Origin of the sequence: Nonomuraea sp. NPDC049709 (assembly GCF_040674815.1) — a bacterium.
GTDB lineage: Bacteria > Actinomycetota > Actinomycetes > Streptosporangiales > Streptosporangiaceae > Nonomuraea.
The window spans coordinates 1-56057 of record NZ_JBFANM010000073.1 but is presented as its reverse complement, the minus strand read 5'-3'; the positions used below and the strand labels follow the sequence as shown (position 1 = coordinate 56057).

Sequence of the window (56057 nt, the reverse complement as noted above, 5' to 3'; positions counted from 1 at the left end):
AGCGCCTCGGCCACGACGGCGGTCAGCGAGATGCCGAGGCTCACCGTGGCCATCTTGAGCTTGGTGCCGGCACCGTCCGCGCCGTCCTCGCCGAGCCAGAGCGTACGCTGGCCGAGCGCGCCGAAGACCGGCTCCAGCGCCTGCCTGGCCGCCTGCGGGCCGGCCGCGAGGATGACCAGCTTGCCCTGCTCGGCGGGCTGGCGAGTGCCCTGCACCGGGGCGTCCACGAACGTCAGCCCATGATCGTCCGCCAGCGCGGCCAGCCGACCGACCGCCTCGATGCCGACCGTGCTCATCTGCGCCCACACCTGGCCGGGCCGGAGTCCGGCGGCGGCGCCGGAGACCGCGTCGTGCACGGCGTCGCCGTCGCTGAGCATCGTGACGATCACGTCCGCGCCCTCGACCGCCTCGGCCGGGGAGCCCGCGACCACCGCGCCGTCCGCCTCCAGGGGCTGGGCCTTCTCCCTGCTGCGGTTCCACACCTTGACCTGCATGCCGGACCTGACGAGGTTGCGCGCCATCGGCGCGCCCATGAGCCCGGTTCCGAGAACTGCGACAGCACTCATGAGACGACCCTATGTGCGCCGGCCCGGCGCGCGGCGGCCGGGGTAAGCGGACTGGAACAGGCTGTTAACCCCGGGGAAACACCGCGGGAGTCCACTGAGGGGGACTCACCGAGAGCGTGAGGCGCACCTAGGGTTCCGCCGGTCACGGGTCTGGTCCGAGAGGTGCAGGCGGCCCCGTCGCACCCACCCCGGGGCCGCTCCACGGCGGGACAAAAGCCCGGGAGGTCAGCCACAGCCTGGCTGCCTTCCGGCCGGGCCTGGATCATTCGGAGCTCGAATGCACTGGCACCCCCGCAAGCCGCACGACGACTACGGACCCGAGGCCCGCTTCGCCGTCGAACGCGAGGCCGAGCTGCCCACCACCGGCTGGGACCGCGAGGTGGCCCGGGGCCTGGAGCTGGGCCTGCCCGGCGCCGACTCCATCGTGGACCGGCGCATCCCCACCTTCTCGCGCGGGGAGCTGCCGCACTTCGCCGGGATCAACACCTTCCTCAAGGCCCCGTACATCGAGGACGTCCGCACGTGCGGCGACTACGACGTGGCCGTGCTGGGGGCGCCGTTCGACGGCGGCACCACGTACCGCCCGGGCACCCGGTTCGGGCCGCAGGGCATCCGCCGCATCTCCGCCCTGTACGGCCCCTACAGCTTCGAGCTCGGCGTGGACCTGCGCGAGTCGATCACCATCGCCGACCTCGGCGACGTCTTCACCATCCCGGCCAACATCGAGAAGACCTTCGACCAGATCTCCAAGGCCGTCTCCCACGTGTACGCCAGCGGCGCCTTCCCCGTCGTGCTCGGCGGCGACCACTCGATCGGCTACCCGACCGTACGCGGGGTCGCCGAGCACCTGTCGGGCAACCTGGGGATCATCCACTTCGACCGGCACGTGGACACCCAGGAGACCGACCTGGACGAGCGCATGCACACCACGCCCTGGTTCCACGCCACCGACCTGCCGAACGTGCCGCCGGCCAACCTCGTGCAGATCGGCATCGGCGGCTGGCAGGCGCCCAGGCCGGGCGTGAAGGTCGGGCGCGAGCGCGGCACCACGATCATGACCGTCACCGACTGCGTCGAGATGGGCATCGAGGCCGCCGCCGAGCGGGCCCTGGAGGTGGCCTGGCGCGGCGCGGAGGCGGTGTGGCTGTCGTTCGACGTGGACTGCCTGGACGCCGCGTTCGTGCCGGGCACGGGGTGGCCGGAGCCGGGCGGGTTCCTGCCGCGGGAGGTGCTCAAGTTCATCCAGCTCATCGCCGACGCCGCGCCGCTGGCCGGGATCGAGGTGGTCGAGTGCAGCCCGCCGTACGACAACGCCGAGATCACCTCGCTCATCGCCACCCGCGTCATCTGCGACACGCTCGGCTGCCTGGTCCGCTCCGGGCACCTGCCGAAGAAGGGAAAGGAGGCCGCCTCATGATCCGCCGGCCCGTGCTCGCCGCCGTGCTCGCCGCCCTGCTGCTGACCTGTTCGGCAGCGTGCGGCGGAGCGCCGTCCGCGCCTTCCGCCGCCCCCTCGGACAAGGCCGTCACCCTGGGCTTCTCCGCCTGGCCAGGCTGGTTCCCGTGGCAGGTGGCCCAGGAGAAGGGGCTGTTCGCCAGGAACGGGGTGCAGGTCGAGCTGAAATACTTCGACAGCTACACCGACAGCCTCACCGCCCTGGCCACCGGCAACATCGACGCCAACAGCCAGACCCTGAACGACACGCTGGCCTCCGTCTCCGGTGGCGCGCGGCAGACCGTGGTGCTGGTGAACGACAACTCCACCGGAAACGACCAGATCATCGCCCGGCCCGGCATCACGTCGGTGGCCCAGCTGAAAGGCCGGACGGTCGCGGCCGAGCAGGGCACCGTGGACCACTACCTGCTGCTGCTCGCCCTGCGCAAGGCGGGGCTCACGCCGGCCGACGTCACGTTCAAGCCGCTGCCCACGGACGCGGCGGCGGCCGCCTTCAAGGCGGGGCAGGTGGACGCGGTCGGGGTGTTCGCGCCGTTCACGACCACCGCGCTGGAGCTGCCGGGGTCCGCGGCGATCGCCACCTCCAAGGACTTCCCCGGGGCCATCCCCGACCATCTCGTGGTGTCGCGCACGCTCGCCTCATCGCGGCCCGAGGTGGTGCAGGGGCTGGTGAAGACCTGGTTCGACACGGTGGCCTGGATCGGCGCGAACAAGGCCGAGGCTCGTACGATCATGGCCAGGCGGGCGGGGGTGAGCGAGCAGGACTACGCCGAGTACGACGCCGGCACCACGATCTTCTCGCTGGCGGACAACCGGGAGGCGTTCGGCTCGGGCAGCCTGGAACGGCAGGCCAAGGAGATCGCCGCCTTCCTCACGGAGTCGGGCCTGGCGGACACAGCGCCCTCCCTGGACGGGCTCCTCGACCCGCGCTTCGTCCAGGGAGTGTCCTCATGACGGGCCCACCCCCGCGCACCACCCCGGCACCGGCGACCGGCCTGCCGGAGGGCACGGCCTGGCCCGCGGGGGCGGCCGGGGTTCCCGGCGGCGCGCCCGGGGAGCGCGCGGCGTGGCCGCCGCTGCCCAAGCGCGCTCCTCGCGGCGGAAGCGCCGACGGCGGCTCCCGTAGTGGCTCCGGTGGCGGCTCCAGGGACGGCTCCGGCAGCGGGCTGCTGCCGGGACGTCTGGGGGCGGCCATCCAGGTCGCCCGCCTGCTGCGCCGCCGCTCGGCGGGCGCCGCGCCGGGGCGGTGGCGGGGGAGGGGCTTGCCGGGGAAGGCGCGGTGGGCGTTGCGGGCGGTGGCGGTCGTCGTACCCCTGGGCGTCTGGGCGGTGGTCAGCTCCCTGGGCGTCGTCGATCCGACGTTCCTGCCGTCCCCGGCGGCCGTTGCCGGGGCGTTCGCCGAGATGGCCGCGAGCGGGCAGCTGCTGTCCGACACCGCCGCCAGCCTGGGCCGGGTGGCTGCCGGGTTCGGCCTGGCGGTGGCGATCTCGGTGCCGCTGGGGATGGCCATGGGCACGTCCCAGGTCGCCCTGGCGCTGCTCGAACCCGTGATCGGGATGCTGAGATACCTTCCGGCGTCCGCGTTCATCCCGTTGCTCATCATCTGGCTGGGCCTCGGCGAGCCGTCCAAGATCGCGATTCTGGTCATCGGGGTCGTGTTCTTCAACACGCTCATGACCGCCGACGCCGTCCGCGCGGTGCCAGGCGAGCTGCGCAAGGCCGCCGCCACGCTCGGAGCGACGGGCGGGGAGGTGCTGCGGAAGGTCGTGTGGCCGTACGCGCTGCCCGGCATGCTGGACGCGATGCGCGTCAACGCCGCCGCCGCGTGGAACTTCGTGGTCGTCGCCGAGCTCATCGCCGCCGAGTCCGGGCTCGGCTACCGGATCGTCCGCGCCCAGCGCTTCCTCCAGACCGACCGCATCTTCGCCGTGCTCGTCCTGATCGGCCTCATCGGCCTGGCCATCGACGTCGGGCTGCGCCTGGCCAGGGCCAGGGTCGGGAGGTGGGCGGCGTGACGCTCGTGCTGCGTGACGTGGTCAAGGAGTACGCGGGACGCCGGGTGCTCGACGGCATCGGCCTGGAGGTCGGCCGCGGCGACTTCCTGTGCATCGTCGGGGCCAGCGGCTCAGGCAAGTCGACGCTGCTCAATCTGATCGCCGGCCTGGAGCCGGGCACCGGCGGGGCGATCGAGCTCGACGGCGACCCGGTGACCGGGCCGGGCCCGGAGCGGGGGCTGGTGTTCCAGTCGGGGGCGCTGTTCCCGTTCCTCTCCGTCGCCGAGAACGTCGGGTTCGGGCTGCGCCTGCTGCCCCTGCCCGCCGCCGAGCGGCGCCGCCGTGTCGAGTGGTACCTGTCGGAGGTGGGCCTGCTGCCGCTCGCGAACGCCCTGCCCAAGGAGCTGTCGGGCGGGCAGCGGCAGCGGGTGGCGATCGCCCGCGCCCTGGCCTGCGAGCCGTCCGTACTGCTGCTCGACGAGCCGTTCGGCGCCCTCGACGTGCAGACCAAGGAGGACATGCAGGTGTTCCTGCACCAGGTCTGGCAGGACACCGGAGCCACCGTGCTCATGGTCACCCATGACGTGGAGGAGGCGGTCCTGCTCGGCCGCCGCGTGATCGTGCTGGCCTCGCACCCGGGCCGGGTCGCGGCCGAGCTGCCGGTGCCGCTGCCCGCCCGCCGCGAGCTCGCGCTGAAGCGGACCCCGGAGTTCCTCGCCCTGCGCGCCCGCGTCGAGGATCTCGTCAGGGGGCACGCGGCCGGGCGCGTGTGAGGATGGGCACATGGGACCTGCGTGGATCATGGCGGTACGGCACGGGGAGAGCGAGTCCAACCTCGCCTACCGGGAGGCCGGCGCGACCCCGCTGGTCTACGAGCGCGGCGACGACGAGGTGACGCTGACGGAGCTGGGCAGGACACAGGCGGCGGCGCTCGGCCGGCTGCTGGCCGCCCTGCCCCGGGACGAGGCGCCGGAGCTGGTGTGGTGCTCGCCCTACCTGCGCGCGCTCGACACGTGGAAGCTCGCCCACGAGACCTGGGGCGTGGACCCGCTGCCCGTCACCGTGGACGAGCGCCTGCGGGACCAGGAGGCGGGCGAGTTCGCCCGCTACAACCTGGCGGCGATCGCGGAGCGTTTCCCCGGGGAGCTGGCCCGCCGGGAGGCCGAGGGCGCCTACGCCTACCGGCCGCCGCGCGGCGAGTCGCTCGCGGACGTCGTGGCCCGCCTGCGCGACTTCCGGCGCGACCTGGACGGGCGCGCGGACGGGCGGCGGGTGCTGATCGTCGCCCACGACTCGGTGGTGCTCGGCCTGCGCCACGTCATCGCCGGCGGCCCGGACGCGGAGCTGGCCGCCGTGCTGGACTTCGCGCCGGTGCTCAACGCCTCGGTGTCCGTCTGGCGCACCGGCGGCACGGGGTTCGAGCTCGTACGGTTCAACGACGTCGCGCACCTCACGTCGTGATGACCAGGTCGGCCCGGTCGCGCGTGCGGTCCGCCGCGAACCACGCCCGCTCCGCCGCGAACCACTCCCGCCACCGGGGCTCCAGCTCGGGCCCGTCCCGCTCCAGCACGCGCCGCAGGCGGACCGGCTCGGCGGCCTCCACCCACACGGTGTACGCCAGCAGCCCCGCCACCGAGGCCCGCGCCGTGCCGACACCCTCGATGACCAGGACCGGCGCCGGCGGCACGGCCACCTGCTCGGCGTACGTCCCGCGCACCCAGTCGTACCTGCGGAAACCTCCGGGTCGCCCCGCCTGGAGAGGCCGCAGCACCTGCGACTCCAGCGCGTGGAACCAGCCGCCCGGACCCTCCTCCCACGGCACGGGGAAGTCGTCGCTGTGGATCACCTGGCAGCACAGCTCCGCCGCCAGCCGCCGCGCGAACGTCGTCTTGCCCGACCCGGCGGGGCCGTCCACGGCCACCAGCCGCACCGGGCCGCACGACGGCGGCAGATCCCGGATGCGGACGGGCAGGTCATTCACCGGACCCAGGGTAGATGACGGAGGGTGGACGCCTGAGAGAATGTGCTTTCGCCCCGAACGCAAGTAGGAGGTTGGATCTTGCTCGGACCCCTCGGTGACATCGTCGTGCTCGATCTGTCCAGGGCCCTGGCGGGGCCGCACGCCGCTCAGATGCTCGGTGACCTGGGTGCTCGGGTGATCAAGGTCGAGCATCCGGACGGGGGTGACGAGTCGCGTGGCTGGGGACCGCCGTTCGTCGGGCCGGATCACGATATTTCGACTTATTTCTTGGCAGCCAACCGCAACAAGCAGTCGATCGCCGTCGACCTGAAGTCCGGCGAGGGCAAGCAGCTCATCGAGCGTCTCGTACGCCAGAGCGACGTCCTCATCGAGAACTTCCGCACCGGCGTGCTCGACCGTCTGGGCTTCTCCGTCGAGCGCCTGCACGAGCTCAACCCCCGCCTGGTCATCCTGTCGATCACCGGCTTCGGCCACGACGGGCCCGAAGGGGGCCGCCCGGGCTACGACCAGATCGCCCAGGGCGAGGGCGGCCTGATGTCGCTGACCGGCCCGTCACCCGACGAGCCCTACCGCGTCGGCGCCTCCATCGCCGACCTGCTGGCCGGCATCCACGGCGCCTACGGCGTGGCCGGCGCCCTCTACGAGCGCGAGCGCACGGGCCGCGGCCGGGTCGTGCGCACCTCGCTGCTGGCCGCGATCACCGGCGTGCACTCCTACCACGGCACCGCCTGGACGGTCGGCGGCAAGGTGCCCGCCGCGGGCGGCAACCACCACGCCTCCATCGCCCCCTACGGCGCCTTCCACTGCGCCGACGGCATGCTGCAGATCGCCGCCGCGAACGAGGGCCAGTGGCGCAAGGTCGCCGCGCTCCTCGACATCGACCCCGGCCAGCCGCGCTACGCCACGAACCGGGACAGGTTCGCCCACCGGGACGAGCTGATCGCGGACATGGAGAAGGCCCTCGGCGGCCACGACCGCGCCCACTGGCTGGCCCGGCTGGGCGAGGCCGGCGTGCCCGCGGGCGCGATCAGATCGCTCGACGAGGTCTACGCCTGGGACCAGACCCGCTCGCAGGGCCTGGTGGTCGAGGTGGAGCACCCGGTGCTCGGGAAGATCGAGCTGCCCGGGCCGCCGCTGCGGTTCGACGGCCTCACCGGCGTCGAGCACACCGCGCCACCCGCACTCGGCCAGGACGGCGACGATGTGCTCGCCTGGCTGGAGGAGCGCGAACGATGATCGCTCACAGGTGGCACCGGCCGGGGCGCTCGTGCGTCAACATTGCATCGTCGGCAGACATCTAGGGAGCGATAGTGAGCCGTCCGGACGCGCGCACACTGATCGAAACGGTCCTCGACCGGGGGTCGTGGAAGTCGTGGGACGCGCCGCCCGCGGATCCGGCCGAGCCCGGCTCCTCCTACGCCGACGAGCTGGCCGCGGCCCGCGTCAAGTCCGGCTACGACGAGGCCGTGATCACCGGTGAGGGGCTGCTCGACGGCCGCAGGGTGGCCATCGCGGCGTGCGAGTTCTCGTTCATGGCGGGCTCGATCGGGGTGGCGGCGGCCGAGCGGTTCGTGGCCGCGGTCGAGCGGGCCACCCGCGAGCGGCTGCCGCTGCTGGCCGCGCCGGCGTCGGGCGGGACGCGGATGCAGGAGGGGGCGCTGGCGTTCGTCCAGATGGTGAAGATCACCGCCGCGATCCAGGCGCACCGGGCGGTCGGCCTGCCCTACCTGGTCTACCTGCGGCATCCGACGACAGGCGGGGTGTTCGCGTCGTGGGGGTCGCTCGGCCACGTCACGGCGGCCGAGCCCGAGGCGCTCATCGGGTTCCTGGGGCCGCGGGTGTTCGAGTCGCTGCACGGCTACGCCTTCCCCGAGGGCGTGCAGGTCTCGGAGAACCTGCACCGCAAGGGCCTGCTCGACGCGGTGGTCTCGGCCGAGCAGGCGCGGGAGGTCGCGATCAGGGCGCTGTCCGTGCTGGCCGCCGACCGGTCCGGCATCGTGGCCGGGGAGCCGCCGGAGGAGGACCTGCGGCCCGTGGAGGCGTGGGAGGCGATCACCCGCTCGCGCCGTGACGACCGGCCCGGCGTACGCACGCTGCTCAAGCTCGCCGCCTCCGACGTGACCCCGCTGAGTGGCACCGGCGAGGGCGAGAACGAGCCGGGCCTGCTGCTCGCGCTGGCCAGGTTCGGCACCGCGCCGGCCGTGGTGCTGGGCCAGGACCGGCGGCTCCAGCGCACCAACTCCCCGCTCGGCCCGGCCGGGCTGCGGGTGGCCAGGCGCGGCATGCGGCTGGCCGCCGAGCTCGGCCTGCCCCTGATCACCGTGGTCGACACGGCCGGGGCGGACCTGTCGAAGGCGGCCGAGGAGGGCGGGCTGGCCGCCGAGATCGCCCGCTGCCTGGCCGAGCTGGTCATGCTTGACGCGCCGACCGTCTGCCTGCTGCTCGGAGAGGGCGCGGGCGGCGCGGCGCTGGCGCTGCTGCCCGCCGACCGGGTGTTGTGCGCGCAGCACGCCTGGTTGTCGCCCCTGCCGCCGGAGGGCGCCTCCGCGATCCTCTACCGGTCGGTCGACTTCGCGCCCGAGATCGCCCAGGCGCAGCGCATCCGCGCCACCGACCTGCGGCGTGACGGCATCGTCGACCGCGTCATCCCCGAGCTGCCCGATGCCGCCTACGAGCCGAGGCAGTTCTGCGAGCGGGTGGGGCGCGCGCTGGAGCACGAGATCGCCAACCTGCTGGAGGTGAGCCCGGCGGACCGTTTCGCGGCCCGCCAGGCCCGCTACCGCAACCTCGGGTCTATTTCCTCCGCGTGACGGGGCCGTCCTGCCACAGCTTCTCGCCGTCGGCGCCGTACCCCGTGATGACCATTCCGGCCGAGAGGTCGCCGCCCTCGGGCGCCGGGGCCGCGAACAGCACCACGCCCTGTCCCCACTGGTCGGGTACGGCCTCGGCGGTCGTGGTGAGGCCGTTCGCCGTGACCAGCTTGATCGTGGCCGTGCCGGCCCTGGCGTAGCCGTACCAGGTGCCGGCGCCGTGGGCCCAGTACAACGGCCGGTCGGGGCCGAGCAGGTCGCTCAGCCGCTCGCCGGGCAGCGGCCCGGGGAGCGACGCGGACGGCTCGCCGTTCTCGAAGAAGGCCATGCAGCTCGGCTCGACCACGAGGGCGGTCACGCCCGCGGGCAGGGCCTGGCGGCCGGCCTCGGTCGTCACGGCCTTGCGCCCGCAGCCCTTGTTCGTCTCCGGGAACCGCTCGACCTGCCCGTCCTTCTTCCGCACGGAGAAGCCCCCGAGCACCACGTCGCCGGTCGGGATCGTGACGTGCCAGATCGGGGCCGGGGTGCCCGTCCCGCGCAGGATCTCGGCCCGGATCCGGCGCTGGTCCGACAGGACGGCCTCGACCGACTCCCAGCTCTCATGGACCGCCCCGACGTAGGTGACGGAGCCGGGCTCCGGCAGGTATCTGATCGCCTTGAGGGGGAAGAGCGAGCCTTCCGAGGTGCCCTGGCAGCTCGTGCCGCCCCAGGGCGTCACGCCCCCGCTCTGGCAGAGCGTGAGCATGTCGTCGCCGAAGCTGGTGAACCAGACCCGCACCGGGCCGCCGGGGCCCTCGGTGCCCGGCAGCGTCATCATCTCCCCGATCGGCGGGGTGTCCTCCAGCCGGTCCCGGTTCGCGTCGTCCTGGCGCCAGACCTGCGCGCCGGAGGCGTCGTAGGCGACGATGTCGTGGCGGGCCTGCCGGTCGCCGGTCGGATGCTCGGCCGCGAACAGCGCGACGCCCAGGCCCCACGGATCGGGCCGCGTCTCGATGCCGGCCGTGAGCCCGCCGTCGAAGGCCACCTCGATCCTGGCGACGTCCGCACGGGCGAGCCCCATGATCACGTTCTCCTCCATGCGCAGATCCACCGGCTGTCGCAGCGCGCCCGCCGGCGTCGAGCTGAGCTCCGCGCCGTGCCGGGTCCAGGACACCTCCGTGCCCTCCTTCGTCGCGTGCGGTCGCGCGGTGACCCCCGCGGGCAGGTCCAGGGCCGCGCCGGCGGCCTTGCTGCGCTCCGGCGGCATCAGCGGGTCGCGCGACCGCCGGCCGAGGGCCCTGCCCCGGTCGTCCGCGATCTCGATCTTGGACATGGCGTGCCGGGCCGGATAGGTCACGGTCCAGATCCGGTACGGGGCCCCGGACGGCCGCAGCACCGTGCCGGAGAACGTCTGCCCGTCCGCCGCGACGCCGGTGACCCCGCCGATGCCCTGCACCGCCACGCCCCAGTCCATCGCGGTCTCCGCCCCGTCCCGCAGCGTGCTGCCGGTGAACCAGGCCTCGGTGTTCAGCTCGTTCGGGACGGGCGTGCACCCCCCGTACGGCTCCGCGTCCGCCCGCTCCACCACGAAGCACAGCTCGGGATAGCCCAGCCGCGCCCTGGCGAACCAGAGCCGCAGCGGCCTGCCCTCGGTCGGGTTGTCCACGGTCAGCTGCTCGCCGGCGGCGGTCCTGTCCCGCATGAGCCCCTGGTAGATCGTGTCGGGGTCGTTCGCGGTGTTCCGGCCCAGCCCCCCGTCGAGCAGGACGGGAACGAACACGGCCAGCAGCGCCACCGGCAGCGCGGCCAGCACCAGGCGGGCGGCCGTCCGGCCACGCGGCCTGCGGTCGCGTACGCGGGCCCAGGCGTGCGGGCTCGCCTCGAACGTGCTCGCGCGGGCGTCGAACGCGGCCCGCAGGCGCTCTTCCAGGTCGTTCACCGGTCCTCCTCCTGCAGCGCCTTGCCCAGGGCCGCCAGGGCCCGGCTGGCGTGGGTCTTCACCGAGCCGGGCGAGACGCCCATGGCCTCGGCTATCTCGCGTTCCGTCAGGTCCAGCCAGTAGCGCAGGACGAGGGCCTCGCGCTGGCGGCGCGGCAGGCGGTCCACGGCCGCCAGCAGCTCGCGGTGCTCCTCGGAGACGAGGACGGCGTGCTCGCTGCTGCGGGCGGGCTCAGGGGGGTCGGGGCGGCGCAGTCGTACGAGCCTGAGGTGGCGCAGGCGGTTGCGGGTGAGGTTGCAGACGGTCGCGCGCAGGTAGGCCAGCGCCGACCCGTCGTCGCGCAACCGTCTGGTGTGCAGCCGGGCGAACGCCTCCTGGGCGATGTCCTCGGGGTCGTCCGCGCCGAGCAGTCCGGCCAGGCGTACCAGGGAGTGGTACTGGGCCGCGAACAACTCGGCGAACGACGGCTGCGCCATGGTCGCTGTTTCGGTCACATCCCTAGAGACACGCGGAGACGCCCGCGGTTGACTAGGGAACCGGAATCCGTTCGACGCGGATCGAGAAGACCTCCTCGCGGGGCACCACGACCTCGTAGGCGCCGTGGTCGACCATCCAGTAGCCCAGCGCCTCGGCCTTCATCCCGCTGTGGCCGGTGTAGGCGATGTGCAGCCCGTCGTCGTCCTCGTCGAGCACGATGCACGGCTCGCCGCCGAACGCGCCCACCGTGCGGACCAGCACCAGCCACTCCACCTGCGACCTGGGCACGATCCGCCGCCAGTAGCCGGCGGCGGCCTCGAACCCCTCCAGCTCCGTCTCGCTGAACAGCACCACCTGGTCGTTGTCCGGGCCGAGGGCGGCGGGCAGGGTGTGCTCGCCGAAGCGGGCGACGAAGCCGGAGGCGACCGGCACGATCTCGTCGTTCATGCGGCGGGCCGCCAGGTCAGCCCGTCGTAGTCGGCGAAGGAGCGCTCGCCGTCGGCCGTCACGTGGATGATCTCAGCCCCCGCCGGGATCGGCATCGGGACGGTGTGGAACTGCGGCACGACATGCTCCGACGACGTGGTGAACCCGTTGCCGGCGAACGGCGGCGCGTCGCTCCAGTCGCCCCCCATGTGGGGTCCGTACGGCACCGCGTAGGTGTCGACGTCACGGGCATACCAGCGCATCATGTAGACCTCGGGCACCTCGGCGAACAGCTCGGACCCGTCGAAGGACAGGTCGAGCCCGTAGTAGAGCGCCTCCGGCGTGGTCAACCGGACGCAGTCCTGCACCCGGTAGACGTAGCCCGAGATGACCGTGCGCTTGCCCGACAGGTATGGCACGAGCAGACGCGGCGGGACCACCTTCTGCATCTGCGTTCCGCTCACGGTTCTACTTTACGATCGCTTGACCCCGGGATGGACCGTGCGAGACTACAGGACGCGATGTTCGAGGCACGGCAGGGTCGCCCTGGCCGTGGCGGTCCACTCGTCGTCGACCTCCACGACCCGCACGCCGGGGCCGGTGCCCAGGTCGCTGCGGACCACGCCCAGCGGATCGACCAGCATGCTGCGGCCCACCCCGAACCCGTCCGACGACTCGGCCGGGTTGGGCGCCTGGCCGACGGCGGCGGTCCACATCGTGTTCTCCAGCGCCCGCGCCCTGACCAGGGTCACCCAGTGGTCCTCCTTGAGCGGCCCCGAGCCCCAGGCGGCGATCACCGCGAACAGCTCCGCCCCCTTGTCGACCAGCGCCCTGGTCAGCTCGGGGAAGCGGATGTCGTAGCAGGTGACCAGCCCGACCCGGACGCCGGCCAGCTCCACCACCGTGGGCTCCGCGCCGGGCGCGACCAGGTCGGACTCCTTCGCGCCGAACGAGTCGAACAGGTGGATCTTCCGGTACGCCGCCTTCAGCGCCCCCTGGCCGTCGATGGCCACGGCCGTGTTGTGCACCCGATCCTCGCCGGGCTCGAACACCCCGGCGATCACCGCCGTCCCGTGCTCGCGGGCGGCCTCGGCCAGCCCGGACACGAACGGCCCGTCCAGCGGCTCGGCCAGGCCCGTGATGCGCCTGCCGTAGCGGGTGAGCGTGGCCTCCGGGAAGATCGCCAGATCGGCTCCCGCGGAGGCGGCGAGCGCCTCCCTGACCCTCTTGAGGTTCACCGAGGGGTCAGGGGACACCGGGATCTGGCAGAGGGCGATTCTGGTCACGGACCGACTCTAGCCGGTTGGGCACCACTCGAAACCGGGTCAGGCACCGCCAGATCCACTCAAGGGGACCGTAGCGGAATCTCGTCAGCCACCACCGGCTGAACAGGTACTGCACGAGCAGGGTGAGCGCCGCCACCGCGACCACGGACCACCGGGTCGGGTCGGCGTTCAGCAGCGGCGTGACCAGGACGATCACCGCGGTGCCGGAGACGTAGTTGGTCAGCGCCGTCTTGCCCAGCGGCTCCAGCACCGCCGACAGGCCCGGCCGCAGGAGGAGCACCAGGCCCAGCGAGTACGCCGCCGCGCCCGCCAGGGCCGCCACACTGTAGACGGTCCAGTTGCCCGTACTGGCCGAGGCGGCGCTCAGCAGCGCGGTGGCCAGCGCGGCGACCGCGAACCCGGGCAGCAGCAGCGACCTGGGCGGCCGCAACCGCCACACCCCCATGCCGATGAGGAGCAGCCCGGGGATCAGCATCGCCCCGCCGCCCACCTGGGGCAGCAGCGCCCACGCCGTCGCCACCAGGCCGAGCAGCAGCACCGGCAGGCCGCCGGGCAGGAACGAGGCGGGCAGCAGCGCCACCGCCCCCCAGAAGGCGTAGTCGGTCAGCACCTCGCCCTCGTAGAACGAGTGCTGGACCTTCCCGATGCAGAACAGCCAGAACAGCCTGCTCAGCAGCGCCCAGCGGCTGTTGCCGCGCAGGAACAGCAGGAAGCTGATGCCGAACAGCATCGAGAAGATCGGATAGAACCGGCTCTGGAACAGCGTCTCGATCGGCAGGTCCAGCGCGACCGGCGGCTCCTTGTCGGTGTGCTGCCAGGTGTTGACCAGCATGATGCCGCCCACCGCGAAGCCGCGTAGGGCGTCGAGCTCACGGATGCGTGTCAAAGGAGCCAGGTGAACCACCATACGAGGAATCCGCCGCTGATGACGGCCGCCGCGATCTGCGGCCATCTGCGTTCGTGGAAGAGCGCCGCGGCGGTCAGTACGGCCGAGGCCACCGCGAGCCAGGTGTAGAGCCCGGTCGTCCCCGGGAGGCCGACGGCCAGGGCGGTCTCGTTCCGGCTCGCCATCGTGTTGACGGACTCGGCGATCAGGCCGGCGAACGCCACGCCGGTCAGCCCGCCGTACGCGGCCAGGGCCCGGCCTTTCAGCGCGGCCGTGACGAGCTGGGCCAGGGAGGCGAGCGCGAACAGGGCGAAGGGCGCGGCCAGCCACGGGGACCGGGAGATCGCGTACGGCGCCGCCGTCACGTGCAGGTCGGCCGCGCGGAAGGGGGCAGGGAGGGTGCTCGTCGAGCAGGGGGTGATGAACGTGGCGGCGGGATCGGCGACGAACTCGGCGATCTTCTGGCGGGCGCAGTCACTGGCCAGGAAGACGGCGTGGGAGGTGCGGAACTGGTCGAAGCGGGCACTCGGGAGGGCTTTGGCGGCCGGTTCGGCGGTTCTGAGGGGGGTGGTGGGGTCGTACCGGCCGCCGAGCACGTAGACGGGGGCCTTGGTGGTGGCGTTCACGGGCTTCGCCTTGGGGAGCTGCCAGGCGTCACACACCTCTTTATCCGTATTTATGGTGAAAAGTCGGGATTTGGTGGTGAAGGTGTTGAACGGGACCTCGTCCTGGCACTGCACCGCGTGATACAGCCCGAACTCGTGCGACGCCAGCCCCTCGCCCGCGGCGTCCGCCAGTGGCCGCAGCAGCTCGTCGTTCCCGCTGGCCAGCGCGCTCACCAGCGCGGGCGCCACCGCGGTCACCTCCGCGTCCTGCAGCGCCTCCGCCAGGATCGTGGCCACGTCGTCACCGCTCATCCGGGCCGTGAACTCCCGGCCGAGCAGCGGATCCAGCACGGGGACGCGCGCGGGCGTCCGGTTCAGCCGCGCGACCATGGCCTCGAAAGGCTCGCGCACGCCCAGCCGCGCCATGGCGTCGGTCAGGTTCCGGTCGAAGTCGTCGTACCAGCTGACGCTCTCGGGCAGGTAGGAGTCCAGCACCACCGACCGAACCCCCTCCGGGTCGGCCGCGGCCACGTCCACCATGACCCTGGTGGAGTAGCTGACGCCGAACAGGTTCCACTTCGCGTAGCCGAGCTCCTCGCGTAACGCGACCACGTCGGCCGCGATCTCCTTCGTGTTGTATCCCCGCAGGTCGATGCCCTGCTCCCGGAGCCGGTCGCGGCACCGGTTCGCGGCGGCGGCCAGGCCGTCGGACGGGGCCGCGGGCTGCGGCCGCAACCGGCCCAGCATGGCCTGGGCGGTCTCGGGGCAGGCCAGCGCCGGCTGGGAGTACCTGCTCCCGCGCTGCTCGACGGTCACCACGTCCCGGTCGGGGAACATCAGGCTCAGGAACGCGGTGAGCTGCATCGAGGCCGAGGCGGGGCCGCCGCTCATGTACACGACCGGGTCCGGCTTGCGGTTCGCGGCGGTCGAGAGGCGCACGGCGTAGCCGACCCTGATCTTCCGCTCCGGGGCGTCCCTGCGCTCGGGAACCTCGAGGAAACCGCAGCTCGTACGGGCGGGCATGGGGACCGGGCAGGGCCCGGCAGCGGCCTGGCTCGGGGTCATGACGGGAGGCGCGGACAGGGCGAGGGCGAGCACGACCCGAATGATCACGGGGACGAGACTAATAGTGTGGAGGCGTGACCGAACCACTTGTTACCAGGATGCGCGCCTTCGGCACGACGATTTTCGCGGAGATGAGCGCGCTCGCCGTGCAGACCGGATCGATCAACCTCGGCCAGGGCTTCCCTGACACGGACGGGCCGGCGGCCATGCTCGACCGCGCCGTCCAGGCCATCGGCGCCGGCGCGAACCAGTACCCGCCGGGGCCGGGAGTGCTGGAGCTGCGGCAGGCGGTGTCGGAGCACCGGGCCGCGCGCTACGGGCTCTCGTACGATCCGGTGGGGGAGATCCTGGTCACGGTGGGCGCCACCGAGGCCGTGACGGCCGCCGTGCTCGCGCTGTGCGAGCCGGGCGACGAGGTGATCGCGTTCGAGCCCTACTACGACTCCTACGCCGCCTCCATCGCCCTGGCCCAGGCCCGGCTGGTGGCCGTGACGATGCGGCCGGTCGAGGGCCGCTTCACGTTCGACCCCGACGAGCTGCGCGCCGCCGTCACCCCGCGTACCCGGGCCATCCTGGTCAACTCGCCGCACAACCCGACCGGCACCGTGTTCACCCGCGACGAGCTGACCGTCATCGCGGAGCTCTGCCAGGAGCACGGGCTGACCGCCGTCACGGACGAGGTGTACGAGCACCTGACGTTCGACGGGGTCGAGCACATCCCGCTGGCCACGCTGCCCGGGATGCGGGAGCGGACCGTGATGATCTCGTCGGCGGGCAAGACGTTCTCGGTCACCGGGTGGAAGACCGGCTGGGTGTGCGCCCCTCCGGCGCTGGTCACGGCGGTGCAGACGGTCAAGCAGTTCCTCACGTTCACGGCGAGCGCGCCGTGGCAGCTCGCGGTGGCCTACGGGCTGCGGCACGAGCTGGAGTGGGTGGCGGCGCTCGGGGCCGGGCTGCAGGACAAGCGCGACCGGCTGATGGAGGGGCTGGCGGCGGCCGGCTTCTCGGTGCTGCGGCCTTCGGGGACGTACTTCGTGCAGACGGACATCCGGCCGCTGGGGTTCTCCGACGGGCTCGAGCTCACGCGCCGCCTCCCGGAGCTGGCCGGGGTGGTGGCCATCCCGACCCAGGTCTTCTACGACCACGCCGAGCGGGGGCGGCATTTCGTGCGGTTCGCCTTCTGCAAGAAGGAAGAGGTCATCGACGAGGCCGTCACGCGCCTGAAGCGCCTGTCCTCCTGACGGGCCCGCTGGGGCGGAGGCCGTCGAAGACGACCCCCAGGGTCCGCGTACGCAGTCCTTCGTCCCAGTTGTTGTGCTGTGCCGCCAGGCAGGTGGCACTGAGCAGCGCCAGCAGTTCCTCCATGCCCACGTCGGCCCGGATCGCCCCCGCCTCCTGGGCCCGCACCAGCAGTGCCTCGATCGCGCCCTTGATGTCGGGAGTGCCCGCCTTGGCATCGATCCCGGCCGTCGCCAGCGCGTCCACCAGCACCTTCTTGACCGTCGAGTCCTCCACGATCGTGGTGAAGTACGCGAAGAAGGCGGCCCCCGGGTCGGCGGCCGAGGCCAGCTCGCCGGCCCTGTCCGCCAGGCGCCGCATCCGGTCCACGACGATCGCCTGGTACAGCGCCTCCTTCGTGGGGAACTGGCGGTAGATCGTCCCCACCCCCACACCGGCCACCTCGGCGATCTCGCGCATCGACGCGTCGAGCCCGTCACGGGCCAGCACCACCTCGGCGGCCTCCAGCACGGGATGGGCGTGATCGCGTACGGCACCCTCGGCGGCGGCATCCTGACCGGCCGCTACCGGCCCGGCGAGGCTCCCGACCCGGACAGCCGGATGGGCAGGCTGCTCGGCCACGCGATGCCCGGCGCGAACCGGTGGGCCGAGTCGCTGCTCGATGACCACAACCTGGGCATCGCCGAGGAACTCGTCAAGGTCGCCGCCGACCTCGGCGCCACGCCGTCGGAGGTGGCGCTGGCGTGGGTGGCGCGGCGGACGGGGGTGACGTCGATCCTGCTCGGGCCGCGTACGGTGGCGCAGTTGCGGGAGAACCTGGTGGCCTTCGAGCTGGACCTGCCGGAGTGGGCCATGACCCGGCTGGACGAGATCTCCCGCGTCGACCTCGGCCCCATGGACGGCTCCTTCTTCCACCTCGTCCCCCGCCGCTAGGCGGGCGCCGATCCGGCCGGTCACCGTCTCGTGCAAGGGGCGCCGCCCCTCCGCCGGCGGTCACGAGGGCGGCGCACGATCATGACTTTCGCCGCCGGGCGGTGGCCGTCGACAGGATCATCTCGACCGGGTGCCGTGCCTGCTTGGCGGGGCCGTCCGGGCCGAGTGACCGGCCGGAGGCGAACAGGCCCTCCATGACCAGCATGAGCTGGTCGGCCAGGCCGGCCGGTTCGTCGACGCCGAGCCGGCCGGTGAGCTCGCCGACGAGCTTGCGGAACCCGGACTCGCCCTCGACGGCCGTCCGGTGCGCGGGTAGGAGGGGGATCGGGTCCTCGGGTCCGCCTGACGCGACCACAACGAGAAGAGCCGCCGCAACAGGGAAGCTGCCGCAACAGGGAAGAGGAGACAGTCATGACCGATGGACCAGCGAACCCCGGCCGGCCGGCGGGTAGGGCCGACGGCGCGCCCGGCCTGCCCGAGGCCGTGGACCGGAGCACCTTCCAGGCCGAGCTGGACCGGCTGCGGGTCCGGGAGAAGGCGCACACCCGCGAGGGCGACGCGATCGCCACGGCCCGGCGGCGCCTGCCCATGGTCGAGATGGACGCCGGCCTCACCCTGATCGGGCCCGGCGGACCGCTCACCCTGCTCGACGCGTTCGAAGGGCGCCGGCAACTCATCGCGTACTACTTCATGTGGCACCCCGGGCAGCCCGCTGCTGAGCAGTGCGAAGGGTGCACGTGGTGCACCACCTCGGTCGCGGAGCTGTCCTACCTCCATTCCCGCGACATCACCTACGCGGTCTTCTGCCAGGGGCCCTACGACGAGAGCCGCCGCTACCACGACTTCATGGGCTGGGAAATGCCGTGGTACTCGGCGGCCGCCTCGCTCGGCGAGCTCCTCGTCGGGCGCCACATCGGCATGATGCACCTGGTGTGCTACCTGCGCGACGGCGACCGCGTCTTCGAGACGTACTGGACGACGCGCCGCGGTGTGGAGGCCATGGACTACAGCTACGCGCTCATGGACCTCACCGTGTACGGACGCCAGGAGCCGTGGCAGGACGTGCCCCCGGGCTGGCCCCAAGGGTGGACAGGCTCCGCCGAACGGCTCCGCACCGACGGACGTCCCATCCCGCAGTGGTCGCGACTGGAGGCCGGACGCTCTGACGACCTCACCGCCGAGCCCTGAGCGCGCTGGAGCGTGGGGCCGGGGAGGCGGTCATCGCTCCCGATACAGCACGAGGTGCTCGTGGTAGAGGACGCCGTCGCGGACGTCGCCGGTGGCGGTGAACCCGGCGTCGTCGAAGTAGTCGAGGTGGTCGCCCGTCACGGTGTACCGGCCGGTGTAGGCGCGGGGGCGGCCGTCACGCTCCTCCTCGTACCGGCCGTCGGCCCGTAGCTCCTGCCGGATGCGCCCGTCCGCGGTCACCCACATGCCGACGTACGGGTGCGGATCGGCACTCCCGCGCCCCGAGCCCGATGCCGAGCCCGGTGCCGAGGCCGACGGCGACGTCGAGACGGAGGCTGACGGCGCGGCCGCCGCCGTACGGCCGCCGCGTCCGTCGGCGCAGGCGGCCATCGTGCTGAGGAAGCCGACGATGAGCAGCACTCTTCCGATCATGTTCGCTGAACCTCCATGGTCACGCCGGCGGGCCGTGCCCCGTCCGGCTGGCGGTGATCCCGAGTCTGCCCAGGTCGCGGGCGGGGGAGAAGCGGCGAGAACTTCCTAGGAGCAGCACACCCAGGCAGGTGCCGCCGCAAGCTCGAGCCGGCGGAGGCCGAACTCGGCGAGGTGCCGGCCGTCAGGGATCTCGGCCTGGTCGACTCGGCCGTGCACCGGCCCGGCTCGTCCATGTCCGGGCATGAGGCTTGTCCCGACTGGATCACCGAGGCCGCCGCCCTGTTGCAGCCACTGGCGGTGGCCGTCCGGGTGGGGTAGGCCGATCGGCTGGTGGTGCGGCTGCTCAGGATCGTCGGGTGGGCTCGTCCTTGGCGGCCGGCTCGTCCAGCGGGGTCAGCGCCGCCGTGGCGTCGTCGTGCTCCATGCCCGTGGCCTCCAGCAGGTCGACGACCACGGAACGCAGCTGCGCGATGATGACGTGCGCCGAGAACCCCAGCCCCTCGGGCCGCTCCCGGGCCGCCACCGCCAGCAGCGCCTGCCGGGCCAGGGTCGGCTCCCGGCCGGCCCCGAGCTCCAGCTGCAGCAGCAGCGCCGCCTCCGAGACCTCGCGCATCGCCTCGGCCAGGGCCGCCGGGGGAGGGCTGGCCTCTCCGAGCGAGGCCAGCGTGCGCCTGCTCAGCACCCGCGCGTTGCGCAGCGCCAGGTCCACCGGCACGGCGGCGGTCTCGTAGCGGGACAGGCGGGCCCGGCGGTGCCAGTGCAGCGGCGAGATCATGGTGATCTCCTTGCTGGTCTCCAGCGCAGCCTCGAACTCCTCCACCGCCGCCTGCGTCGTACGCGCCTCCTCCAGGGCCTCGGCCGCCAGGTCCACGTCGCGCTTCTCGATCGCCTCCGCCGCCCGTTCCAGCACCGTGGACAGCGCGTCGAGCACCCCGGACAGGTGCTTGGCCGCGATCGTGAACGGGCTCGCGGGCAGTAACGCCACCGCCGCGATCCCGACGATGCCTCCCGTCAGCGCGTCGGCCATCCGATCCAGGCCCCCGGCCCCCTCGCCCGGCACCAGCGTGGCGACCAGCACGGCCGACGACCCCGCCTGCGCGACGAACAGCGCCCCGCTGTTCAGCAGCACCGCCACCGCCATGGCCAGCCCGACCACCAGCGCGAGCTGCCAGGCGCCCGAGCCGATCCGGTACACCAGCAGGTCGCCCACGCCGACGCCCAGGCTGACCCCGACGACCAGCTCGACGACCCGCCGCAGCCGCTGCCCGAGCCCGACGCCCACGCAGATCAGCACGGAGATGGGGGCGAAGAAGGGGCGGGGGTGGCCGAGCAGCTCGATGGCGATGACCCAGGCCAGCGCGGCACCGACCGCGCACTGCGCGATGGAGGGCGCCATCAGGCCGAACGTGCCCAGCCGTTCCTTCATGAGATCGCTGAGCCTGGTTCGCACCTTTCCACGATGGCGGATCTTTATGACATTGGGGTCACGTTTGCCCCGGCTAAGTCCTTTTCGTCAGGTGTTGCGCTCGCCCCGAGAACCCCCGCCGCTCGGGCCCCTGCAGCTCGGGCCCCTGCAGCTAGGACCCCCCGCCGCTCGGACCCCCGCCGCCAGGATCGCCACCGCGGTCCGCGCCGCCGCCGGCGCCTGGGTGGCCAGGGCGGAGCCGGCCCGCCCGATCGCCGCCGAGATCCGCCGGAGCGCGTCGACCGGCGCCTCGAACCTCCTGGACGCGTGCCTCGTCGCCGGCGCCGGCGGGCCGGCGGGCGGCAGCGCTGCGGCGGCCAGGCCCATCAGGCAGCCGGCCAGGGCGTCGATCATCCGGTCGAGCCCGCCGGCGCCCGACGGCGGCAGGAGGGTGGCGACCGGCACGGCCGAGGAGCCCGCCTGGAGCACGATCAGCGAGCCGCTGCCGAGCAGCACCGCGACGACCGACTCGACGACCCGCCGCAGCCCGCTGCCCGAGCCCGACGCTGATGCACGCCACCTCCAGCGCGATGGGCGCGAAGGACGGCGGCTGTGGCCGGGCACGGCCGGATGGGGCCGCCGCCATCAGATGGTCCCGCCGGTGAGTCGGCCACCCGCTCCGGTCAGGAGTCGAGGAACGCGTCGACCGTCCGTACGAACTCCCCGCGGGCGCTGACGTGGATCAGGTGCCCGGCCTCGATCGTGACCAGCTTCGCCCCCGGGATCCGGGCCGCCACCTCCCCGGCGTCGAAGGGGCTCTGCGCCCCTCCCGACAGCACCAGCGTGGGCGCCGTGATCTTCCCCAGCCCTTCCGCCCACGCGGGGTCCGGGTCGAGCATCTGCCGCTCCGTGTCGTGCATCATCCGCCAGTCGAACCCGGTTGACCCGTCCTCCACGACCGGCGATCGGCCGGTGAGCGGCAGCGGTGGCGGCGGGTCCTCCAGCACCAGGCGGGCCACCCGATCCGGATGGTTCATGGCCGCGTGATAGGCGACCACGCCGCCGAGCGAGTGCCCCACCAGCGTGGCCCGCTCGAAGCCCAGGCGGTCGAGCAGCGCGACGACGTCCTCGGCCATCGCGGGCAGCGGGTACTCGCCCGGCCACCCGCTGGCCCCGTGGCCGCGCAGGTCGAGGGCGAACACGTGGTGGCGGGCCGCGAAGTGCTGGGTGACGCCGTTCCAGTCGTTGTGGTTCGCCGTACGGCCGTGCAGCAGCAGGAGCGGGGGAGCGGAAGGATCGCCTTCCTCCCGGTAGACGAGCTTGATCCCGTTGGCGTGTGCTTCGCGAATCACACTCGCGACCCTAGCCCCCTCTGCGCACGACGTTTGTCCGCGTTGACGTACGGCCATGGCGGCATGCTGCTCGTCCGGGCGGTGGCCGGGCTCTACCCGGCGGCCCGCGCCGCCCGGTTGCCGCCCACGGCGGCGCTGAGCGCACCTTGACATCACCCGCGGGGTTCATGGGCACACATTGACCATGAACCCCGCTGACCGGCTCGGTAGCGTCATCGGGGAATGACGCCAGGAGGAGGGGTAACGCATGCCGGACCCGATCGAAGTGCGCAAGGTGCCGATCGAGAGCGTCACCGACGCCTCCGGGCTGTCACGGCTCATCGCCGACGGGGTGATCGAGGCGGAGCGGGTGCTCGCCGTCGTCGGCAAGACCGAGGGCAACGGCGGCGTGAACGACTACACGCGCATCCTCGCCGACCGCGCCTTCCGCGAGGTCCTGGCCGAGCACGGGCATCCGGCGCCGGAGAGCGTGCCGCTGGTGTGGTCGGGCGGCACCGACGGGATCCTCAGCCCGCACGCCACCATCTTCGCCACCACGGCCGACGCCCCCGCCACCGAGGAGCCGCGCCTGTCGGTCGGGGTGGCGATGAGCGAGGTCATCCTGCCCGAGGACATCGGCCGCCCGGCCATGGTGGAGAAGGTCGCCGCCGGGGTGCGGGAGGCCATGAAGATCGCCGGCATCGACGACCCGCGCGACGTGCACTACGTACAGACCAAGACGCCGCTGCTCACCCTGGCCACCATCACCGAGGCCAAGAGCCGCGGCCAGGACACCGCCATCGAGGAGACCGGTCCCTCCATGGACCTGTCCAACTCCACCACCGCGCTCGGCATCGCCGTCGCGCTCGGCGAGATCGAGATGCCCGGGGCCGACCAGATCCACAAGGACCTGTCGTTGTACTCGTCGGTGGCCTCCTGCTCGTCGGGCGTGGAGCTGGACCGGGCGCAGATCGTGCTGGTGGGCAACGTGCGAGGGATCGGCGGGCGCTATCGCATCGGCCACAGCGTCATGAAGGACGCCCTCGACGCCGACGGCATCTGGGAGGCCATCAGGGACTCCGGGCTCGCCCTGCCCGACCGCCCGCACCCGTCGGACCTCGGGGGACGGCTGGTCAACGTGTTCATGAAGTGCGAGGCCGACCCGTCCGGGCGGGTGCGCGGGCGGCGCAACATCATGCTCGACGACTCCGACGTGCACTGGCACCGGCAGATCAAGGCCGCGGTGGGCGGGGTGGCGGCCTCCGTCACGGGCGATCCCGCGGTGTTCGTCTCGGTCGCCGCCGTGCACCAGGGCCCCTCCGGCGGCGGTCCGGTGGCGGCGATCGCCGACCTCGGATAGCGGCCACCGGGCCGGGCGTCACGCGTCCAGCCAGGGGAGCGCGGTCAGCTCGGGCCACGTGGCGGTCCAGCGGGCCACCTTGGCCTCGTAGACGTGGCGGGGCGCCAGCCGCGGATTGGGCCGCACGACCAGGTCGAACGCGTCGGACACGCCGTAGGGGGCGTACAGCCGCCACTCGCCCGACGGCTCGATCCGCACGCCGAGGCCGCAGGTCGTGGACGGGAAGGAGTCGATCGCGTCCTCGGCGCTGCGGTAGGGCGGGCAGGGGGTGCCGAAGCGCTCCGCGTACCACAGGTGCACGCGCGCCTCGTTGCGGATCTCCACCGGCACGTCGCCGAACACCTCCCGGCCCGCCCTGATCACCGCGTCCTCGGCCTCCCAGGACAGGTCCGACGGGTCGTGGTAGATCAGGTCGTAGTCCCTGATGCCGTGGTCGGGGTGGCGGCCGGTCACGTGGTTCCAGATCGTCTGGGCGACCGCGCCGGCCGCGACCCACCAGCCGGGCGGATCGAGCGCGCGGGCGCCGTGCAGCACGGAGGTGACGACGGGGCTGGCGGCGAGCACGGCCCGCACGGCGGCGGGCTGCTCGGCGGGCGGAGGCTCGGCGGGCTGCTCGGCGGGCGGAGGGTCGGCGGGCGGAGGGTCGGCGGGTCTCACCGGGCCTGTCTATCAACCGGGACCGACAAAGGGAGCGGCCGCGTGAGCGAGGCAGGAGGCGGGGGCGGGCTCGGGCGCGGGTAGTCTCGGAGGCTGTGCCGAGCATTCCGCAGCCCCTCGACCCTCACGACGACGGCTCCGCCGCCCCCGCCGTGGCCGCCGCCCTGGCCTCCTACGAGGCGGGCACGGCCGGCCCCGCCGAGGTGCTCAACGCCCTCTCCGGCGCCCGGCTGCTCGTCCCCGTGGTGGCCCTGCTGACCGAGACCGAGGTCGGCGCGCACGGGCTGCGGCAGGAGAAGGAGAGCGAGATGGCCCTGCCCAAGCTCGTCGGGCAGGACGGCAGGCAGGCGGTGCTCGCGTTCACCGGCACGCAGTCGCTGGCCAGGTGGCGGCCCGACGCCCGGCCGATCCAGGCCACCGCGCTCCAGGTGTGCCGGGCCGCCGTGCAGGAGCGGGCCGCGGCGGTCGTGGTGGACGTGGCCGGGCCGGTGCAGTTCGTGATCGAGGGGGAGGTGCTGGAGGCGCTGGCCGCCGTCGAGTCCGGCACCGTGAGCGAGCTGACCGGCGTGACCGTGGCCCGGGTGGAGCCCGCGCCGCGCCGGCGCCGCTGGTTCTCCAGGGGCCGGTCAGGCAACGGCTGAGCGGCGGCCTTCCCGGACGCTGAAGGCCGCGGTCAGGAGCCCGATTCCGGCCACGCGTCCTCCTTCTTGATCGGGCGTACGTTGGCGCCCGGCTCCGGCCTGATCCGCTGGTTGATCGGCGGCAGCGTGAAGTGGCCGCGGATCATGTCCACGAGCCGGGCCATCTTGTCGTCGGCCACGCCGACCCTGCGCTGGTCGAGGGTGACGCCGATGATGTAGCGGCCGTGGTCGACCCAGTAGTGGAACAGGGCGCCGCGCTCGACGTCCAGCACGGTCCTGATCACCGTGCCGCTCTCCATCGAGCGCAGGTGCGTGTCCAGGCGGCCGCCGATCCAGTGGAGCTGGCTGCCGAGCCTGAGATAGGTGACCCGGCGCTCCTCGGGAGACGTCTCGTGGAAGAAGTGCTGCAGGTCGGCGTCGTCGAGCACGTCGGTGTAGAAGGCGCAGCCGGACGGGCCGAAGAACGCCACGAAGTGCAGGTCCTCCTGGTCGATCACGGACACGCAGCTCCCCAGGGCCTTCTCCAGGGCGTGGCTGATCTCCGGGAGGGTGCGGATCAGGATCTCCGACTCGCCGATCACCTTGCGCTTCGTGGTGGTCGGGGAGGGGCCCGCGGTGGTCTCCAGATGGGGCACGTACAGGCCGCGGCGGTAGAGGAACAGCAGGTAGCCGCCGGTCAGCGCGGTGAACGCGGCAATCCCGATCATGGACAGGCCGAGCAACTCGCCCGGCACGCCGCGGTTCCACAACACCGGCCCGAACCCGGCCGCGAACCCCAGCACCAGCCCGCCTGCCGCGGCCACCGTCATGGCGGTGACCAGCATGACGGGCAGCCTGCCGCGCACCCGGCCCGCCACGGCGGCGATCAGCGCGAGCGCGGCGACCACGGCCAGCACGGTGACGGCGCGGGAGACGTTGTAGTCCTCGCCCTCGATGTACCAGGCGAGCATCTCGAGCAACACAGGGGCAAGGACGAACGTCGCAATGACCACCGCGACCCTGGCGAACCGGTCCCTGTCCACGCGGGCAGTTTCCGTGATCGAGCCCTTGTTCGCAATAGCCGCGGGCAGGCAGCCATACCGGATCCGGCGTTCGAGCTCCCTTCCCGCGCCGGCGGGCCTATGGTCTGCGGCGTGGTCGCACTCATGGCGCTGATCGGGCTGATCTGCGGGAACCGCATCAGGGCGCTGGCGGACTCCTACCACTCCTACGACGGCGGCCTGCCCCCGGCGGCCGTCGAACTGGCGACCGCCGCCGTGGCCGCGCTGGTCGCCTGGCGGGTGGGGCCGCCGTACGTGTGCCTCGCCGTGATCGGGGTCGCCCTGGCCGTCATCGACTGGCGTACCAGCACGCTGCCCGACGCGATCACGCTGCCCGCGTACCCGATCGCGGCGCTGGCGCTGCTGCCGACGGGAGAGCTGCCCAGGGCGCTGGCCGGCGGGGCGGCCCTGGCGGGGGTGTACGGCCTGCTCTGGTTCGCCAGGCCGGACGCGCTGGGGTTCGGCGACGTCAAGCTGGCCGGGCTCATCGGCATGGCCAGCGCCGCCCTGGGCTGGCCGGCCCTGGTGGCGGCGGCCTTCTGCGGCCAGCTCCTCGGCGCCGTCTACGGCGTGGCCCTGCTGCTGACCGGCCGCGGGAACAGGCACACGCAGTTCCCCTTCGGCCCCTTCATGCTCCTGGGCGCGCTCACGACACTCTGTCTCGCCTGGTGAGCGAGGGACATCTCACTAGGCCGCACATGGAAGACTTGTACGCATGTTGCGCTGGTTGACCGCTGGAGAGTCCCACGGGCCCGAACTCGTCGCCATCCTGGAAGGCCTGCCGGCCGGGGTGGAGGTGAGCACGGCCGCGATCGACGAGGCCCTGCGCCGCCGCAGGCTCGGCTACGGCCGGGGCGCGCGGATGAAGTTCGAGCAGGACCAGGTGACGATCGTCGGAGGCGTCCGCCACGGGCGCACGATGGGCAGCCCGGTCGCGATCCGCGTGGGCAACACCGAGTGGCCCAAGTGGGAGAAGGTCATGTCGGCCGACCCGGTCGACCCGGCCGAGCTGGAGGGCCTGGCCCGCAACGCGCCAAGGTCCCGGCCCCGCCCCGGCCACGCCGACCTGGCGGGCATGCAGAAATACGGCTTCGACGACGCCCGCAACGTGCTCGACCGGGCCAGCGCCCGCGAGACCGCCGCCCGGGTGGCGCTGGGCGAGGTCGCCAGGCGCTTCCTCAAGCAGGCGCTCGGCGTCGACATCCTCAGCCACGTGACCGAGATCGGCGGCGCCCGCACCCCGTCCGAGATCCTGCCCGGCCCGAACGACCTGGCCAGGATCGACGATGACCTGGTCCGGTGCTCCGACGCCGAGGGCAGCGCCGCCATGGTCGCCGTGATCGACAAGGCCCACAAGGACGGCGACACGCTCGGCGGCGTCGTCGAGGTCCTCGCCTACGGCCTGCCGCCGGGCCTGGGCAGCTACACGCACTGGGACCGCAGGCTCGACTCCAGGCTCGCCGCGGCGCTCATGGGCATCCAGGCGATCAAGGGCGTGGCGGTCGGCGACGGCTTCGAGACCGCCAGGCGCCCGGGGTCCCGCGCCCACGACGAGATCGAATACACCACCGAAGACGGCGTGCGCCGCATCACCAACCGCGCCGGCGGGGTCGAGGGCGGCATGACCAACGGCGAGATCCTGCGGGTCAGCGCCGCGATGAAGCCGATCTCCACGGTGCCCAGGGCGCTGGCCACGATCGACGTCAAGACCGGTGAGGCGGCCAAGGCCCACCACGAGCGCTCCGACGTGTGCGCCGTGCCCGCGGCCGGCATCGTGGCGGAGGCGATGGTCGCGCTGGTGCTGGCCGACGCGGCGATCGAGAAGTTCGGTGGCGACTCCGTGGAGGAAGTCGCCCGCAACCTGTCCGGCTACCTCTCTTCCATGGTGATCAAATGACAGCGAAGGCCGTGCTCATCGGGCCGCCCGGGTCCGGCAAGACGACGCTCGGGCGGCTGCTCGCCGAGCGGCTCGGCGTCGGGTTCCGCGACACGGACGCCGACATCGAGGCCGTGGCGGGCAAGCCCGTCGCCGACATCTTCGTCGAGGACGGCGAGGCTCGCTTCCGCGAGCTGGAGCACGAGGCCGTGCGCCGCGCGCTGGCCGAGCACGAGGGCATCCTGTCCCTGGGCGGCGGCGCCGTCCTGCACGAGGAGACGCAGGCCCTGCTCGCCGGTCACCACGTCGTCTACCTGGAGGTCGGGCTGGCCGACGCGGTCCAGCGGGTCGGGCTTGCCTCGGCCAGGCCGCTGCTGGTGCTCAACCCGCGCAGCCGGCTCAAGAAGCTCATGGAGGAACGGCGGCCGGTCTACGAGCGGCTGGCCGTGATGACGGTGGTGACCGACAAGCGGGAGCCGGAGGAGCTCGCCGACGAGATCGTGAAGGGGCTGCCCGCATGACCGCGACGAGGATCACCGTACGCGGGGACAGCCCGTACGACGTGGTGGTCGGCACCGGCGTGCTGGCCGTGCTGACCACGCTGCTCAAGCCCGGCGTGCGCACCGTCGCGGTCATCTGCCCCGAGACCCTGCCGGAGATCTCCCGGCCGGTCCGCGAGGCGCTGTCCGCCGCCGGCTACGAGGTGGTCGAGCTGCCCGTGCCCGACGGCGAGCAGGCCAAGACCGTCGAGGTGGCCGCGGGCCTGTGGTCCGCGCTCGGCCGCCACGGCGTGACCCGCTCCGACGCCGTGGTCGGCGTGGGCGGAGGCGCGACCACCGACCTGGCCGGATTCGTGGCGGCCACGTGGCTGCGCGGCGTTCAGGTCGTGCTCGTGCCCACGACGCTGCTGGCCATGGTGGACGCGGCGGTCGGCGGTAAGAATGGCATCGACACCCCCGAGGGCAAAAACCTCGTGGGCACCTTCCTGCCGCCCGCAGGCGTGCTGTGCGAGCTGTCCACGCTGGCCGGCATGCCCAGGGCCGACTACGTGGCGGGCCTGGCCGAGATCATCAAGGGCGGCTTCATCGCCGACCCGGAGATCCTCAGGCTCATCGAGGCCGACCCCGAGGCGGCGACCCGCCCCGACGGGCCCCACACCCGCGAGCTCATCGAGCGCAAGATCCGGGTGAAGGCCGACGTCGTGGGCGCCGACCTGCGCGAGGCGGGCCTGCGCGAGATCCTCAACTACGGCCACACGCTCGCCCACGCCATCGAGCGCGAGGAGCACTACGGCATCCGCCACGGCGAGGCCGTCGCCATCGGCATGGTCTACGCCGCCGAGCTGTCCAGGCTCTCGGGCCGCGCCGACGTCGTCGACCGCACCCGCGCCATCCTCACCGGCGTCGGCCTGCCCGTTTCCTACCGCGCCGACGCCTGGCCGCACCTGCGCGACCACATGCGCCTGGACAAGAAGAACCGCGGCGCCAAGCAGCGCTTCGTCGTCCTCGACGACCTGGCGAAGCCGGGCCGTCTCGAAGCCCCCACGGAAGAGCTGCTCGAAGCCGCCTACAAGGAGATCTCCGCATGATCCTCGTGCTCAACGGGCCCAACCTGCGCCGGCTCGGCACGCGCGAGCCCGACGTCTACGGCGCCGAGACGTTCGAGGACCTCGCCGACCTCTGCCGCGACACCGGCAGGAAGCTCGGCCACCACGTCGAGGTGCGCCAGACCGACGACGAGGCCGAGATGCTCGGCTGGATCCACGAGGCGTGCGACGGCCGCATCCCGGTCGTGCTCAACCCGGCCGCCTTCACTCATTACTCCTACGCCCTGCGCGACGCCATCGCCCAGCGCACCGCCCCGCTCGTCGAGGTGCACATCTCCAATCCCGTGGCCAGGGAAGAGTTTCGCCATACCTCCGTCGTGTCCGGGGTGGCGACGGGAACCATCGCGGGCTTCGGGCTACAGTCGTACGTCCTTGCGCTGCAAGCTATCGCGGAGATGAACACCACCTCATGAGGCACTACAAGTCCTTCGTCGCCCTCGGCGACAGCTTCACGGAAGGGCTGAACGATCCCGGTCCGGACGGGCACTACCGTGGATGGGCCGACCGGGTGGCCGAACGGCTCGCCGCCGACGACCCCGCCTTCCGCTACGCCAACCTGGCCGTCCGCGGCAAACTGCTCGACCAGATCGTGGCCGAGCAGGTGCCGCTGGCCGTCGAGATGGCACCCGACCTGGTCAGCCTCTGCGCCGGGGGCAACGACCTGCTGCGGCCGGGCAGCGATCCGGACGTGATGGCCAAGAAGCTCGCGCGGGGCGTACGCGACCTGCGGGCGGGCGGGGCCGACGTGCTGCTGTTCACGGGGGTGGACCCGCGTGACACGCCGCTCATGCGCCGCCTGCGCGGCCGCTTCGCCATCTTCTACCTGCACCTGCGCTCCATCGCCGACCTGTACGGCTGCCGCCTCGTCGACCAGTGGTCCATGCAGGGGCTGCGCGACTGGCGGGCGTGGAGCGCGGACCGGCTGCACATGAACGAGGACGGCCACCGGCTGGTCGCGGCCCGGGTGCTGGACGTGCTGGGCGTGCCGTTCGAGGACTGGCGCAAGGACTGGCCGGACCGGTCGGTGGACCCGCGCGCCCGGCGGCGCGAGGACGCGCAGTGGATGCGCGAATACCTGGTGCCCTGGGTCTCCCGCCGCCTGCGCGGGGTGTCCTCGGGCGACGGGGTGTCCCCGAAACGCCCGGACCTGGCTCCCTGGTCGTAGGGCTTTCCGCTTACGGGGCTTTCGCCGGCTCTCGGGCTTTGCCGTCACCGGCGTCCGCCCGCCCGTCGCGCACGCTCGCGCCACACCGTGCTGCCCGTTGCGCCGCCTGCCATGACACGGTGCCGCCGCACGCGTTCGCCGGGCTGCGCCGTTCCCGCGCTCGCCGCACCGGCCCCGCACGGGCCCGGCGTGACCGTGCGGCGGGCGCGAGGCGCGGCGCCGCCGCCGCGGCACGGGCCTGCCGCGTCCCGATAGCCCTGCCCATCCACCCGGCGGTCGCTCATCCGGCGCCCCGTCCGTGCCGGTCCGCGTGGTGGCCGGTTCGTGCGGTGGCCGTCCATCCGGCGCGGGCCCGGTGAGAGCGGTCGCGCTCGGACGGGCGTCGACAACCCGCGCTCCAACCGGCGCCGGTGCGGCGAGAACCGGAGCGCTCAAGCTCGGCGCGACGTGTGCGGTGGGCAGGCTGAACGTGTGCGGTGGGCAGGTCTGAGGCGCTCGCGTCACCGGTCGAACCGGAGTGGCGAGGCCGATCCGCGGATGCCCGGGCGGTCGGGCCGAGGTGGTGGGGTGGGTCAGGTGGGGTCGGTGGCGAGGCGCTTCAGGGCGGCTCGCGGGACGGCCGGGTCCGTGGTGCGCCAGAACGGCGGGAGCGAGCCCAGCAGGAACCCGCTGTAGCGGGCCGTGGCCAGCCGGGGGTCCAGGACCGCGATCACGCCCTTGTCGTCCTGGGACCGCAGCAACCGGCCGACCCCCTGCGCCAGCAACAGGGCGGCGTGGTTGGCCGCGATCGCCATGAACCCGTTGCCGCCCCTGGCCGCCACGTGCCGTTGCCGGGCCGAGGTCAGCGGGTCGTCCGGGCGCGGGAACGGCACCCGGTCGATGATGACCAGCCGCAGCGACGGACCCGGCACGTCCACGCCCTGCCACAGCGACAGCGTCCCGAACAGGCACGTCGGCTCGTCCTCGGCGAACTGCTTGACCAGCAGCATCGTGGAGTCGTCGCCCTGGCACAGCAGCGGCACGTCGAGCCGGTCGCGCAGCGCCTCGGTGGCCGCCTTGGCCGCGCGCATCGAGGAGAACAGCCCCAGCGTGCGCCCGCCGGCCGCCTCGATCAGCTCGGCGATCTCATCGAGGTACTGCTGCGGCAGCCCGTCGCGCCCCGGCTGGGGCAGGTGCTTGGCGACGTACAGGATGCCGGCGCGCGGGTGGTCGAACGGCGAGCCGACGTCGATGCCCTGCCACTTGCCGTCGCCGAGCCCCCACTGCGCCGCCAGCGCGTCGAACGTGCCGCCGAGCGCCAGCGTGGCGGAGGTGAGCACCACCGTGCGCTCGCCGAACAGCTTGTCGCGCAGCATGCCGCTCACGCTCAGCGGCGCCACCCGCAACATCGGCGGGCGCCGGTCGGTGCCCGCGTCGAGCCAGACCACCTCGGCCCGGTCGGCCTCGGAGGCGTGCCCGTACGCGTCGAGCATGCGCACCGCCGTGTCGTGCACCTCGTCCAGCGCCGTGAACGCCGCCTTGCGCTGCCCCGCCTTGTCCGGGTCGTCCTTGTCGGCGTTGCGCGGGCCCATGGCCGTGATGCAGCGCCAGGCCGTGTCGCGGATGAGCTGCAGGGTCAGGCCGAGCACCTGGGGCAGCTCGTCGATGCGGCCGGGCGGCGCGGCGGCCAGCAGCGCCTTGAGGTCCTCGCCGGCCTCCATGAGCTGGTCGGCGACGGGCTGGTCGATCAGCCGGCCGACCCGGCGTACGGCCAGCATGACCGACGCCTCCGACAGCTCACTGGTCACCACCGACGTCACCCGGTCGACCAGCTCGTGGGCCTCGTCGACCACCACGACCTCGTGCTCGGGCAGCACCGGCAGGTCGCCCATGGCGTCGATGGCCAGCAGCGCGTGGTTGGTCACCACGACATCGACCTCGCCCGCCCGCGCCCTGGCCAGCTCGGCGAAGCACTCGGCGCCGCTGGGGCAGCGCGTGGCGCCCAGGCACTCCTGGGCGCTCACCGAGAACTGCCGCCACGCCTGCTCGCTCACCCCGGGCACCAGCTCGTCGCGGTCGCCGGTCTCGGTCTCCTCGGCCCACTCCTGGATGCGCTGCACCATGCGGCCGGTCGCGCTCACCTCGCGCGGGTCGAACAGCTGGTCCTGCTCGTCCTCCTCGGGCCAGCCCGCCGTCGCCTTGTAGCGGCACAGGTAGTTGCGGCGGCCCTTGAGTATCGCGAACGTCGGCTCGTGCGGCAGCTCCTTGGCCAGCGCCTCGGACAGCCGGGGCAGGTCGCGGTCGACGAGCTGGCGCTGCAGCGCGATGGTGGCCGTGGAGATCACGACGGGGGTGTCGCTGTCCATCGCGTGGCGGATGGAGGGCACGAGGTACGCCAGCGACTTGCCGGTCCCCGTGCCCGCCTGGACGGCCAGATGCTCCTCGTCGTCGATGGCCTTCTGCACGGCCTGGACCATGGTGACCTGGCCCTGCCGTTCGCTCCCTCCGAGAGCGTTGACCGCGATGCTGAGCAGTTCGTCCACTGGCGGGAGATGGGAGTCCGGCACGGCAGTAAACGCTACCCGCATTCCAGGGTCGTCGTGCCGAACGCGGTGTGATCGGCCAGACGCATCCCGGCGTTCCCGGACCCTCCCGGCGGGTTGCGTGGCACACTGGGCGATCGGAACTCCAACCTGTCCTCACCGGGCGTGACCACAGGGGTTCCCGGTGTGAATGGGAAGGCCGGTTCAGTAGGGTTTTCCGGGGTTGAGTGGACGAATAAAGGCTGGTTAAAGCAGTATGTCTGCCATGTCGGAAGTTGTCCCGTTGCCGTCGTTCGGCGAAGTCTTCTTCGATGCACGAGGTCAGGAGCGGTGCCTCCGCGTCACGTGGCATGAGGGAACGCTGGTCCTCAGCCTGTGGCGCGGCGAGATGTGCACAGCGAGCTTCCGCATGCCGATGGAAGACGTCGGCCGGCTGCTCGACACGCTCGACGAGGGGTTCGCGGAGGCCACGGGCGAGCAGCCCGCCGTGCCCGCGCACGATCCCGGCACCGAGGTCATCCCGGGCACCGGCCAATATCACCGGCCGGCCCAGCACTCCCAGCAACCGCCCCAGCCGCAGCTGGACGAGCGGCCCACGGCGGCCCTGTCGCCCAGCGACGTCCTCGTGGCCCGGGGCCCCGCCCACCAGGACAAGCTGGTGGCCTCGTACGGCGAGACCACGGCCCCCAGGGACACCGCCCCCGCGTACGGCGAGACCACGGCCCCCCGGGACACCACCCCCGCGTACGGCGAGCCCCGGACCCCCTTCACCGGTCCCCAGTACGTGGACGCGACGGGCCCCCAGCCGAGGTACACCGGCGACCCCTTCAGCGGTCCCCAGTACACCGGCGATCCTTTCAGCGGCCCGCAGTACACCGCCGACCCGCTCAGCGGCCCCCACTACACCCAGCCGCCCCCGCCCGAGCCGTTCACCGGCCCCCAGTACGTCGACAGCGAGCCCGTCTACCAGCTGCCCGGTGACCAGCGCCGACAGGCGCCGCTGAGCACCGACCCGCTCGGCTTCCCGTCCCAGGCCGCCGACCCGTACCAGCAGCGGTCCGACCAGTACCCGCCCGACCCCTACCCCTCGGACCCGTACGGCGGCCGGCGCCCCGACGCCTACCAGCCGCAGCCGCAGCCGCAGTCGCAACCCCAGCCGCAGCCGCAGGCGAGTGCCGCGGGTCTGGGCACGCCCATGCACGGCATCCCGGGCGCGGGCCGCCGCCGCTCGGCCCCCCAGCAGCCGCCGCAGCCCGTCCACGACGACTACGGCCCCTACCAGACCCCGCCCAACCCGGTGGACCCGCTGCTGGCCCTCGGCCGGCAGGAGCAGTACCAGCCCCAGCAGCAGCAGCCCGACCCGAACCTGCCGCGTTCGTACGCCGGGGACCCCATGTTCTCCACGGGCGAGCGCCTGCGCCCCGAGCAGCCCGACTACCACGAGAGAAGCGACCGCAGGGAGTGGTGACCAAGCGCTTCCGCCCGGACGGTACGCTCACCGCGGGACGATCGATCCGGACCTGATCGATCGCCCCTGACGGGACGGGGCTCGGGGGGAGGAGCGTGGGTGGATCCGACCATGGGCCTGCAACTGCTGTTGATGGCCGGTGGGGCGATCGGCGTGACGGCCGTCGCTCGGCGCAAGGGCTGGCCGGCCCCGCTCCTGCTGGTGGCGGCGGGGCTGCTGGTCTCGCCGCTGGTGCCGGCGGTGCCGCTGGACCCGGAGATGGTGCTCTACGTCTTCCTGCCGCCGCTGCTCTACTCCGCCGCGCTCGACAGCTCCTACCTGCGCCTGCGTGACGTCAAGCGGGCCGTCGGGCTGCTGTCGGTCGGGCTGGTGGTGTTCACCACGGCCGTCGTCGGGCTGGTCGTCCACCTGTTGCTGCCCGACCTGCCGCTCGCGCTCGCGTTCGCGCTCGGCGCCATCATCGCCCCGCCCGACGCGGTGGCCGCCGTGGCGGTCGGGCGGCGGCTGGGCCTGCCGCGCACGTCGCTGACCATCCTGATCGGCGAGAGCCTGTTCAACGACGCCACCGCGCTGACGCTCTACCGGGTGGCCATCGGGGCGGCCGTGGGCGGGGCCGTGAGCCTGTGGCAGGGGCTGGGCGAGTTCGTGCTCGCCGCCGCCGGCGGGGTGGCGATCGGGCTGGCGCTGGCGTTCGTCTTCGCCTGGCTGTTCCAGCGCACCCGCGACTCGCTGGTCGAGAACACGCTGATGCTGCTGATCCCGTTCGCCGCCTACCTCGCGGCGGAGTCCGTGCACGCCTCCGGCGTCATCTCGGTCGTGATCGTCGGCCTCTACCTGGGCAACCGCATGCACCTGCGGGGGTTCGGCACGCGGCTGGTGTCCGACGCGGTGTGGAGGGTCACCGACTTCTTCCTCGAAGCGATCGTGTTCGCGCTGATCGGGCTGCAGCTCGTGACCGTGGTCGAGGGCATCTCCGGCTACAGTCCGTGGCACGTCGCCGGCTACGCGGCGGCGGTGCTGGCGGTGACGATCGTCAGCAGGTTCGTGTGGGTGTTCTCGGTGACCTACCTGATCAAGGTGCTGGGCAAGGGCGACCGGCGGCCGACGGTGCCGCAGACGGTGATCCTGGGGTGGGCGGGCATGCGGGGCGTGGTGTCGCTGGCCGCCGCGTTCGCCATCCCGCCGGAGGTGCCCGAGCGCGATCGGGCGATGCTGCTGTTCCTGACGTTCACCACCGTGATCGGCACGCTGCTCATCCAGGGCACCACGTTCCCCGCGCTGATCAGGCGGTTGCGCGTGTCGAGCGAGCAGGAGCGGTACGAAGACCGCCTGGCCGAGGCGGCGGCCCAGCAGGCGGCGCTGGAGGCGGGGCTGGCGGAGCTGGACCGGCTGGTCGCCCAGCTCGGGAGCGAGCCCGACGAGATCCAGAAGCAGGTCGTCGACCAGCTCAAGGAGAAGTCGTGGCGGCGCTCCCTGAGCGCGTGGGAGCGCCTGGGCGGCGGCACCGGCGCCGGCGGCGCGGAGACCCCCAGCTCGCTCTACCGCCGCCTGCGCCGCGACATGCTGCAGGCCGAGCGCCAGGTGTTCGTCCGGCTGCGCGACGAGCGCCGGCTCGACGACGAGGTGCTGCGTGAGGTGATGGCCCAGCTCGACTTCGAGGAAGCGATCCTCGAGCGTTAGACCCTTCGTTCAATGAGGCAGGCGATCCTCGAGCGTCAGGGCCTTCGTTCAATGAGGCGATCCGCCGGCGTCAGGCCATCTGGCTGTCCACGAAGCACCACCGCCAGCTCTCGCCGGGCTCGAAGGACTGGACGACCGGGTGGCCCGTCGCGTGGAAGTGCTCGGTGGCGTGCTTGGACGGCGAGGAGTCGCAGCAGCCGATGTGGCCGCACTCCAGGCAGCGCCGCAGGTGCACCCAGCGGCCGCCGGAGGCCAGGCACTCCTCGCAGCCGGCCGGCGTCTTCGCGGTCGGGTCGTCGGACGTGGAAAGATGCTCACAAATTGCCATACCAGAAATCCTAGGACCAGAGTCTCGTTCGAATTTCGGCCGGGCCTCTTGTGGCGCGCCGGGCAAGCGTGGACATTGGCCTCATCGGGGGAGTGACATAGGCCACACCATCCCGAGGAGCCGCGCGTGCTTGAGGTACGCAACCTCGAGGTCGTCTACGACGACGTGATGCTCGTGCTGCGCGGCGTCAGCCTCAGCGTCCCGCCCGGGTCCATCGTGGCCCTGCTCGGCGCGAACGGCGCGGGCAAGACGACCTTGCTCCGGGCCCTGTCGGGGCTGCTCGACGTGCACGACGGAGAGATCACCAAGGGCGGCGTCACGCTGGAGGGCAAGCCCATCCACCACCTCAGGCCGGCCCAGATCGTCCGGCGCGGGGTGAGCCAGGTGATGGAGGGCCGCCGCATCCTGTCGGAGCTGACCGTGGAGGAGAACCTCAAGGTCGGCGGCCACACCGTGGGCGACTCGCAGCTGCAGCGCGTCTACGACCTGTTCCCGGTGCTGCGCGAGCGGCGCAGGAGCGTGTCGGGCTACCTGTCGGGCGGCGAGCAGCAGATGCTGGCCGTCGGCCGCGCCCTCATGGCGGACCCGAAATACCTGCTGCTGGACGAGCCCAGCCTGGGCCTGGCGCCGTCGCTGGTCGGCCAGGTCCGCGACCTCATCGTCGAGATCAACCGGCAGGGCACCACGGTCCTGCTGGTCGAGCAGAACGCCACGATGGCCCTGTCCATCGCCTCCCACGGCTACGTCATGGAGACCGGCAAGATCGTGATGGACAAGCCGGCGCGAGAGCTGCTCGCCGACGAGGACATCAAGGAGTTCTACCTGGGGGCCGTCCGCTCGTTCCGCGAGGTCAAGCACTACAAGCGGAGAAAACGATGGCTCTCCTGACATTTGACGACGTGCACCTGAGCTTCGCCGGGGTGAAGGCCATCGACGGGGTCTCCTTCGAGGTGCGCCAGGCGGAGCTGCTGGCCGTCATCGGGCCGAACGGCGCCGGCAAGACCTCGATCTTCAACGTCCTGTCCGGCGTCTACCGGCCCCAGAGCGGCCGGGTCACGTTCCTCGGCGCGGACCTGCTGGCCAGGCGGCCGCACGAGATCGCCGCCATGGGCCTGGCCAGGACGTTCCAGAACGTGGAGCTGTTCCACAACCTGACGGTGCTGGACAACCTGATGCTCGGCCGCCACCACCACTTCCGCTACGGCGCGCTGTCCGCCCTGCTCTGGTACGGCCGCGCCAGGCGGGCCGAGCTGGCCGCCCGCGCGAAGGTCGAGGACATCATCGACTTCCTGGAGCTGGAGGCGTGGCGCCGCCACCCCGTGCGACTGCTGCCGTACGGGGTGCAGAAGCGGGTCGAGCTGGGGCGCGCGCTGGCCATGGAGCCCCGGCTGCTCCTGCTGGACGAGCCCGTGGCCGGCATGAACCTGGAGGAGACCGAGGACATGGCCAGGTTCGTCATGGACATCCGCGACGAGCTGGGCATCCCCGTCGTGCTGGTGGACCACGACATGGCGCTGGTCATGGACCTGGCCGACCGGGTGCTCGTGCTCGACTTCGGCCGCCCGGTCGCGCTCGGCAGCCCGGCCGAGGTGCAGCGCGACCCGGCGGTCATCGAGGCGTACCTGGGAGGGACGGCATGAGCGTGCGGACCGAGGGCGTGACGACGGCGACGATCGTCACGAGGGTGCGTGAGCGGGCCAGGACCGCCCCCGAGGCCGTCGCGATGCGGCACAAGGACCTCGGGATCTGGCAGGAGGTCACCTGGGCCGCGTACTGGACGCAGGTCGAGCTGGTCGCGCACGCCCTGCTCGCGCTCGGCGTCGAGCCCGGCGACCGGGTGGCCGTGCACTCGGAGAACCGCCCCGAGTGGCTCTACGCCGACCTCGGCACGGTCGCCGTGCGCGGCATCACGGTCGGCCTCTACCCCACCAACCCGCCCGCCGAGGTCGCCTATCTGCTGGGCGACTCCGGCGCGAAGATCCTCCTCGCCGAGGACCAGGAGCAGGTGGACAAGGCCCTGGCCGTCCTCGACGAGTGCCCTGACCTGCGGCGTATCGTCTACCTGGAGCCGCGCGGCATCCGCGGCCGCTACGACGACGACGTCCTGATGTCCTGGCCCGAGCTGCTCGCCCTGGGGGCCGAGCACCGCGCCGCGCACCCCGGCGCCGTGAAGCGCCGCATGGCCGAGGTCGAGCCCGGCGACGTGATGACGCTCATCTACACCTCCGGCACCACCGGGCCGCCCAAGGGCGTGATGCTCACCGTCGGGAACGTCGAGTTCGCCGTGCGCACGCTCGTCGAAGGCGGCGGCTTCACCTCGCCGCCGCCCGCCGAACGCGACCTCGCCCTGTCCTACCTGCCGCTGTGCCACGTGGCCGAGCGTGCGTTCACGGTGTGGTTCAACGCGGCGGCCGGGGTGCAGGTGAACTTCGCCGAGTCCATCGACACCGTCCAGGCCAACCTGCGGGAGGTGCAGCCGACGATCCTGTTCGGGGTGCCGCGGATCTGGGAGAAGGTCCTGGCCCAGGTCAACATCAGGCTGGAGTCCGCGTCGCCGGCCAAGCGGGCGGTCACCAGGTTCTGGCTGCGGGCGGCCGACCGGATCGGCGACACGCTGGTGCGCACGGGCGGGCGGCACACGTTCGGCACGCGGATGGCGTACGCGCTGGGCTGGGTGTTCTGCTACCGCTCGCTGCGCGAGCGGCTGGGCATGCGGCGGGTGCGCTACGCCGCCTCCGGGGCCGCGCCGATCGCGCCCGACGTGCTCAAGTTCTACATGGGCATCGGGGTGCCCATGCACGAGGTGTACGGCATGAGCGAGAACACCGCGATCGCCACCGCCAACCGCCCCGGCCGGATCCGCCTGGGCACGGTCGGCGAGCCGCACCCCGGCATCGAGCTGAAGATCGACGAGGCCACCGGCGAGATCATGACCAGGCACCCGGGAAACTTCGCCGGCTACTGGCGCAACCCCCGCGCCACGAAGGACGTCCTGGACGAGGACGGCTGGCTGCACACCGGCGACGTGGGCGAGTTCGTCGAGGGCACGCACGTGCGGATCACCGACCGGATGAAGGACATCATCATCACGGCCGGCGGCAAGAACCTGGCGCCCAGCGAGATCGAGAACGCGCTGAAGGCCTCGCCGTACGTCAAGGAGGCCGTGGTGATCGGGGACCAGCGGCCGTACCTGGTGGCGCTGATCGGGATCGAGCTGGACACGGTGGGGGAGTGGGCGCGGCGGCGCGGCCTGCCGTACACCACCTATCGGGACCTGTCGGAGAAGCCGGAGGTGCGGGAGCTCGTCCAGGGGATCGTGACCGGGGTGAACGAGCGGTTCGCCCGGGTCGAGCAGGTCAAGCGGTTCGCGTTCCTGCCGAAGGAGCTCGACCACGAGGACGGCGAGCTGACCGCCACGCAGAAGGTCAAGCGCTCGGCCATCGCCAAGCTCTTCGAGGACCTGGTCGAAGGGATGTACAGCCGGTGAAAGGGCTGCTCGAGTCGGTGATCAGGGGCCTGGGCAACGGCTCGGTGTACGCGCTGCTCGCGCTCGGTTTCGTGATCATCTACAAGGCCACGAGGGTGATCAGCTTCGCGCAGCCCGCCCTCATGCTGGCCGGCGGGGTCGCCGTCAGCTACCTGGCCGCGGTGACCGGCTTCTACCCGGCCGTGCTGCTGTCGGCGCTGCTCATCGCCGGGGTGGCGCTGGTCGTCGAGCGGGTGGCGATCAGGCCGATGGTGGGCCGGCCGGTCTTCGTCGTGGCGATCATCACGCTCGGCATCGACGTGGTCGTGCGGGTGGTGGTGAACGGCTTCATCGGCCGGGACGTGCGCCAGGTCGGGGACCCGTGGGGGTTCACGCAGGTCTCGCTCGGGCCGCTGGTCGTGCAGTCGCGCTGGCTGGCCATGATGCTGGTCACCGCCGTGCTGGTGGCGCTGCTGTTCGCGTTCTTCCGCTACACCCGCTACGGCCTGGCCATGCGGGCGGCGGCCTTCGACCAGGAGATCGCGCTCGCGCAGGGGGTCTCGGTGGGCGCGGTGTTCGCGCTGTCCTGGGGGCTGGCCGGGTTCCTGGCGGCGATCGCCGGGATGTTCGTCGGCACCGGGCAGGGGATCGAGCAGATGACCTGGGTGATCGCGCTGAAGGCGCTGCCGGCGATCATCGTGGGCGGGCTCGACTCGCTCGGGGGCGCCGTGGTGGGCGGGCTGGTCGTGGGGGTGGTGGAGTCGCTGTTCCAGTCGTACCAGGGGGAGTTCGCGCCGTGGCTGGGGCAGAACTTCGCGGTCGTGTCGCCGTACGTGGTGATGCTGATCGTCCTGCTGGTCAGGCCGTACGGGCTGTTCGGGACCCGGGAGGTCGAGCGGGTATGACTGATACGCGCTCCGCGGCGTCCGCCGCGCCCGACATACCGGCCGGCCGGTCACGAAAGGTGCGCGGCCGGCCGCTGCTCTACACCTCCTACGCCCAGGACATGGCGCTGCTCGACACCCGGGCCAAGCGGGTGTCGACGCTGGTCCTCGTGGTGCTGGCGTTCGGGCTGTCGGTGCTGTTGCAGGACCGGTCGCTGGAGGTGCTGGCGGGGGCGTACGTGCTGGCCATCGGCGCGATCGGGCTGAACATCGTCACCGGGTACGCCGGGCAGGTCTCGCTCGGGCACGCCTTCTTCGTCGCCATCGGCGCGTACACGGCCGCCGCGCTGTCCGGCCCCGTGGACGGCGAGAACCTCGGCTACGGCATCGCCGAGCTGTGGATCTGGCTGCCCGCCGCCGGACTCGTCGCGGCGGCGGCCGGGGTGCTGGTCGCGCCGCTGGCCACCCGGTTGCGCGGCCTCTACCTGGCCGTCGTCACGCTCGGCCTGGTCTTCCTGGGCGAGCACATCTTCAAGGAGTGGCAGGAGCTGACCGGCGGCCCCGGGGTCGGCCGGGAGGCGGCGGTCCCGCAGCTGTTCGGCGTGCGCCTGGACCAGGACGGCCCGCTCGGCACCAAGGAGCAGCTGCTCTACACGCTCATGCTGGCGCTGCTCATCGTCTTCGCCGTGGCCGCCCGCAACCTGGCCCGCTCCCGCATCGGCCGCGCCTTCGCCGCCATCCGCGACCGGGACATCGCGGCCGCGGTGATCGGGGTGCCGCTGACGCGCTACAAGGTCCTGGCGTTCGGCATCTCGTCGTTCTACGCGGGGTGCGCGGGCGGCCTGCTGTACACGATCTCCGGGTACGTGGAGCCCGGGTCGTTCAACCTGCTGCTGTCGGTGCAGTTCATCGCGATGGTGTTGATCGGCGGGGTGGCGACGGTGTCCGGGGCGATCGCGGGCGCGCTGTTCATCTCGCTGCTGCAGCCGGTGACCCGGTCGTTGCCCGCGCTGGTGCCGTTCATCAGCGGGGACACGACGCAGACGCCGAACGTGTTCCAGGTCGAGACCGTCCTGTACGGGCTGCTGATCGTGCTGTTCCTCATCTTCGAGCCACGGGGCCTGTTCGGCCTGTGGATCCGGGTTCGCAACTACTGGAAGTCCTGGCCGTTCTCGTACTAGGAGGGTCGCGATGAAGAGTCGCTCCGCAACCGGATTTATCGCCATAGTGGCCCTGCTGTCCGCATGCGGTGTCTTCCGGGGGGACGACCAGGGCGGTGAGGGCGCCGCCGCGCAGGCTCCAGGCGTCACCGCCGAACCCTGCCCCTCAGCCGTCGACACCAAGAAGGGCTGCATCTACCTCGGCACGGTCTCCGACCTGACCTCCGGCCCCTTCGCCGCGCTGGCCGTACCGATCACCGACGCCCAGAAGGCGTTCTGGGCCCGCGTCAACAAGGCGGGCGGCATCGGTGGCAAGTACGAGGTGGACGTCACCAGGTACGTCAAGGACAACAAGTACAACCCGGAGGTGCACCGGCAGGTCTACAACGAGATCAAGGACCAGGTGCTCGGGCTGGCCCAGACGCTCGGCTCACCGACGACGGCGGCCATCATCGGGGACCTCAAGGCCAACAACATCGTCGCGGCCCCCGCCTCCTGGACCTCGGCCTGGGAGTTCGAGGACGTCATCATCGAGACCGGCTCCAACTACTGCGTGGAGGCCATGAACTCGGTGGACTACGCGATGGACACGTACAAGCCGAAGTCGGTCATGGCCGTCCACCTGGCGGGCGACTACGGCGCCGACGCCGCGGCCGGCGCCAAGTTCGCCGCCGAGCGCAACGGCCTGAAGTTCACCAGCGTCGAGACCCCGACGGGCGCGACCGAGCAGGGCCGGGCCATCACGGAGATCACCAAGAACAAGCCGGACCTGGTCATCCTGACGACGGGCCCCGCGGACGCCGCCACGATCGTCGGCCAGACCGCCGCGGCCGGCTACAAGGGCCGCTTCATCGGCACCGGCCCCACCTGGAACCCCGCCCTCCTGCAGTCACCGGCGGCACCGGCGCTGAAGGCCCTGTACGAGCAGTCGGCCCCCGGCCGTCCCTGGGACGCCGACACGCCCGGCCACAAGGCGATGCGCGACGCGCTGCCCGGCGTCACCCCGAACGACGGCTACACGTCGGGCTGGGCGTGGGCGTACCCGCTGAAGGCGGCCCTGGACCAGATGGTGGCCGGCGGGGACGTCAGCCGGAAGGGCCTGCTGGCGGCGGTCAAGACGCTGAAGACCGTCGACTACGAGGGCATGCTGCCCCCGGAGGCCGGCAACTACGCGGACGCCACTGGCGCCTCGGTGTTCCGGCAGACCTTGATCAACAAGGTGGACGACAAGGCGACGACGGGGGTCACCACGGTGAAGGACTTCTTCGTGGGGCCCACGGCGCAGGCGCACACGTTCGACGGGCCCTGCTACACCAAGCTGTAGCTCGCCGAGGGCTCCGGCCCCCGCGCCGCTTCCTCGTCCCCGGGCGAGAGGCGGAGCCGGCCGCGTACTTCTGCCTGTGGTTCTGCCTCGACTCCAGCTCACCGCGCCTGCTTCCATTTGTCCTGCGCACCTCTTCGAGGGGACAATGCCTGACGTAGTCGTCGGCACGGCTCCCACTCGCGCACCGATCTGTGCGCTGCGTCGATTTTGTCGAACCCTGACAGATGTGGAAGTCCATGATCTCCTCCGAGTCTTCGGCCGAGCGGCGATACACCGAGACGGATGAACACATGAGCCGCGGCAGCGCGCCCGTCGCGGCCGGCGTCCCGGTCGGGCGGTCCTGATGATCGGCAGGGATCCCAGGCCGCGGCTGCGTGGCCGGCAGATCGAGTGCGAGACGCTGGACCGGCTGGTGGCGACGGTGCAGGCCGGTCGCAGCGCGGTCATGGTCGTACGCGGCGAGGTCGGCATCGGCAAGACGGCGCTGCTGGAATACGCGCGCGGCAGCGCGTCCGGCTGCCGGATCGCCCGGGCGGCCGGCGTCGAGTCGGAGATGGAGCTGGCCTTCGGCGGGCTGCACCAGCTGTGCGCCCCGTTCCTGGACCATCTCGCTCGCCTGCCCGGCCCGCAGCGCGACGCGCTGCAAACCGCGTTCGGCCTGAGCTCGGGACATCCGCCGGACCGCTTCCTGGTCGGGCTGGCGGTGCTCAGCCTGCTCGCCGAGGTGTCGGAGAAGGAGCCGCTGGTCTGCCTGATCGACGACGCCCAGTGGCTGGACCTGGTCTCCGCGCAGACGCTCGCCTTCGTCGCGCGGCGCCTGCTCGCCGAGCCGATCGGGCTGGTGCTCGCGGTGCGCGACGCCAACCTCGAGACCGAGCTGGTGGGGCTGCCGCAGCTGGCGGTGGGGCGGTTGAGCGACATCGACGCCCGCGCGCTGCTGGACTCCGTGACACCCGGGCGGCTGGACGAGCGGGTACGGGACCGGATCGTCGCCGAGACGCAGGGCAACCCGCTGGCCCTGCTGGAGCTGCCCCGGGGACTCACACCGGCGGAGCTGGCCGGCGGGTTCGGGCGGCCGGACGCGCGGCCGCTGGCCGGCCAGATCGAGCAGAGCTTCCTGCGCCGCGTCGAGTCGCTGCCGGCCGAGACGCAGCAGTTGCTGCTCATCGCGGCGGCCGAACCGATAGGCGATGTGACCCTGCTGACCCGCGCGGCCGAGTCGCTGGGCATCGACGCCTCCGCCGCGTCGCCGGCCGAGGCGGCGGGCCTGATCATCATCGGGACCCGCGTCCGGTTCCGCCACCCCCTCGTACGCTCGGCGGCCTACCGGGTGGCGGCCCCGCAGGACCGGCAGCACGTGCACCGCGCGCTGGCCGACGCGACCGATCCGCAGACCGATCCCGACCGCCGCGCGTGGCATCTGGCCAACGCGATGGCCGGCCCGGATGAGACGGTGGCCGCCGAGCTGGAGCGCTCGGCCGATCGGGCGCAGGCGCGCGGCGGGGTCGCGGCGGCGGCCGCGTTCCTGGAGCGGGCGGCCGAGCTGACCCCCGATTCCGCCCGCCGCGGGGCCAGGGCGCTGGCGGCGGCGCGGGCCAAGTATCAGGCCGGCGGGTACGACGCCGCGCTCGAGTTGCTGGACGCGGCCGAGCTCAGCCCCCTGGATGAGCGCGAGCTGGCCCAGGCCGACCTGCTGCGCGGTCAGATCGTGTTCGCCTCCACCAGTGCCGGCGCCGCCCTGCCGCTGCTGCTCAAAGCCGGCAAGCGCCTGGAGCCGCTGGACACCGGCCTGGCCCGCGAGACCTACCGCGACGCGCTGAACGCGGCCATGACGGCCGGCCGGCTGCCGAGCGGCGCTCAGGTGGTGGACGTCGCCAAGGCGGTGCTGGCCGCACCGCCGGGGCCGCCACCAGGGCGCAACGATCTGTTCCTGGACGGCGTGGCCGTGGTGGCCACCGAGGGTTACCCGGCGGGCGTGCCGATGATACTGCGGGCCCTGGAGGACTTCCGCGACGGAGAGGTCTCCAGGGACGAGGGCCTGGGCTGGCTCCCGTTCGCCTGCCGCGTGGCCCACAACGTCTGGGACTTCGACAGCTGGTCGGTGCTCTCGGCGAGGCTGGTCGACCTGGCCCGCGAGACGGGGGCGCTGTCCGTGCTGCCGCTGGCCCTCCACATGCGCGTGGCGAACCGGACTCTGGCCGGCGAGCTCGCCGCCGCCGACGCGCTGGTCGCCGAGACACAGGCGATCGGTGAGGCGACGGGCAGCCGCTTCCTCGCCCAGTACGCCGCTCTGGTGCTCGAACCCTGGAAGGGCCGGGAGGCCGCGACACGCCAGGCGATCGAAGCGCTCACGCAGGACACGGCCCTGCAGCGGGAAGGCAAGGTGGTGACCGCCACCCAGTGGGCGAGCGCGGTGCTGTACAACGGCCTGGCCCGCTACGAGGAGGCGTACGTCGCGGCGGAGCGAGGCTGCGAGCACCCGCAGGAACTCGGAGGCCCGTTCATCAGGTCCCTGATCGAGCTCGTCGAGGCCGCGGCCCGGAGCGGACGGGCGGCCCGCGCGGTCGAGGCCGCTGTGCGGATCGACGAGCTGGCACAGGCCAGCGGCACCGAATGGGCCCTCGGTACCTCGGCGAGCGCGCGTGCCCAGGCGAGCACCGGACCGGCCGCCGAGGCGCTGTACCGCGAGGCGATCGAGCGGCTCGGCGGCACCGAGGTCCGGGTGATGCTCGCCCGTACCCGGCTGCTCTACGGCGAGTGGCTGCGCCGGGAGAACCGCCGCGTCGACGCGCGCGAGCAACTCGGCATCGCCTACGAGATGCTCGGCCAGATGGGCGCCGAGGCGTTCGCCGAGCGCGCCCGGCGCGAGCTCCAGGCCACCGGCGAGACCGTCCGCAAGCGCGCCGCCGAGGTGCGCTCCTCCGCGCTCACCGCCCAGGAAACGCAGATAGCGCGCCTGGCCGGTGACGGGCTGACGAACCCCGAGATCGGCGCCCAGCTCTTCATCAGCCCGCACACCGTCGAATGGCACCTGCGCAAGGTCTTCGCCAAGCTCGGCATCTCCTCCCGCAAGCAGATCCGCACGGTGCTCGGCGGCGCGGCGGCCACGGCCTGACCGCTCCGCCGAGATCCGGCGCTCTCGCCCGCATCGCCGCTGACTGAGCCGGGGCGGTGAGGTCCCGGTGCCCCGTCAGGGAATGATCGTCTGTCCTTGCGCGGACCCTTCGACGGCTTCGACATACGCCCGCGCCACCTCGGCGGCAGGCGTTCCGGCGGAGCCGTCCATGCCCATGGCCTCCAGCGTCTCGCGAACCCACCCCGGGCTGATCACGTTGATCCGCAGCCCGCGCGGAAGCTCGGCGGCCGCGTTGCGGACGAAGCCCGCCAGGCCCGAGTTGACCAGCGCCCCCAGCGAGCCACCGGCCAGCGGGGCGGCGAACGTGCCCCCGGTGAGCGTGATCGAGCCACCGTCCCGCAGGTGGTGTACGGCACGCATGGCCAAGGCGACCTGCCCCAGCAGCTTGCCGCGCAGCCCGGCCGCGAACTCCTCGTCCTTCGCCGTACCCAGGTCGATCAGCGGACCACTGGCCGCGCAGCACACCACGGCGTCGGCGCCGGGCACCGCGGCGAAGAGGGCGTCGAGCGAGGCGGGGTCCTCCAGATCCACCCGCGCCTCACCGCGCCGCGAGGCCGGCACCACGAGATGGGCCGGTCGCAGCGCGCCGACGACGGCCCGGCCCACGGTTCCCGTCGCGCCGATCACGATCACTTTCATGCCTCGATCATGCCAACCGGAACCCCGTGGCGGGGAGGCGGCCGGGCGGCCCGCCACCTTTCAAGATCACGACTGCTGGTACGTTGAGGCAGGTCGGAATGTAATGTCGATCCCGATAACGGAGGACATGATGCGCGCCGTCGTCGTCAAGCAACCCGGCCCCGTCGAGGCTCTGGAGATCGTGGAGGTCCCGGAGCCCACTCCTGGCGAGGGCGAGATCGCCATCGACGTGGAGTACGCCGGCGTCGGCTTCGTCGACACCCTGTTCCGCGCCGGCGCCTTCGACTTCCCGGTCCCGTTCACGCCGGGCATCGAGGTCACCGGCCGCGTACGCTCGGTCGGCCCCGGCGTGACCGGTTTCGAGCCCGGCCGGCCCGTGGGCGCCTGCCTGAACGACTTCGGCAGGGCCGCCCGTGCCGGCGGGTACGCGGAGGTCGCCGTCGCGCACGCCACCATGGCCGTGCCGCTCCCGGAGGACGCCGACCGGGCCCGCGTCGCGGGCGCCCTGGTGAACGGCGTCACCGCCTGGATGGCGCTGCACGACCTGGCACGGCTGCGGGCGGACGAGGACGTCGTGGTGCTGGGCGCCGGCGGCGGCCTGGGAGGCACCATGTGCCGCATGGCCGCGGCCCACCCGGCCCGCAAGGTGATCGGCGTCGTCGGCAGCGAGGCCAAGCGCCCGGCGGCCCCCGCGGAGTGCACCGACGTCATCCTCGCCGCCGACCTCGACGACGCCCTCCGGCGGCTGGGCGGCGGGCGCGGCGTGGACGTGGTGGTCGACCCGGTGGGCGGGGACCTGCGCCGCCGGGCGTTCGAGCACCTGGCGCCGTTCGGCCGCCTGCTGATCGTCGGCGACGCCAGCGGCGACGACACGGCACTGCCCGGCGACGGCGCCTGGCTGAACTCCCGCCAGGTCATCGGCCTGAGCGTCGGCGGCGTGGCCCATCTCGTCCCGCAGTCGGTGGCCACGGCGAGCGCGGCGGTCATCGGCCTCCTCCACCGCGGCGTGCTGAACGAACCGGTGCCGGCGGTGGTGCCGTTGAGCCAGGTCGCCGACGTCCACGCGGCCCTGGAGTCCCGCACGGCGCCCCCGAAGACGGTCCTGGCCGTACGTGAGTGAGTGGTGTGCGGCGATGGCGCGGCGATAGTGGGGCGCATGCCGCCCTCGGCGAACATGTGCTTTCGATCCTGACCCGCACCGACTACCTGGTCGACGACTTCGACGAGATCATCGCGGCGGGACGGCGGGCGTACCGTTCGATCGAGCCCGACGCGGGCGAGGACGAGGTGCGGGCGGAGGTGAGTGACGTGACGGGCGCCATCTACGAGATCCTCCACACGAATGGGGACGAGGTGCCGTTCCCCTTCCCCGGCGCACGACCGATCACGGGGATGATCTGGTTCCTGGAGGCCGGCGAGGCGATGTCGGTCGAGTATCACAACCACCCGGTGGATCCGTTCGCGGTGGCCGGGAGGCGGATGACGGACTGCTCTACGCGCACCGTCACATCTACATGCCGCCGCCGGGCGACTTCCCGGAGATGGGCTAGCGTCGGCCTGCGCCTGCACGCTACTCGGACCGGGCGGGCCACTGATTCGTGACACCGCGGAGCGGTCACCGGCCACGGTGACGACGCTTGTCCGGCGCCCCTGCCGTCGGTGCTCGCGCAGTGGGGCGAATCGGGCAGAGAAGGCTCTGCCTGTCACAACCCGCCCGGTCGTTCGGTCATAGCAGGGGGCGGAGTTCCCCCCATCCCGGCGGGTGCGCGGGACGGCCGATGGTCGTCGGGTTCCCGACAGCTGTTCCGGCACTTCACCAGGGTGGAGCCGCGCTGCCGACCGGGAGACGGTCACGCAGCAACGGAGGATGACCGCATGATCGAACCGGATCAGGTGCCGTGGCACGCGCTGCCGGCGAGCGATGTCGCCTTGAGGCTTGAGGCGGCCCCGGAGGAAGGTCTGTCGACCGGAGAAGCGGCGCACCGGCTCGAGCGGTACGGCCCCAACCAACTGCGGGAGGCGGCCCGCGAGCCGCGCTGGCGGGCGTTCCTGCGCCAGTTCCAGGACCTGATGATCCTGATCCTGCTGGTCGCCGCCGCGGTCAGCCTGGTGATCTCGCGGGACTGGGAGACCCCGCTGGCGATCGCCGTGGTCGTGCTGCTGAACGCCACCATCGGCTTCGTTCAGGAGTCCCGCGCCGAAGCCTCACTGGAGGCGCTGCGGAGGATGACCTCCACCACCGCCACCGTGCGGCGCGACGGCCGGCTCGCCCGGCTGGACGCCAAGGAGCTGGTTCCCGGTGATGTGGTGGTCGTCGAGGCCGGAGACCGGGTGCCGGCGGACGGGCGGCTGTTGTCGTCGTCCGCGCTGGAGGTACGGGAGGCGGCGCTGACCGGGGAGGCGCAGCCGGTCGCCAAGTCCGCCGCCGGCCGCGTCGAGGAGGGGGCGCCGCTGGGCGACCGTACGAACGCGTTGTTCATGAACACCTCGGTCACCCGCGGGCGGGGCGAAATGCTGGTCACCGCCACCGGCATGGCGACCGAGACCGGCCGGATCGCCGGCCTGCTCGCCACCGCCAAGCCGGCCCCGACCCCGCTCCAACGGCAGATCAGCGTGCTCAGCCGGACCCTGGCCCTCATCTCCGCCGTCGTGGTCGTCATCGTGGTCGTGCTCGGACTGGTGCGCGGACAGGAGCTCGGCGTGCTGTTCGTCACCGCGGTCTCGCTGGCGGTGGCCGCCATCCCCGAGGGGCTGCCGGCGGTGGTGGCGTTCACGCTGGCCATGGGCACCGACCGGCTCGCCCGCCGCGGAGCCATCGTCAAGCGGCTGTCCTCGGTGGAGACCCTCGGCAGCACCTCGCAGATCTGCACCGACAAGACCGGCACGCTGACCCTCAACCAGATGACCGCCCGCGAGCTCGTCCTCGCGCAGCGGCGCCTCACCGTCTCCGGTCACGGCTACGCCGTCGACGGGCGGATCCGCTCCACAGACGGCCTCCCGCCACCCCCCACCCTGGACCAGGCGTTACTCGCGATGGCGCTGTGTACCGACGCCGTGCTCCGCGACGAGGAAGAGGTGGTCGGCGACCCCACCGAAGCCGCTCTGGTCGTGCTCGCCGAAAAGGGCGACATCGACGTCACGGCACTGCGCCGGCGGCACCCGCGCCTGGCGGAGATCCCGTTCGACGCCGATCACAAGTTCATGGCCACGTTCCACCACTGGACGGACGACGATGGCCGGCCGGTCGTGCGCTGCTTCGTCAAAGGCGCGCCGGACGTCCTGGCCGCTCGTGCCATCCACCAGCTGGGCCCGGACGGCGTCACCGAGCTCGACCCGCAGGCCCGGCGACGCTACGACGAGGCGAACGCGGCCCTCGCCGAACAAGGCCGCCGGGTGCTGGCCGTGGGCCGTCAGGACTTCCCCGCTGACGGCTTCGACACCGGCGACGACGCGAAGGAGCTGCTGGACCGCATCGTCCTGATCGCCCTGGTCGGCATCGTCGACCCGCCCCGCCCGGAGGCACGGCAGGCCATCGAGCAGTGCCACGAAGCGGGCATCCGGGTCCGCATGATCACCGGTGATCACGCGGTGACGGCCGCGGCCATCGCCCGCGACCTGGACATCCCCGGGCAGGCCGTCACCGGCGCCGAGCTCGACCAGATCTCCGACGACACCGAGCTGGCCCGCCGCCTGGACGACATCGGCGTGATCGCCCGGGTCTCGCCCGAGCACAAGCTGCGCATCGTCGGTGCCCTGCAGGCCCGCGGCGACGTGGTCGCGATGACCGGCGACGGCGTCAACGACGCCCCCGCGCTACGCAAGGCGGACATCGGCGTCGCCATGGGTCTGACCGGGACGGAGGTGACCAAGGAGGCGGCGACGATGGTCCTGACCGACGACAACTTCGCCACCATCGTGGGCGCCGTCCGCGAGGGGCGTGGCGTCTACGACAACATCGTCAAGTTCACCCGCTTCCAGCTCTCCACCGCGCTCGGCTTCGTCCTGACGTTCCTGATCACCTCGCTGACCGGCATCGCCGGCGGCGCCCCGTTCACCGCCCTGCAGATCCTCTTCGTCAACCTCGTCATGGACGGCCCGCCCGCGATGTCCCTCGGCGTGGACCCGGTCAGCCCGGACGCGATGAGCCGGCCACCCCGCCCCGCGCGCGAAGCCATCCTCACCCGTGAGCGTCTCATCCGCATCCTGCTGACCAGCGCCATCATGGCGACCGGCACCGCCGCCGTGCTCGTCTGGGCCCCGGGGCCCGACCCTGCCGTCGGTCAGGCCAGTGTCGCCGGCACGATGGCGCTCGTCACGTTCGTCTTCTTCCAGGCGTTCAACCTGCTCACCGTCCGCCACCCCACTCGCAGCCTGTTCCACCGCGAGACCCTGCACAACGTCAACCCGCTGCTCGCCACCCTGGCGGTGGTCGCCTTGCTGCTGCTCATCGTCGAACTGGACGCCCTGCACGGCTTCTTCACCACCACCGATCTCACCTTCGGGCAGTGGATGACCTGCTTGGCCGTCGGCTCGGCCATCCTGTGGACCGGCGAAGCCGTCAAGGCCCTGCTACGCGTACGCGACCGCCGTCGTCGCACTCACGGCACGTGAGCGCGACCTCATGGGGATCGTCAACCCGTTCGGACGGTCACGCAGGCGGAAAGCCGGATCGGCTTGTCACAACACGCCGCGCCATCCGGTCTTAACTTGCTGGAACCCCAAGAACAGAGTGCCACTGAAAGGTGTACCGATGAACAACCCGACATTGTCCCCGGAGCACGACTACAGCGGCTCCACGTTCAAACCGCTCTACACCACGCGCGTCACCGTGACCGCCGGCGCTTCCGCCCGCGGCGGGGCCGGCGGCCGGGCCGCCTCCGCCGACCGCGGCCTCACCCTGGAGCTGCGGATGCCCGAGGAGATGGGTGACGACAACCTCGGCCCGGATCCCGAACAGCTCTTCGCCGCCGGATACGCCGCCTGCTTCCACGGCGTCCTCGCCCTGCTGGCCCGCCGGCACCTCCTCGACCCCGAGACGATCAGCGTGGAAGCAGCCGTCGCCTTCGCCCGCGACCCTGCCGACGGCGACTACGAGCTGCGCGCCGACCTCGTCGTCACCTGGCCCGGAGTCGAGCGCGAGACGGCGGCCCCGTTGCTCGCGCAGGCGAGCGCGCTGTGCCCGTACGCGAGGATGACCCGCCGAAGCGTCCCCGCCACCATCAGCTTCACCGCCTGAGCTCGCGCCTCCGACGGTGGAGCACTCTCCGCCGCCCAGACGGCCGGCCTACTCCAGGATGTCGTCCGGGCTGAGGGTCACCTCCGGGGTCGCTTCGCCGGGTTCCTCCGGCTTCTCCTGGCGGCAGCCCTCGCCGCACCCTTCGAAGCGCGCGGCGTCGATCGGTGCGAAGGCCGTCGGCTCCACCCCGCTCAGTGCCGACATCATCGTGTCCTTCCAGATCGGACCCGGGATGCTGGCCCCCTGGACCGCCCCGTAGTACCGGCCGCCGATCGTCACTCCCGTCAGTTTGTGACGCTGGGATCCCCGGGGGTCGCCGAGGCTGACCGCGGCCGCCAGGTCCGGGGTGAAGCCGGCGAACCAGGCCGACGCGTAGTCGTCCGTGGTGCCCGTCTTGCCGGCGGCGTCCCGGCCGATGCCCCCGACCCCGCTCATCGTGCCCTCCTTGAACACCCCGGACAGGACCTCGGCCGTCGCGTCGGCGATCGCCGGTTCCAGGGCCTCGCGGCACTTCGGGCGGTAGCGGGTGGTCTTGCCGTTCCTGTCGGTGATGTGGGTGATCGCCATCGGAGCGCAGTACGTGCCGCGCGCCGCGATCGCCGCGTACGCGCTCGCCACCGTCACCGGGTCCGTCTCGTTGATGCCGAGCGTGAACGTCTCGAACTCCTGCAGCTTCTTCCCGTCCGCCCGCCGGATGCCCAGCGACTTGGCCGTCTTGACCGTGTCGCAGAGCCCGACCCGCTCCTCCAGCTCCATGAAGAACGTGTTCACCGAGTCCCACGTCCCGCTCCGCAGCGTCTTCCAGCCGGGGGAGCCCTCGTCGTTGGTGACGGTGTGCGTCGGGTCGCCGATGCTCTGGCCCGCGCAGTTCTTGAACGTCGAGTACGCCGGGGCCCGGTAGCCGGCGCCGGCGGTGAGGCCGTCGTCCAGCTTCATGCCCTCCTTCAGCGCCGTGATCAGGGTGAACGTCTTGAACGTGGAGCCGGGCTGGAAGCCGATGCCGCCCCCGTGCGCGGCGTCCGCGACCACGTTGTACGAGATCTCGTTCCGGGCCGCGCTCCTCCCGTACCGCCTGCTGGCGGCCATCGCCTTGATCGCCCCCGTGCCGGGCTCCATCAGGGCCTCGGAGGCGACCGGCTCGTCCGAGGCGTGCACGTACCGCTTGATGGCCCGGTCGGCGGCGGCCTGCATGGCCGGGTCGATCGTCGTCCTGATCGTCAGGCCGCCGCGGTTGAGCATCGTCAGCCTGGCCTTGGCCGTGCGGCCGAAGTCGGGGTTGCTGAGGATCTCGTGCCGGACATACAGGCAGAAGTACGGATATTTGCTGGACTCGCAGCCGCCGGGGATCTGCGTGCCCTTGTACCCGAGCTTGGTGGCCCTCGCCTTGGCCGCCTCGGCGGTGGTGATCCTGCCGAGCTCGGCCATCCGGTCCAGGACCACGTTGCGGCGCTTCAGCAGGCGCTCGCGATGCTGCTTGCCCAGGTTGGGGTCGGTGGCGTTCGGGTCCTGGACGGCCCCCGCGAGCGTGGCCGCCTGCGGCAGGGTCAGCTTGGCCGCGGACTCGCCGAAGAAGCGCTTGGCCGCCGCCTCCACCCCGTACGCGCCGGCGCCGAAATACGCGATGTTCAGATATTTCTCGAGAATCTGGTCCTTGGTGTACTTCTCCTCGATCCCCATCGCATACCGCAGCTCGTTGAGCTTGCGCGCGTAGCTCGCCTCCAGGGCCGCGTTCCGCTCCGCCTCGGTGTCGGCCGAGTTGAGCAGCACCTGCTTGACGTACTGCTGGGTGATGCTCGACCCGCCCTGGCTCACCCGGCCTGACTGCAGGTTCGTCGCGAACGCGCGCAGCGTGCCCTCGATGTCGATCGCCCCGTGCTCGTAGAACCGGAAGTCCTCGATCGCCACGATGGCCGTCTTCATCGTCTCGGAGATCTCGTCGAAGCCGACGACCTCGCGGTACTCCTCGTAGAAGCGGGCGATCTCGCCGCCCTTGGCGTCCCGCACGATCGTGACCTCGGCCGGCGGCGGCTCGACCAGGTCGGCGGGCTTGAGGTTCACCTCACCGGCCGCCGCCACGAACCCGAACCCGGCGCCCCCGACGGCCGGGATCGCGATGGCGGCCACGAGCACGCCCGCCGCCGCACCCGCGGCGCCCAGGCGTACGATCTTCGTCCCCCGACGTGACATCAGAGCCTGCCGAGCCCGCGGGCCAGGATCGTGGCGGCCCGGGCGATGACCGTGTCGTCGGCGGGCAGGCCGGCGACCTCGCGGTTGGTGTAGACGGCCAGGATGATCGGGGCGCCAGACCTGCCGGACGGCCAGGCCACGGCGATGTCGTTGGCCGCGCCGATCTCCGAGTTCGTGCCCGTCTTGTCGCCGATCGTCCAGGTCTTGGGCAGACCGGTGCGGATGCGCGCGTCGCCGGTCTCGGTGGCGACCAGCCAGGCGTTGAGCCGCTCCCGGTCCTTGGCGTCGAGCGCGTTGCCGGCGGTGACCAGGCGCAGGTCACGGGCGATGGCCGCGGGCGTGGTGGTGTCGCGCTTGTCCTTGGGGGTCCAATCGTTCAGCTCGGTCTCCCAGCGGTCCAGGCGGGAGACCGGGTCCTTGAGCTTGCGGAAGTACCTGGTCAGCCCGGCCGGGCCGCCGATCTGCTTGAGCACCATGTTGCCCGCGGTGTTGTCGCTCAGGGTGATGGTCGCCTCGCAGAGCTGCGCGACCGTCAGGCCGTCCTTGACGTGCTTCTCGGTGGTCGGCGAGTTGGGCTTCAGGTCGGCGGCCGTCCACTTGACGACCTTGTCCATCAGGCCGGGCTCGGAGGTGCGGGCCTTGTCCAGCGCCGCCGCGCAGGCCATCGCCTTGAACGTGGACAGCAGCGCGAACCGCTCGCCCGACCGGTACGCGACCGTCCTGCCGGTGGCGGTGTCGATGGCGTACGCGCCGATGCGGCCCTTGAAGGACGCCTCCAGGGCGCGCAGCTCCTTCTTGACGCGGGCCGCGGCCACCGGCGTGGGCTGGACGGTCGCGAATCGCACGGGCGCCGACCGCTCGGCGCTCGCCGTCGGGGCGGCCGAGGCCGTCCCCGTCGTCAGCGTGCCGCCCGCCAGGAGGGAGATCGTCAGAGCGGTCGCCCGCAGCGCGGCCGGGTAGCGGCGGGCGCGGAGGTGTCGCATGCCATGTCCTTGCTGTCGTCCGTCATCAGGTCAGAGGGCAGGAGCAAAGCAGATGCGATCAGCCGATGTCTAATAGCGATATCGGGAAAAGTTCGATATCGAATCCCATATGACAGCAGGTCAGCGCCGCCGAAGAAGGACCAGCACCCCCGCCGCGAGCAGCCCGCCGGCATGCAGGCACAGCGTCGCCACGATGCCGATCCGGTCGCCGAGCACGCCCGCGAGCGCCATGCCCAGCAGCCCCGTGGCCGCATGGGCGCTGCCGAGCAGGCCGAAGACGGCACCCCGGCGGTCATCGCCGGTGACCGTCTGGGCCAGGGTGGTGAATCCCGCCATCGCGGCCGCGGAAGGGACACCGGCCACGACGATCAGCACGAGCGCGGGCCACAGCGCGGGTAACGCCAGCGGGTACGCGAACAGCGCCAGGTCCACCGCCCCGAACACGACCGTCCCCCAGCCCAGCAGCGCCCGGGGCGAGGCGTTCCCCGGGTGCGCCGCCACGGCCAGCCCCCCGGCGATCCCGCCGACGGCCTGCACCGACAGGAACAGCCCGTACGCCTCCCCGCGACCGCCCAGCACGTCCACCACGAACGGCGCCGCCAGCGTCGCGAAGATCCCCTCGCCCAGCCCCGTGATCGCCATGTACGCCACCAGCAGCCGGACCCCCGCGTCCCGCACCGGCGCCGGCGGCCCGCCGGCCCG

The 56057-nt window shown here is 72.3% G+C and carries 55 protein-coding genes and 1 riboswitch (1 of these 56 running past the window's edge); of the genes, 32 read left to right on the top strand and 23 right to left on the bottom strand.

Translation table 11 applies throughout. The features are described from left to right. Positions 1–566 carry the 5' portion of an NAD(P)-dependent oxidoreductase gene (locus tag AB0J69_RS47910; protein ID WP_364132479.1) on the bottom strand. 295 nt of this gene lie to the left of the window's left edge, so only the first 566 of its 861 coding nucleotides appear in the window; its start codon is at positions 564–566; its stop codon lies off the left edge, out of view. A gap of 116 nt (positions 567–682) precedes the next feature. Further along, positions 683–792: riboswitch (guanidine-I (ykkC/yxkD leader) on the top strand. Positions 793–843: 51 nt separating this feature from the next. Between AB0J69_RS47910 and AB0J69_RS47905 the strand changes: the two genes are divergently transcribed. Genes AB0J69_RS47905 through AB0J69_RS47885 form a run of 5 tightly spaced genes read left to right on the top strand, consistent with a single transcriptional unit; the run spans position 844 to position 5476 of the window. After that, complete coding sequence (locus tag AB0J69_RS47905) at positions 844–1983, top strand: agmatinase family protein (RefSeq protein ID WP_364132478.1); 1140 nt, start codon at positions 844–846, stop codon at positions 1981–1983. Next, positions 1980–2975 (top strand): ABC transporter substrate-binding protein, encoded by a 996-nt coding sequence (locus tag AB0J69_RS47900; RefSeq protein ID WP_364132476.1) that lies wholly within the window; start codon positions 1980–1982, stop codon positions 2973–2975. Before AB0J69_RS47905 ends, AB0J69_RS47900 begins: the two co-directional genes overlap by 4 nt. Beyond that, the gene (locus AB0J69_RS47895) at positions 2972–4036 is read left to right on the top strand and encodes an ABC transporter permease (RefSeq protein WP_364132475.1); all 1065 of its coding nucleotides are present in this window, start codon (positions 2972–2974) and stop codon (positions 4034–4036) included. The genes AB0J69_RS47900 and AB0J69_RS47895 overlap by 4 nt, the downstream gene beginning before the upstream one ends. Beyond that, positions 4033–4788, top strand: coding sequence for an ABC transporter ATP-binding protein (locus AB0J69_RS47890; protein WP_364132474.1), 756 nt, complete (start codon positions 4033–4035; stop codon positions 4786–4788). The genes AB0J69_RS47895 and AB0J69_RS47890 overlap by 4 nt, the downstream gene beginning before the upstream one ends. 10 nt (positions 4789–4798) lie before the next feature. Continuing rightward, positions 4799–5476, top strand: a complete 678-nt coding sequence (locus tag AB0J69_RS47885; protein ID WP_364132473.1) for a histidine phosphatase family protein — start codon at positions 4799–4801, stop codon at positions 5474–5476. Here the strand turns inward: AB0J69_RS47885 and AB0J69_RS47880 are convergent. After that, on the bottom strand, positions 5466–5996 hold the full coding sequence (locus AB0J69_RS47880) for an AAA family ATPase (protein ID WP_364132472.1): 531 nt from the start codon (positions 5994–5996) through the stop codon (positions 5466–5468). The genes AB0J69_RS47885 and AB0J69_RS47880 overlap by 11 nt on opposite strands. Positions 5997–6074: 78 nt before the next feature. Between AB0J69_RS47880 and AB0J69_RS47875 the strand changes: the two genes are divergently transcribed. Then, a complete protein-coding gene (locus tag AB0J69_RS47875; protein ID WP_364132470.1) occupies positions 6075–7232 on the top strand; it encodes a CoA transferase in 1158 nt (385 codons plus the stop codon). Positions 7233–7306: 74 nt separating this feature from the next. Next, on the top strand, positions 7307–8806 hold the full coding sequence (locus tag AB0J69_RS47870) for a carboxyl transferase domain-containing protein (protein WP_364132469.1): 1500 nt from the start codon (positions 7307–7309) through the stop codon (positions 8804–8806). Here the strand turns inward: AB0J69_RS47870 and AB0J69_RS47865 are convergent. The 7 genes from AB0J69_RS47865 to AB0J69_RS47835 are packed head-to-tail and all read right to left on the bottom strand — an operon-like array spanning position 8790 to position 15517. Beyond that, positions 8790–10724, bottom strand: coding sequence for a hypothetical protein (locus AB0J69_RS47865; protein ID WP_364132468.1), 1935 nt, complete (start codon positions 10722–10724; stop codon positions 8790–8792). The genes AB0J69_RS47870 and AB0J69_RS47865 overlap by 17 nt on opposite strands. After that, positions 10721–11218, bottom strand: a complete 498-nt coding sequence (locus tag AB0J69_RS47860; RefSeq protein ID WP_364132467.1) for a sigma-70 family RNA polymerase sigma factor — start codon at positions 11216–11218, stop codon at positions 10721–10723. Before AB0J69_RS47860 ends, AB0J69_RS47865 begins: the two co-directional genes overlap by 4 nt. A gap of 34 nt (positions 11219–11252) precedes the next feature. Further along, on the bottom strand, positions 11253–11648 hold the full coding sequence (locus AB0J69_RS47855; protein WP_364132466.1) for a hypothetical protein: 396 nt from the start codon (positions 11646–11648) through the stop codon (positions 11253–11255). After that, on the bottom strand, positions 11645–12091 hold the full coding sequence (locus AB0J69_RS47850) for a hypothetical protein (protein ID WP_364132465.1): 447 nt from the start codon (positions 12089–12091) through the stop codon (positions 11645–11647). The genes AB0J69_RS47855 and AB0J69_RS47850 overlap by 4 nt, the downstream gene beginning before the upstream one ends. A gap of 45 nt (positions 12092–12136) precedes the next feature. Further along, positions 12137–12913 carry a carbon-nitrogen hydrolase family protein gene (locus AB0J69_RS47845; protein ID WP_364132463.1) on the bottom strand — a complete coding sequence of 259 codons (777 nt, stop codon included), beginning with the start codon at positions 12911–12913 and terminating at the stop codon, positions 12137–12139. Next, entirely contained in the window at positions 12873–13799 is a 927-nt protein-coding gene (locus AB0J69_RS47840; RefSeq protein ID WP_364132462.1) for a DUF418 domain-containing protein, read from the bottom strand. The genes AB0J69_RS47845 and AB0J69_RS47840 overlap by 41 nt, the downstream gene beginning before the upstream one ends. After that, positions 13796–15517 carry an alpha/beta hydrolase gene (locus AB0J69_RS47835; protein WP_364132461.1) on the bottom strand — a complete coding sequence of 574 codons (1722 nt, stop codon included), beginning with the start codon at positions 15515–15517 and terminating at the stop codon, positions 13796–13798. Before AB0J69_RS47835 ends, AB0J69_RS47840 begins: the two co-directional genes overlap by 4 nt. 26 nt (positions 15518–15543) lie before the next feature. Here AB0J69_RS47835 and AB0J69_RS47830 point away from each other — a divergent pair, with 26 nt between their 5' ends. After that, positions 15544–16710, top strand: coding sequence for a pyridoxal phosphate-dependent aminotransferase (locus tag AB0J69_RS47830; RefSeq protein WP_364132459.1), 1167 nt, complete (start codon positions 15544–15546; stop codon positions 16708–16710). Here the strand turns inward: AB0J69_RS47830 and AB0J69_RS47825 are convergent. Continuing rightward, positions 16682–17218 carry a helix-turn-helix domain-containing protein gene (locus AB0J69_RS47825; RefSeq protein ID WP_364132458.1) on the bottom strand — a complete coding sequence of 179 codons (537 nt, stop codon included), beginning with the start codon at positions 17216–17218 and terminating at the stop codon, positions 16682–16684. The genes AB0J69_RS47830 and AB0J69_RS47825 overlap by 29 nt on opposite strands. 3 nt (positions 17219–17221) lie before the next feature. Between AB0J69_RS47825 and AB0J69_RS47820 the strand changes: the two genes are divergently transcribed. Next, positions 17222–17641, top strand: coding sequence for an aldo/keto reductase (locus AB0J69_RS47820; protein ID WP_364132457.1), 420 nt, complete (start codon positions 17222–17224; stop codon positions 17639–17641). 79 nt (positions 17642–17720) lie between these two features. Here AB0J69_RS47820 and AB0J69_RS47815 read toward each other — a convergent pair whose 3' ends face one another. Next, positions 17721–17996 carry a hypothetical protein gene (locus tag AB0J69_RS47815; RefSeq protein ID WP_364132456.1) on the bottom strand — a complete coding sequence of 92 codons (276 nt, stop codon included), beginning with the start codon at positions 17994–17996 and terminating at the stop codon, positions 17721–17723. Positions 17997–18052: 56 nt separating this feature from the next. Between AB0J69_RS47815 and AB0J69_RS47810 the strand changes: the two genes are divergently transcribed. Further along, positions 18053–18829, top strand: coding sequence for a DUF899 family protein (locus tag AB0J69_RS47810; protein ID WP_364132454.1), 777 nt, complete (start codon positions 18053–18055; stop codon positions 18827–18829). Positions 18830–18859: 30 nt separating this feature from the next. Here the strand turns inward: AB0J69_RS47810 and AB0J69_RS47805 are convergent, their stop codons facing one another. Continuing rightward, the gene (locus tag AB0J69_RS47805) at positions 18860–19261 is read right to left on the bottom strand and encodes an Atu4866 domain-containing protein (RefSeq protein ID WP_364132453.1); all 402 of its coding nucleotides are present in this window, start codon (positions 19259–19261) and stop codon (positions 18860–18862) included. A gap of 171 nt (positions 19262–19432) precedes the next feature. Between AB0J69_RS47805 and AB0J69_RS47800 the strand changes: the two genes are divergently transcribed. After that, complete coding sequence (locus AB0J69_RS47800; protein WP_364132452.1) at positions 19433–19579, top strand: hypothetical protein; 147 nt, start codon at positions 19433–19435, stop codon at positions 19577–19579. Positions 19580–19604: 25 nt separating this feature from the next. On the opposite strand, the gene AB0J69_RS47795 is transcribed toward AB0J69_RS47800, so the two are convergent. The 3 genes from AB0J69_RS47795 to AB0J69_RS47785 all read right to left on the bottom strand — a co-directional run bounded on the left by AB0J69_RS47795 (position 19605) and on the right by AB0J69_RS47785 (position 22018). Then, entirely contained in the window at positions 19605–20711 is a 1107-nt protein-coding gene (locus tag AB0J69_RS47795; protein ID WP_364132451.1) for an FUSC family protein, read from the bottom strand. 63 nt (positions 20712–20774) lie between these two features. After that, complete coding sequence (locus AB0J69_RS47790) at positions 20775–21290, bottom strand: hypothetical protein (RefSeq protein WP_364132449.1); 516 nt, start codon at positions 21288–21290, stop codon at positions 20775–20777. A gap of 59 nt (positions 21291–21349) precedes the next feature. Then, positions 21350–22018: an alpha/beta fold hydrolase gene (locus tag AB0J69_RS47785; protein ID WP_364132447.1), complete on the bottom strand. Its 669-nt coding sequence runs from the start codon at positions 22016–22018 to the stop codon at positions 21350–21352. 247 nt (positions 22019–22265) lie between these two features. On the opposite strand from AB0J69_RS47785, the gene AB0J69_RS47780 reads away from it, so the two are divergent. Further along, complete coding sequence (locus tag AB0J69_RS47780; RefSeq protein WP_364132445.1) at positions 22266–23357, top strand: ring-opening amidohydrolase; 1092 nt, start codon at positions 22266–22268, stop codon at positions 23355–23357. 18 nt (positions 23358–23375) lie between these two features. On the opposite strand, the gene AB0J69_RS47775 is transcribed toward AB0J69_RS47780, so the two are convergent. Then, the gene (locus tag AB0J69_RS47775) at positions 23376–24014 is read right to left on the bottom strand and encodes a nucleotidyltransferase family protein (protein ID WP_364132443.1); all 639 of its coding nucleotides are present in this window, start codon (positions 24012–24014) and stop codon (positions 23376–23378) included. A 95-nt stretch (positions 24015–24109) separates the two neighbouring features. On the opposite strand from AB0J69_RS47775, the gene AB0J69_RS47770 reads away from it, so the two are divergent. Beyond that, entirely contained in the window at positions 24110–24655 is a 546-nt protein-coding gene (locus AB0J69_RS47770; protein ID WP_364132441.1) for an SseB family protein, read from the top strand. A 32-nt stretch (positions 24656–24687) separates the two neighbouring features. Here the strand turns inward: AB0J69_RS47770 and AB0J69_RS47765 are convergent, their stop codons facing one another. Then, positions 24688–25677: a hypothetical protein gene (locus tag AB0J69_RS47765; protein ID WP_364132439.1), complete on the bottom strand. Its 990-nt coding sequence runs from the start codon at positions 25675–25677 to the stop codon at positions 24688–24690. Between the two features lie 111 nt (positions 25678–25788). Here AB0J69_RS47765 and AB0J69_RS47760 point away from each other — a divergent pair, with 111 nt between their 5' ends. Genes AB0J69_RS47760 through AB0J69_RS47735 form a run of 6 tightly spaced genes read left to right on the top strand, consistent with a single transcriptional unit; the run spans position 25789 to position 30342 of the window. After that, the gene (locus tag AB0J69_RS47760) at positions 25789–26367 is read left to right on the top strand and encodes an A24 family peptidase (protein WP_364132437.1); all 579 of its coding nucleotides are present in this window, start codon (positions 25789–25791) and stop codon (positions 26365–26367) included. A gap of 43 nt (positions 26368–26410) precedes the next feature. Further along, on the top strand, positions 26411–27592 hold the full coding sequence (aroC, locus tag AB0J69_RS47755) for a chorismate synthase (protein WP_364132436.1): 1182 nt from the start codon (positions 26411–26413) through the stop codon (positions 27590–27592). Continuing rightward, entirely contained in the window at positions 27589–28092 is a 504-nt protein-coding gene (locus AB0J69_RS47750; protein ID WP_364132435.1) for a shikimate kinase, read from the top strand. The genes aroC and AB0J69_RS47750 overlap by 4 nt, the downstream gene beginning before the upstream one ends. Continuing rightward, positions 28089–29159: a 3-dehydroquinate synthase gene (gene aroB / locus AB0J69_RS47745; protein ID WP_364132433.1), complete on the top strand. Its 1071-nt coding sequence runs from the start codon at positions 28089–28091 to the stop codon at positions 29157–29159. The genes AB0J69_RS47750 and aroB overlap by 4 nt, the downstream gene beginning before the upstream one ends. After that, on the top strand, positions 29156–29590 hold the full coding sequence (gene aroQ / locus AB0J69_RS47740) for a type II 3-dehydroquinate dehydratase (protein ID WP_364132431.1): 435 nt from the start codon (positions 29156–29158) through the stop codon (positions 29588–29590). Before aroB ends, aroQ begins: the two co-directional genes overlap by 4 nt. After that, positions 29587–30342, top strand: coding sequence for an SGNH/GDSL hydrolase family protein (locus AB0J69_RS47735; RefSeq protein WP_364132429.1), 756 nt, complete (start codon positions 29587–29589; stop codon positions 30340–30342). Before aroQ ends, AB0J69_RS47735 begins: the two co-directional genes overlap by 4 nt. Before the next feature lie 572 nt (positions 30343–30914). On the opposite strand, the gene AB0J69_RS47730 is transcribed toward AB0J69_RS47735, so the two are convergent. Beyond that, on the bottom strand, positions 30915–32909 hold the full coding sequence (locus AB0J69_RS47730; protein ID WP_364132427.1) for an ATP-dependent DNA helicase: 1995 nt from the start codon (positions 32907–32909) through the stop codon (positions 30915–30917). 364 nt (positions 32910–33273) lie between these two features. Here AB0J69_RS47730 and AB0J69_RS47725 point away from each other — a divergent pair, with 364 nt between their 5' ends. Next, positions 33274–34332: a hypothetical protein gene (locus tag AB0J69_RS47725; protein WP_364132425.1), complete on the top strand. Its 1059-nt coding sequence runs from the start codon at positions 33274–33276 to the stop codon at positions 34330–34332. 99 nt (positions 34333–34431) lie between these two features. Beyond that, a complete protein-coding gene (locus tag AB0J69_RS47720; protein WP_364132423.1) occupies positions 34432–36012 on the top strand; it encodes a Na+/H+ antiporter in 1581 nt (526 codons plus the stop codon). A gap of 70 nt (positions 36013–36082) precedes the next feature. Here the strand turns inward: AB0J69_RS47720 and AB0J69_RS47715 are convergent, their stop codons facing one another. Then, entirely contained in the window at positions 36083–36340 is a 258-nt protein-coding gene (locus AB0J69_RS47715; RefSeq protein WP_364132421.1) for a UBP-type zinc finger domain-containing protein, read from the bottom strand. A gap of 168 nt (positions 36341–36508) precedes the next feature. Between AB0J69_RS47715 and AB0J69_RS47710 the strand changes: the two genes are divergently transcribed. The 7 genes from AB0J69_RS47710 (at position 36509) to AB0J69_RS47680 (ending at position 46289) form a co-directional block, all read left to right on the top strand. Beyond that, the gene (locus AB0J69_RS47710) at positions 36509–37228 is read left to right on the top strand and encodes an ABC transporter ATP-binding protein (RefSeq protein WP_364132487.1); all 720 of its coding nucleotides are present in this window, start codon (positions 36509–36511) and stop codon (positions 37226–37228) included. After that, a complete protein-coding gene (locus AB0J69_RS47705; RefSeq protein WP_364132419.1) occupies positions 37216–37980 on the top strand; it encodes an ABC transporter ATP-binding protein in 765 nt (254 codons plus the stop codon). Before AB0J69_RS47710 ends, AB0J69_RS47705 begins: the two co-directional genes overlap by 13 nt. Then, the gene (locus AB0J69_RS47700; protein WP_364132417.1) at positions 37977–39827 is read left to right on the top strand and encodes an AMP-binding protein; all 1851 of its coding nucleotides are present in this window, start codon (positions 37977–37979) and stop codon (positions 39825–39827) included. Before AB0J69_RS47705 ends, AB0J69_RS47700 begins: the two co-directional genes overlap by 4 nt. Then, positions 39824–40711, top strand: coding sequence for a branched-chain amino acid ABC transporter permease (locus AB0J69_RS47695; protein ID WP_364132415.1), 888 nt, complete (start codon positions 39824–39826; stop codon positions 40709–40711). Before AB0J69_RS47700 ends, AB0J69_RS47695 begins: the two co-directional genes overlap by 4 nt. Then, positions 40708–41871: a branched-chain amino acid ABC transporter permease gene (locus AB0J69_RS47690; protein ID WP_364132413.1), complete on the top strand. Its 1164-nt coding sequence runs from the start codon at positions 40708–40710 to the stop codon at positions 41869–41871. Before AB0J69_RS47695 ends, AB0J69_RS47690 begins: the two co-directional genes overlap by 4 nt. 10 nt (positions 41872–41881) lie before the next feature. Further along, the gene (locus tag AB0J69_RS47685; protein WP_364132411.1) at positions 41882–43174 is read left to right on the top strand and encodes an ABC transporter substrate-binding protein; all 1293 of its coding nucleotides are present in this window, start codon (positions 41882–41884) and stop codon (positions 43172–43174) included. A gap of 343 nt (positions 43175–43517) precedes the next feature. Next, on the top strand, positions 43518–46289 hold the full coding sequence (locus AB0J69_RS47680; RefSeq protein ID WP_364132409.1) for an AAA family ATPase: 2772 nt from the start codon (positions 43518–43520) through the stop codon (positions 46287–46289). A 75-nt stretch (positions 46290–46364) separates the two neighbouring features. On the opposite strand, the gene AB0J69_RS47675 is transcribed toward AB0J69_RS47680, so the two are convergent. Then, complete coding sequence (locus AB0J69_RS47675) at positions 46365–46949, bottom strand: short chain dehydrogenase (RefSeq protein WP_364132407.1); 585 nt, start codon at positions 46947–46949, stop codon at positions 46365–46367. A 103-nt stretch (positions 46950–47052) separates the two neighbouring features. Between AB0J69_RS47675 and AB0J69_RS47670 the strand changes: the two genes are divergently transcribed. The 4 genes from AB0J69_RS47670 to AB0J69_RS47655 all read left to right on the top strand — a co-directional run bounded on the left by AB0J69_RS47670 (position 47053) and on the right by AB0J69_RS47655 (position 52185). Further along, positions 47053–48069: a zinc-binding dehydrogenase gene (locus tag AB0J69_RS47670; protein WP_364132405.1), complete on the top strand. Its 1017-nt coding sequence runs from the start codon at positions 47053–47055 to the stop codon at positions 48067–48069. 56 nt (positions 48070–48125) lie between these two features. Further along, the gene (locus AB0J69_RS47665; protein ID WP_364132403.1) at positions 48126–48551 is read left to right on the top strand and encodes a hypothetical protein; all 426 of its coding nucleotides are present in this window, start codon (positions 48126–48128) and stop codon (positions 48549–48551) included. A gap of 273 nt (positions 48552–48824) precedes the next feature. Continuing rightward, on the top strand, positions 48825–51560 hold the full coding sequence (locus tag AB0J69_RS47660) for a cation-translocating P-type ATPase (RefSeq protein WP_364132401.1): 2736 nt from the start codon (positions 48825–48827) through the stop codon (positions 51558–51560). A gap of 139 nt (positions 51561–51699) precedes the next feature. Beyond that, positions 51700–52185: an Ohr family peroxiredoxin gene (locus AB0J69_RS47655; protein WP_364132399.1), complete on the top strand. Its 486-nt coding sequence runs from the start codon at positions 51700–51702 to the stop codon at positions 52183–52185. 48 nt (positions 52186–52233) lie between these two features. Here AB0J69_RS47655 and AB0J69_RS47650 read toward each other — a convergent pair whose 3' ends face one another. From AB0J69_RS47650 to AB0J69_RS47640, 3 genes are all read right to left on the bottom strand, one after another. Next, complete coding sequence (locus tag AB0J69_RS47650) at positions 52234–54372, bottom strand: transglycosylase domain-containing protein (RefSeq protein WP_364132397.1); 2139 nt, start codon at positions 54370–54372, stop codon at positions 52234–52236. Next, positions 54372–55355, bottom strand: coding sequence for a class A beta-lactamase (bla, locus tag AB0J69_RS47645; RefSeq protein WP_364132396.1), 984 nt, complete (start codon positions 55353–55355; stop codon positions 54372–54374). Before bla ends, AB0J69_RS47650 begins: the two co-directional genes overlap by 1 nt. 120 nt (positions 55356–55475) lie before the next feature. Beyond that, positions 55476–56057, bottom strand: a 582-nt coding sequence (locus tag AB0J69_RS47640) for an MFS transporter (protein ID WP_364132394.1), incomplete at its 5' end; no start/stop codon positions are given.

Bases quoted from the DNA above. Each gene is read 5' to 3' on its own strand.
- AB0J69_RS47905 (WP_364132478.1), top strand. From the start codon at position 844: ATGCACTGGCACCCCCGCAAGCCGCACGACGACTACGGACCCGAGGCC.
- AB0J69_RS47900 (WP_364132476.1), top strand. From the start codon at position 1,980: ATGATCCGCCGGCCCGTGCTCGCCGCCGTGCTCGCCGCCCTGCTGCTG.
- AB0J69_RS47895 (WP_364132475.1), top strand. From the start codon at position 2,972: ATGACGGGCCCACCCCCGCGCACCACCCCGGCACCGGCGACCGGCCTG.
- AB0J69_RS47885 (WP_364132473.1), top strand. From the start codon at position 4,799: ATGGGACCTGCGTGGATCATGGCGGTACGGCACGGGGAGAGCGAGTCC.
- AB0J69_RS47855 (WP_364132466.1), bottom strand. From the start codon at position 11,648: ATGAACGACGAGATCGTGCCGGTCGCCTCCGGCTTCGTCGCCCGCTTC.
- AB0J69_RS47820 (WP_364132457.1), top strand. From the start codon at position 17,222: ATGGGCGTGATCGCGTACGGCACCCTCGGCGGCGGCATCCTGACCGGC.
- AB0J69_RS47810 (WP_364132454.1), top strand. From the start codon at position 18,053: ATGACCGATGGACCAGCGAACCCCGGCCGGCCGGCGGGTAGGGCCGAC.
- AB0J69_RS47805 (WP_364132453.1), bottom strand. From the start codon at position 19,261: ATGATCGGAAGAGTGCTGCTCATCGTCGGCTTCCTCAGCACGATGGCC.
- AB0J69_RS47780 (WP_364132445.1), top strand. From the start codon at position 22,266: ATGCCGGACCCGATCGAAGTGCGCAAGGTGCCGATCGAGAGCGTCACC.
- aroC (WP_364132436.1), top strand. From the start codon at position 26,411: ATGTTGCGCTGGTTGACCGCTGGAGAGTCCCACGGGCCCGAACTCGTC.
- AB0J69_RS47750 (WP_364132435.1), top strand. From the start codon at position 27,589: ATGACAGCGAAGGCCGTGCTCATCGGGCCGCCCGGGTCCGGCAAGACG.
- aroB (WP_364132433.1), top strand. From the start codon at position 28,089: ATGACCGCGACGAGGATCACCGTACGCGGGGACAGCCCGTACGACGTG.
- aroQ (WP_364132431.1), top strand. From the start codon at position 29,156: ATGATCCTCGTGCTCAACGGGCCCAACCTGCGCCGGCTCGGCACGCGC.
- AB0J69_RS47735 (WP_364132429.1), top strand. From the start codon at position 29,587: ATGAGGCACTACAAGTCCTTCGTCGCCCTCGGCGACAGCTTCACGGAA.
- AB0J69_RS47730 (WP_364132427.1), bottom strand. From the start codon at position 32,909: ATGCGGGTAGCGTTTACTGCCGTGCCGGACTCCCATCTCCCGCCAGTG.
- AB0J69_RS47725 (WP_364132425.1), top strand. From the start codon at position 33,274: ATGCCGATGGAAGACGTCGGCCGGCTGCTCGACACGCTCGACGAGGGG.
- AB0J69_RS47715 (WP_364132421.1), bottom strand. From the start codon at position 36,340: ATGGCAATTTGTGAGCATCTTTCCACGTCCGACGACCCGACCGCGAAG.
- AB0J69_RS47710 (WP_364132487.1), top strand. From the start codon at position 36,509: ATGCTCGTGCTGCGCGGCGTCAGCCTCAGCGTCCCGCCCGGGTCCATC.
- AB0J69_RS47705 (WP_364132419.1), top strand. From the start codon at position 37,216: ATGGCTCTCCTGACATTTGACGACGTGCACCTGAGCTTCGCCGGGGTG.
- AB0J69_RS47700 (WP_364132417.1), top strand. From the start codon at position 37,977: ATGAGCGTGCGGACCGAGGGCGTGACGACGGCGACGATCGTCACGAGG.
- AB0J69_RS47690 (WP_364132413.1), top strand. From the start codon at position 40,708: ATGACTGATACGCGCTCCGCGGCGTCCGCCGCGCCCGACATACCGGCC.
- AB0J69_RS47685 (WP_364132411.1), top strand. From the start codon at position 41,882: ATGAAGAGTCGCTCCGCAACCGGATTTATCGCCATAGTGGCCCTGCTG.
- AB0J69_RS47680 (WP_364132409.1), top strand. From the start codon at position 43,518: ATGATCGGCAGGGATCCCAGGCCGCGGCTGCGTGGCCGGCAGATCGAG.
- AB0J69_RS47675 (WP_364132407.1), bottom strand. From the start codon at position 46,949: ATGAAAGTGATCGTGATCGGCGCGACGGGAACCGTGGGCCGGGCCGTC.
- AB0J69_RS47670 (WP_364132405.1), top strand. From the start codon at position 47,053: ATGTCGATCCCGATAACGGAGGACATGATGCGCGCCGTCGTCGTCAAG.
- AB0J69_RS47660 (WP_364132401.1), top strand. From the start codon at position 48,825: ATGATCGAACCGGATCAGGTGCCGTGGCACGCGCTGCCGGCGAGCGAT.
- AB0J69_RS47655 (WP_364132399.1), top strand. From the start codon at position 51,700: ATGAACAACCCGACATTGTCCCCGGAGCACGACTACAGCGGCTCCACG.
- AB0J69_RS47650 (WP_364132397.1), bottom strand. From the start codon at position 54,372: ATGTCACGTCGGGGGACGAAGATCGTACGCCTGGGCGCCGCGGGTGCG.
- bla (WP_364132396.1), bottom strand. From the start codon at position 55,355: ATGCGACACCTCCGCGCCCGCCGCTACCCGGCCGCGCTGCGGGCGACC.